The sequence below is a fragment of the Cytobacillus solani genome, assembly GCF_001420595.1.
GTDB lineage: Bacteria > Bacillota > Bacilli > Bacillales > Cytobacillaceae > Cytobacillus > Cytobacillus solani.
This window is the reverse complement of record NZ_LJIX01000006.1, coordinates 3,715,681-3,773,351: the sequence shown is the minus strand read 5'-3', so window position 1 is coordinate 3,773,351 and position 57,671 is coordinate 3,715,681. Positions and strand designations below refer to the sequence as shown.

The window sequence follows — 57,671 nt, the reverse complement described above, 5'->3', positions numbered from 1 at the left end:
GAAATCAATAAAGCCTATCAACAGATTTGGTGGATCTTAATAATTTGTTTAGGATTTGCCTTCATTGTTATCCTTCTATTAGGAACTAGAATTACAAATCGTTACACAAAGCCTATTGAAGCCGCAACTAAAACAGCTATTGAACTAGCAAAAGGAAACTATCGTGCTCGTACGTATGAAGATCAGATTGATGAGACTGGGATGCTTAGTGCTTCTATAAATATCCTTGCAAGGAATCTTCAAGAAATGCGAAAATTACAGGAAATGCATCAGGATCGGCTTGCAGCCCTTATTGAAAATATGGGAAGCGGCTTAATATTAATTGATAAAAAAGGATATATCAGCTTAATCAATCGTCCTTATAAAGAACTGTTTCGTGTTAATGATTCCGAATATACGAATAAACTTTATTATGAAGTGATTCAGCAACAGGAAGTTACCTCCATAATCGAAGAGCTTTTTATGACAGAACAAAAAGTAAGGAAACAAATTTTTATTCCACTTAGTCATGGAAGGCAGCATTTTGAAATATACGGAGTACCCATCATTGGAACAAATGATGTTTGGAGGGGGATATTACTCGTATTTCATGATATATCAGACATAAAAAAACTTGAACAAGTAAGAAAAGACTTTGTGGCGAATGTCTCTCATGAATTGAAAACACCCATTACTTCAATAAAAGGGTTTTCTGAAACACTTTTAGATGGGGCGATGGAGGATAAGCAAGCACTAGAAGCTTTTTTGAAAATTATTTTGCAAGAAAGTGATCGTTTGCAATCGCTTGTACAAGATTTATTAGATCTATCAAAAATGGAACAGCTTGGTTTTCACCTTTCTATCCAACAATTTAATATAAGAACAACACTTGAAGAAGTAATCGCGATTTTGAATAAGAAGGCTGATGAAAAAGAGATTAAACTTCAGTTTGAAGCGGATAAAAAATCCATTTTAATCGATGGAGATGCAGATCGTTTGAAACAAGTCTTTCTAAATCTAGTTTCGAATGCCATATCCTATACACCAAATTGCGGGCATGTTTTCCTAGGTTTAAAAGAATCAGCATCCAACATATTTGTTGAAGTGAAGGATACAGGAATTGGAATGGAAGAGAGTGAAGTTCCAAGGATATTTGAAAGGTTTTATCGTATCGACAAGGCACGCAGCCGCAATTCCGGGGGAACAGGTCTTGGGCTTGCTATTGTTAAACATATTGTCGAGGCTCATAAAGGAAATATTATTGTCACTAGTCAAGTTGGAAAAGGAACGACATTTTTAGTCGAGCTTAATAAACAGTTCCTTGATGAGTGATACATAGCAGGCTCTATATAAATTTACATGTTTTTTACAACCTCTTTATAATCTCTTAATATCTGCCAGTTACAATAATAATTGAAAAACCCCTTCATCCAAGGAGTTAGAAAAAGGAGAAAGCAACCCCTGCTTTCTCCTTTTTCATATTTGTTTTGTCATATAATTGAAACCTTTTTATGATCAAATCGTATAAAAAGTTAACGAAATGTATTGGAGGGGGAGAGACAATGGTCAGTCTAAAGAGAATTTACACACTAACCGGACTAGTATTTTTAATCATTATATTAGGCATTACTGCCTTTACGACATGGTATACAGTAGATGAGTCTGATCAAGCGGTAATTTTAACCTTTGGAAAAGTTGAAGAAGGAATAACAGAGCCGGGTCTTCATTTTAAACTGCCATGGCCGATTCAAAGTGTAGAAAAGCTTTCAAAGGAAACATTTAGTCTTCAATTTGGTTATGAAGATAAGAGCGGGAAGTCTAAAGATTTTCCTGAAGAAACAAAGATGATTACTGGGGACGAGAATATTGTCATGGCCGATCTCGTTGTTCAATGGAAGATTACCAATCCGGAAAAATATTTATATAATTCATCAAATCCAAAAGAGATTCTTCATGATGCTACGTCCGCATCATTAAGGAGTATTATCGGAAATTCAAAAATTGATGATGCCTTGACATCTGGAAAAGCTGATATTGAGTCAGATGTCAGGGAGCTGCTAACATCGCTAATACAAAAATATGATATCGGAATATCTGTCTTGGCGGTTAAGCTTCAGGATGTAGAGCTGCCTAATGATGAAGTGCGAAAGGCATTTACAGATGTAACAGATGCGAGAGAAACAGCGAATACAAAGTTGAATGAAGCCCAAAAATACAAAAATCAAAAAATGAATGAAGCAGAGGGTGAGAAAGACGCACTTATTTCGAGGGCACAAGGAGAGAAGTCTGCTCGTATAGAAAGAGCGCGTGGGGATGTAGCAGTATTCAATAAGCTATATACAGAATACAAGAATAATCCAGATATTACTAGAGAGCGTCTTGTGATTGAAACACTTGAGCAGGTGCTTCCAAATGCAGAAATTTATATTATGAACGATGACGGAAATACAATGAAATACTTTCCGATTCGTCCTCTAGAAAAAGAGGAGCCTAAGCCTGCAGCAGAAGGAAGTGAAAATAATGAGTGATCAAAATGTTGTTAATATGAATGAGCGCGGAGGCGGAAATAATCTTCAATGGAGAAAGTATATTAAGCTCGGTATTTTCTTCGTCATCCTTTTTGTCTTAATTGGCATCCTTATTAGCAATCTTTTCATTGTAAAAGAAGGGGAATATAAAGTAATCAGGCAGTTTGGTGAAGTAGTTAGAATAGAGAGTGAACCAGGTCTGTCTTATAAAATTCCTTTTATCCAAAGTGTGTCTACTTTGCCTCAATATCAAATGACCTATGATGTTTCAGAAGCAGAAATAAATACAAAGGATAAAAAGCGGATTATCATTGACAACTATGCAGTTTGGCGAATAGAGGATCCTAAGAAAATGATTGCTAACGCGAGAACATTAGAAAGTGCAGAATCGAGAATGGAAGAATTCATTTACTCCGTCACACGTACAGAGCTAGGTCAGCTTAATTATGAAGAGATCATTAATGATGGGAAGTCTTCCAGAGGTTCATTAAATGACCGAATTACGGAAAAAGTGAATGAACTGCTTGACAAGGATAATTACGGAATTATTGTTACTGATGTAAGAATGAAGCGTACGGATTTGCCTTCAGAGAATGAGCAGTCGGTTTATACGAGAATGATTTCTGAACGTCAATCGAAAGCTCAGGAATATTTATCAAAAGGGGATGCGGATAAGAATGTTATTATCGCAAAAACCGATAAAGAGGTAAAAGAAATAATATCAAAGGCTCAAGCAGATGCAGAAGAAATTCGAGCAGATGGAGAAGGCGGAGCTGCGAAAATATATAATGAAGCTTTTTCAAAAGACCCTAGCTTCTATTCCCTGTACCGTACATTAGAATCATATAAAAAGACAATCAATGGGGAAACGGTTATTGTCTTGCCATCTGATTCGCCATATGCCCGCTTATTAATGGGAAATACAAACTAAACACTTTATAAACCGTTATTTTTCATTCTTTATCTACTCATGATAAAATGGAGGAAAATAACGGTTTTTTGCTTTAGGCAAAGGAAGGAGAATTTTTTTGAAAAAGAAGCTTGTTTTAATTGACGGCAACAGCATTGCTTACCGTGCTTTTTTTGCCTTACCTCTTCTAAACAATGACAAAGGGATTCATACGAACGCAGTTTATGGGTTTACAATGATGCTCAATCGAATTCTTGAGGATGAAAAGCCTACCCATCTATTAGTTGCATTTGATGCAGGGAAGACAACATTTCGTCATAAGACATTTAGTGAATATAAAGGAGGGAGACAAAAGACGCCACCAGAACTATCCGAGCAGTTTCCCTTTATTCGTGAGCTGTTGGATGCTTATGGGATTTCACGTTATGAATTAGAAAATTATGAAGCAGATGACATTATCGGTACGCTCTCCCTCCATGCCGAAAATGATGACTTTGAAGTGAAGATAATTTCTGGTGATAAAGATCTCACACAATTAAGCTCTGAAAAAACAACGGTTTCGATCACTCGTAAAGGGATTACAGAGATTGAAGATTATACTCCAGCCTACATTCAAGAAAAATATGGAATTACACCGGATCGAATTATTGATATGAAGGGTCTTATGGGGGATGCTTCGGATAATATCCCTGGTGTGCCAGGTGTTGGTGAAAAGACGGCACTAAAATTGCTTAAGGAATTTGGAGCACTTGAGACGGTTTTATCTTCTGTTGACAAAGTTGGCGGAAATAAATTGAAGGAAAAGCTGGAGGAATTTAAAGATCAGGCCTTAATGAGTAAGGAATTAGCGACGATTACGAGGGAAGCACCTATAGAAATCGAGCTAAGTGAAGTGGAATACGAAGGATATGAAAGAGACAAGGTAGTCAGCATTTATAAAGAACTAGGCTTTAATTCATTATTGGACAAACTTAGCGGTGAAACAGGATCAGAAGAAGTTGAACTTGAAGAAATTGAGTTTGAAGTGATTAATGAGATAACAGAAGATATTTTTTCAGGTGAGAATGCTTTTTATATTGAATTGCTTGAAGATAATTATCATTATGCAGATATTATCGGCTTTTCAATTGCTAATGATAAAGGAACCTTTTTTATTTCCACAGAGAAAGCATTAGCTTCACAAGTTTTTAAACAATGGGCAGAGGATGCAAGTAAAGAAAAAATTGTCTATGATGCGAAAAGGTCGGAGGTATCGCTTCGCCATCATGGCATTCATTTAGCGGGAGTGAGCTTTGATCTGCTAATTGCTTCCTATCTAATTAACCCATCAGCAACAATAGAGGATGTTGCCTCCGTTGCAAAAAGCCATGGCTATGAATCCATTCAATCGGATGAAGCGTTCTATGGAAAAGGAGCTAAAAGACAGGTTCCCGAAGAAGGCATGTTAGCTATGCACCTTGCAAGAAAAGCGGCTGCAATAGAAGCGCTGAAAGATAAGCTTGATAAGGAACTGAAGGATAATCAGCAGGCAGAGTTATTTTATGAATTAGAAATGCCTTTATCATTAATTCTTGCAGATATGGAATCCTGTGGGGTAAAAATGGATATTAAACGTTTAAAAGCCATGGGAGAAGAGATTTACTCAAAATTAGTAGGAATTGAGAGCCGTATACATGAATTAGCTGGAGAAAAGTTTAATATCAACTCACCGAAACAGCTAGGGGTTATTCTTTTCGAAAAGCTGGGGCTTCCTGTTTATAAAAAGACAAAGACGGGTTATTCAACCTCAGCAGATGTACTAGAGAAGCTTGAGACGAAGCATGAAATCGTTAGAGAAATCCTCGATTATCGTCAGCTTGGAAAGCTTCAGTCCACATATATCGAGGGCTTGCTTAAAATTGTCAACAAGGACAATGAAAAAGTGCACACAAGATTTAATCAGGCTTTAACACAAACAGGAAGACTTAGCTCAACAGATCCAAATCTTCAGAATATCCCTATCCGTCTAGAAGAAGGAAGAAAAATAAGACAGGCATTTATCCCTTCTGAAAAAGACTGGGTCATCTTTGCTGCTGATTATTCTCAAATTGAGCTTCGGGTGCTTGCACATATTGCGAAGGATGATAAGCTAATTGAGGCATTTAATCACGATATGGACATCCATACAAAAACTGCGATGGAAGTGTTTCATGTTAGTGAAGAGAACGTTACTTCCAATATGCGCCGTCATGCAAAAGCAGTTAACTTTGGCATTGTGTACGGTATTAGTGATTATGGATTATCCCAAAGTCTTGGAATTACCCGAAAAGAAGCAGGTCAATTTATTGAACGGTATTTAGAAAGCTATCCAGGGGTCAAAGCGTATATGGAAGATATTGTTGCCGATGCCAAGCAAAAAGGATATGTTTCAACCCTACTTCATCGCAGAAGATATCTTCCTGAAATCACAAGCCGTAATTTTAATCTGCGCAGCTTTGCAGAACGCACAGCGATGAATACGCCAATCCAAGGAAGTGCAGCAGATATTATAAAAAAAGCAATGATAGATATGGCAGAACGTTTGAAAAGTGAAAACTTAAAAACACGTTTGCTTTTACAGGTACATGATGAATTGATCTTTGAAGCACCAAAGGATGAATTAGATATTTTGAAAAAAATTGTCCCTGAGGTGATGGAAAATGCAGTTGTGCTTGAGGTTCCGCTCAAAGTTGATTACGCTTATGGACCAACATGGTTTGATGCAAAATAACGATAGATAAAGATAAAGTAAATGATTGTACTGGAAGTGATTAAATATGCCTGAATTACCAGAGGTAGAAACCGTCCGCAGGACCCTGCAGGAATTAGTGAATAATAAAGAAATTGAACAGATTTCCGTTTTTTGGCCCAAAATAATTAAGCATCCGGAAGAAATTGCTCAATTTCAGGATGCATTAGTCGGACAGACTGTGAAGGATGTTGGAAGAAGAGGGAAATTTCTTATCCTTTATACGGATGATTTTGCTCTTGTTTCACATTTGAGAATGGAAGGAAGATACGGCGTATTTAAAAAAGATGAGCCCGTAGATAAACATACCCATGTTATTTTTCATTTTACAGATGGCACCGAATTGCGATATAAGGATGTAAGAAAGTTTGGAACGATGCATCTATATGTGAGAGGAGAGGAGTTTAACACACTTCCTCTGTCACAATTAGGACCAGAGCCATTTTCTCCTGACTTTACGATTGGAGCATTGGCTTCCAAGCTATCGAAAACAAAAAGGAATATAAAGGCTGTTTTACTTGATCAAAAAGTTGTAGTTGGTCTTGGAAATATTTATGTGGATGAAGCATTATTTCGCTCGGGAATTCATCCAGAAAGAGCGGCTGATGATTTATCCAAAGAAGAAATAGAAAGACTTCATAAGGAAATTTCAGATACCTTATTAGAAGCAGTTCAAAAAGGGGGGAGTACGATTCGATCGTACGTAAACTCTCAAGGGCAAATTGGCATGTTTCAGCTTGAGCTTTTTGTCTATGGCAGAAAAGGAGAAGAGTGCAGGGTTTGCGGAAGTACACTTGAAAGAATGGTTTCAGGTGGACGTGGAACGGTCTTTTGTCCAAAATGCCAAGTAAAATAAGTTTTTAAAAAGGGGCTGACCAGTCGCCTCCGCATTTCATGTTAACAAAGGATAGGCTTCTTCCATATACTATCTTAGCGATTGTCAGGGAGGAGTCCTGTTCATATGGTGTACTCGATCACACTTTTGTTATTAGCGTTTGCTGTAAGTCTGGATAGCTTTAGTGTTGGATTAACTTATGGCATAAGAAAAATGCATATTCCATTTAAATCAATTGGCATAATCGCCTGTTGTTCTGCCATTGCATTAATGACTGCAATGATGATTGGCCGTGTTTCAGCTCAATTTTTATCTCCTGCATTTGCGGAAAGCTTAGGAGGAATCATTCTTATTGGTCTCGGTGCTTGGGTTTTGTATCAATTTTTCCGGACTGAAAAAGCTAAGGATGTTCTTCCGCATGAGAAAACGATTGTCAATTTTGAAATAAAATCACTAGGGATAGTGATTAATATTTTGCAAAAGCCGATGTCTGCAGATTTTGATAAATCAGGGACGATTACAGGAATAGAAGCATTAATGCTCGGGGTTGCTTTATCACTTGATGCTTTTGGTGCGGGAATTGGAGCAGCAATGCTTGGCTATTCTCCATATTATTTAGCATTAACTGTGGCGATCATGAGTTCGCTATTTGTTTTTATGGGGATGAAAATCGGTACATTTTTTTCTAAAAGCAGTTGGGTACAAAAATGTTCATTCATTCCTGGCGTTCTATTAATTCTGCTGGGAATTTGGAAAATTTAATAGTTTAGGGAGAATTAACGAATGTCTATTGTTGTTGGCTTAACAGGTGGAATTGCAAGTGGTAAAAGCACCGTTTCTTCCATCTTAATTGAGAAAGGAATAACAGTCATTGATGCAGATATTGAAGCTCGGTTAGCCGTTGAAAATGGCGAGGAAGCCTATTATGAAATTGTCCGCCACTTTGGTGACGAAGTTCTGCTTACGGATGGTTCAATTGATCGGGGAAAATTAGGTTCGATTATATTTCATAATCAAGAAAAACGTCTTATGCTCAATAATATTGTACATCCAGCTGTGCGGAAAAGAATGATCGTGAAAAAAGAAATGGCCATTGGTAATGGGGAAAGGTTAATTATTATGGACATTCCATTGCTCTTCGAGAGTAAACTTACATTTCTAGTGGATAAGACATTATTAGTGTATGTAGATGAAACGGTTCAATTAGATCGACTAATGGAGCGTAATCAGCTTTCGAAAGAGGACGCAATTGCGAGAATCCGCTCGCAAATGTCATTAAGGGAAAAAATTCACTTGGCAGATGCGGTGATTAATAATAATGGAACAATTGAAGAAACAAAGAAGCAGTTAGTAGACATCCTGAAAAAATGGAATGCGATTTAAAAGAGCCGGAGGGCTCTTTTTTTATCCTTTTTTTTCATGAATTAACAGAATAATAAAACATTTAATTTCCACATTTTAATTATCGCAAATGTCCACCAATATGTTATACTAATTACAACAACAAACATTAAAAGTATAACATTAATGTGGAAGGGGCCGTAATATGAAGGCGAATATTGCAATTAATGGTTTTGGAAGAATTGGACGAATGGTATTTAGAAAGGCCATTCTTGACGACAAACTTAATGTGGTTGCCATCAATGCAAGCTATCCTGCAGAGACTTTGGCACACTTAATAAAATATGATACAAACCATGGGCAATTTGAAGGGGAAGTTATTGCTGAAGAGGGAGCTATTATTGTAAACGGAAAGAGAGTTCAATTATTGAGCAACCGTAATCCAGAAGAACTTCCTTGGCAGCAATTAAATATTGATATCGTCATTGAAGCAACAGGGAAATTTAATTCACGAGATAAAGCTGCTCTTCATTTAGAAGCTGGTGCAAAGAAAGTTATCTTAACGGCACCAGGAAAGAATGAAGATGTGACAATTGTTATGGGGGTAAATGAAAGCGCATTAAACATTGATGAGCATGATATTATTTCTAATGCCTCTTGTACAACAAACTGCTTAGCACCTGTTGCGAAGGTGCTTGATGAACAATTCGGAATTGAAAATGGCTTAATGACAACTGTTCATGCGTATACAAATGATCAGAAAAATATTGATAATCCACATAAGGATTTACGTCGTGCACGTGCATGTGGCCAGTCAATCATTCCGACATCAACAGGTGCAGCAAAGGCATTGTCATTAGTACTTCCGCATTTAAAAGGAAAGCTGCATGGAATGGCTTTACGAGTACCGACACCGAACGTATCGTTAGTTGATTTAGTTGTTGATCTTAAATCGGATGTAACAATTGATCAGATCAACGATGCTTTTGAAGCCGCGTCTAAAGGTTCATTAAATGGTGTTTTAGATATTACAGATGAGCCATTAGTATCCATCGATTTTAATACAAATGAACATTCAGCAATTATCGACGGATTATCAACAATGGTAATTGGTTCGAATAAAGTGAAAGTTCTAGCATGGTATGATAATGAATGGGGTTATTCTTGCCGTGTTGTTGACTTAACAAAATATGTGGCTCAGGAATTATTCAATTCCTCAATTGTAAAAGTTGCCAACTAAATAATTGCAAATGATTAAGGCTTGCCGTTCCAGCGGCAGGCCTATTTTAAATTGGAAGTATTTGTTATATCTGCATGCTCTCAGTCCTTTTGGAAAAGGGATAAAGGTGGAAATCGAAGACCCCTTAACAATTTTTTTAAAAGCATATATTGCAAAAAGAAATCAAACAAAGTATACTAGTCCTCGTGAACTTCTTAAATTTTGGTTATAATGGCTACTTAAAGGGTTAGGACCTCTCTGGACTAACTTTCCCCCGTGGTAGTTGTGAACCATTGGAAACTTAGAAATTCATTATTATTGTTAAAGGGGGAAATTTGAATATGGAAACAATGGGTCGTCATGTTATCTCAGAATTATGGGGATGCGATTTTGAAAAGTTAAATGATATGGATTTTATTGAAAGAACTTTTGTAGGTGCCGCATTAAAGTCTGGTGCTGAAATTCGCGAGGTTGCCTTTCATAAATTTGCACCACAAGGTGTAAGCGGTGTGGTTATTATTTCCGAATCACATTTAACAATTCATAGCTTCCCAGAACATGGATATGCAAGTATTGATGTGTATACATGCGGTGATCTTGATCCTAGCATTGCTGCTAATTTCATTGCAGAGGCTTTAGGAGCCGAGACATGTGAGAATATTGAGATTCCTCGCGGAATGGGTCCTGTTCAAGTTAAGCAATCTAACATTCTATAATGATTATTGAGATGTGAAACTCAAGAGGTGTATTTTATACACCTCTTTTTATTTTGTCTAGATTATACTGTTGGGGTTTTTCATAAAAAATAGTACAATAAGATTATCATATATGAACGATTAGGATTCGGAGCTGATAATATGAAATGTCCTTCATGTCAAAGTAACAATACCCGTGTTCTCGATTCCCGTCCAGTCGATGATTACCGATCGATCCGTCGCAGAAGGGAATGCGAGGCATGCGGATACCGTTTCACAACCTTTGAGAAGGTGGAGGAAATTCCGCTTATTGTTGTCAAAAAAGAGGGAACAAGAGAAGAGTTTAGCCGTGACAAGATTTTACGAGGATTAATTAAAGCGTGTGAAAAAAGACCAGTTGCTCTAAAGGAATTAGAGGAAATTACTTCTGGCGTTGAAAAAGAATTACGCAGCAATGGTGTTTCGGAAATTAAGAGTGAAGCTGTTGGCGAAATGGTTATGGACAGGTTAGCAAAGGTTGATGACGTAGCATATGTAAGATTTGCCTCTGTCTATAGACAATTTAAGGATATTAATGTATTTATTGAAGAGCTGAAGGAATTGATAAAGAAAGAAAAGTAATTTTACTTGAGCTAAAAGATTCTCTTTAGCTCTTTTTTTACTTTGATTTGGATGAATAAAATGAAAGGTTGATGATGATGGCTCAGCATTGGCAAGAAATGCTCCCTGTAGATAGATATGCGGTTGCTGCTAATGGGTTATTGCATGAATATGACCGGAAAGTACTAACCTTTTTATATCAGCCTTTAATTGGGTCAACCTGCTTTAGTTTATATATGACATTGTGGGCAGAGCTTGCAGAAAATCGATTATGGTCCAGTTCAAATACTCATCATAGTTTAATGAACTTTATGGATATGAATCTGGAGAGGATTTATCAGGCACGTGTAAAGCTAGAAGGAATCGGTCTTCTAAAAGTATATGAGCGAAAAGATGAGGAATCCCGTTCATTTATTTATGAGCTTATTCCCCCATTAACGCCTGAAGAATTTTTTTTAGATGGAATGCTCAATATTTATTTGTATAGAAAAGTGGGAAAGAATCAATATTCAAGATTGAAACGGTTTTTTGCTGAGGATAATATCCATTCAACGGAAGAGTATCAAGAAGTAACAAAATCTTTTCAGGATGTGTACATGTCAGGACACCAGGAGACAATCTCCATTACTAAAGATACAGAACAAGCGATGCTTCCGCCTGATGGACAGCGTTTTATTGGAAGAAATGAACCAGAGAGCATTCAAGTTAGCCAAGTACTATTTAATTTCGACCTTCTAGCTGCTGGTTTAAATGAATCTCTTGTTCCGAAGAAGGCTTTAACGAATAGAGTAAGAAATGCAATAAGTAATCTTGCCTTTTTATATGGGATCGACCCAATCCAAATGAAAAATATTGTGATTAGTGCCCTGACAGAAAATAATGAAATTAATATTGAAGAGCTAAGAAAATCAGCAAGAGACTGGTATCAGCTGCAAAATTATGATCAGTTGCCATCACTTGTTGATCGAACACAGCCTAGTCTGCATCAAACGCAAAAAAAAGAGCCTGAAACGAAGGAAGAGGAATTACTACGTTACTTAGAGATGACTTCTCCACGGCAATTATTAAAAGATATATCAGGCGGTGCAGAGCCTTCAAAGACGGACTTGCAAATTATTGAAGATGTGATGTTTCAGCAAAAGCTGCTGCCAGGAGTCGTTAATGTTCTAATTCAATATGTTATGCTAAAGTCAGATATGAAATTAACCAAAGCGTACGTAGAAAAAATTGCGAGTCATTGGGCAAGAAAGAAAATTACAACAGCAAAAGAAGCCATGCTTTTAGCAAAAAATGAACATAAACAATACACCGAATGGGCAGAAGGGAAGAAAACACCAAAGACAACAAAATCTTCTGGTAAAAAGAAGCCGATTCGGACCGAAATGCTGCCGGAATGGTTTGATGATCAAGAGAAGACAAAGCCAGCTGACAAGAAGAAAGATGATGAAGAACTGAAATTGAAAAAAAGGGAACTGGAAGAAACTTTGAAGAAATTGCGTTCAGGGGAGGGAACTGAGTGATGGAGAAAATTAATGATACATTAAAACGTCTTGCTGGAAAGGGAGACTTTAAAAAAAGGTATGAAATGCAGCGCAGAGAGACATTGAACAACCCTGATGTGCAAGATTTCTTAAAAATCCATGAGGATGAAATAACAGCTGATATGATAAATAAAAGCTTAATAAAACTATATGAATATACCCAGCAATGCAAGGAATGCAATCAATGTTCGAGCCTTGATAACTGTATAAATATGATGAAGGGCTATCACCCAAAGCTTGTTATTCAAAGGGGAAGCATTGATCTTCATTATGATAAATGTCCGCGGAAAGTGATGGATGATGAAAAGCGTAAAAATGAAAAACTAATACAAAGTTTATATGTCCCTAGCGATATTCTTCATGCGTCCTTTGACTCTATTTACGAGGATGATGACCGGATTGATGCTGTCCAGAAAGCGGCATCTTTTCTTATGAGCTACAAACCTGACTCGAAACAAAAAGGGATCTACTTCTATGGGAAGTTTGGGGTTGGAAAATCGTATTTATTGGGTGCCATTGCCAATGAACTCGCGAAAAAGAAAGTATCTTCAATGATCGTCTATGTACCTGAATTTTTACGGGAAATGAAAAGCTCGATTGCGGATTCCACTTTAAATGACAAAATTGCTGCTATTAAAAAGGTTCCTGTTTTGATGTTTGATGATATTGGAGCAGAGACGATGTCGAGCTGGACAAGAGATGAAGTGCTCGGTCCGATTCTTCAGTTTAGAATGCTTGAAAGTTTGCCGACATTCTTTACGTCAAACTTCGATTTTCACGAGCTGGAGCATCATTTATCATACAGTCAGCGTGGCGAAGAGGAGAAGATGAAAGCAAGACGAATCATGGAACGTATTAAATACTTAGCCGAATCCGTTTTAGTTGAAGGACCTAATCGGAGGGTATAATCAATATTTAATTTAGCTGTCAGATAATCTGGCAGCTTTTTTTAGGTTCTTTTTTAAATGAGTGTTGTTTTTGGATAGAATGTGAGAATGAAAATAGTTGATAAAATGTTTGGTTGACTGGAGCGTAAGGTGCGAGACTCCTGCGGGAGGAGTGGGACAGGTGAGACCCCACAGGAGCTTGTGTTCCGAGGAGGCTCACCGCCCACCCCGCGGGTCGCTGCGCATCCTGGAGTGGAAGTCAACCTCTACTCACTAAATATTAATTAGTAACAGTGTTTGCAGAAAAAGGTCCTTATTTAAAAACCCTTAAGACTTTTATGTGGATACTTCTATTTTGTCCAAGTCCCCCATATACATTTAAAACAGAGATTTTAACAAAGGGGGGATTTGGTTGATCGAAATCATTTTCCAAAAGAATGAAGATGCAAAGGATTTTTACAAGTATCTACAGCTTTATCTAGCATCTTCTGCATTATCTAATCATCTTCTTCATTTTGAAGATCAACATATAGTAAAAATGAATATTGGGTCAAACGGTGAGAAGTATGTAGAAATTGTCAAGGAAGCTTTTTACCAATTTATAATAAAAAGCAAACAGGATCATTGGTTTCGCAGAATTTTGGCAGAGCATTATTACTATGAAGACGAAGAGGAACAGCAGCAAATCCTTGAAATCATCCACTCCATCCTTGAAGGAAGCAGGGAAGACCTGACAGCGTTTGTTAGTGAGCTAGATGTTGAAAAGAATTTGAAGGAAGCCATCAGACAAATTTTTCAAGAAAATATTGCCTTTTCCTTTGATTCTTTTGTGAAATTTAGGATGCGTCCGTTAATGGACCAAATGGCGAAGTATGTAGAAATATCAATTGATGAATATAAGATGGAGCAGGAATACCAGATGTTTATTCAAACATTGAGGGATTTTCTGTCAGGCAGGGAAGCAAAGCTAAACCAAATTCATTTACTTATTGATGACGGGATTCACTTTTTTGATGATCAATTTTATGAAATCAAGCGTTCAGACCTTTCAAGAATGATTGACCGCAAGCTATTGTTTAACCATCCAGTATATATAGATTCTGTAACAATCGCTCCTTTGCTCTCTATTGCGCCAAGCTCTATTTATTTATATGCGGAGGATATTGAACAGCCGCTTGTCAGAACGATTCATAATATTTTTGAAGAAAGGCTAATTTTTGTTCCCATTGCAAAGTTCTATGATAGTAAGAGGCAGTTTTCCTTTATTGCCGATGAAAAAATATAGTGTGAGCCCTTGCATTTCCGATAATAACAAACTATAATACAGTACATATTAAGTTAATTAGTAATTGTAATGATGAGGACAAGGGCATTCAAAAAACGGTTCATAGAGAGGGAAGGCAAGGCTGAAACCTTCCTAACACGATTGAAATGCTTACCGCCTTTGAACTTCAACTTTGAATTTTTGATTGATTATAATGCGGATTGTTTCAGCTAAACCTGTTTTTTTGACGAAGGAGAAGCAAGGGAGTGAGGACCGGAGCGTACGGTTTATACGTGAGGATCCGAATGAGTGCAGCTGACGAAGAGATTCGCCGCTTATCATCGTCAAAATAGTATGGGTTGACGGAACAAGCCGTTATCTTGCTACAAGTCATTTTTCGTATTTTTCGTTAAATGAGAAGTAGGGTGGAACCACGTGTGTATACAAACTCGTCCCTTTTTTAGGGACGGGTTTTTTTATTTTATTTTCATTATTAGTTAGTTGGCGTTTTAGGAGCAAGTTTTGAATCTAGTTCCAGCGTCTAGCCCCTCTTGGGTCTAAGACAGTCTTACAAGAAGGTTAAAGAACAACCTTCTTGCCAATTTGTCTTATGCTTGTCGGGGCTGGGCGAGACGCTTGCACTTTATAATTTAGGAGGAAAAGATATGTCAGAAGTTGTAAAAGTTTCGTTCCCAGATGGCGCAGTGAAGGAGTTTCCTAAAGGAACGACAACTGAAGAGATTGCTGCATCTATCAGTCCAGGACTGAAGAAAAAATCACTTGCCGGAAAATTTAATGGGCAAATGTATGATCTTCGCCGTCCAATCGAGGAAGATGGAGCAATTGAGATTATTACTCAAGATAGTGAAGAAGCATTAGAAATTCTTCGTCACAGCTCAGCTCACTTAATGGCTCAGGCGATTAAGCGTTTATATAAAAACGTCAAGCTAGGGGTTGGTCCTGTAATTGAAGGCGGATTTTACTATGATATCGATCTTGAAGAATCGATCACACCAGAAGATCTGCCGCTGATTGAAAAAGAAATGAAGAAAATTATTAATGAAAATATTGAGATTGTCCGCAAAGAAGTGAGCCGCGATGAAGCAGTTCAGCTTTTCAAGGAAATCGATGATGAATACAAGCTTGAGCTAATCGAAGCTATTCCAGCTGATGAAACGGTTACACTTTATGAGCAAGGTGAGTTCGTTGACCTTTGCCGCGGCGTTCATGTTCCTTCTACCGGGAAGCTGAAGGAATTTAAACTGTTGAGCATTGCGGGTGCATACTGGCGTGGAAACAGCGATAATAAAATGCTTCAGCGTATTTATGGTACAGCTTTCTTCAAGAAGGAAGATTTAGCTGAGCATTTACGTTTGCTTGAAGAAGCGAAAGAGCGCGACCACCGTAAAATCGGAAAAGAATTAAGCTTATTTACGAGCTCACAACTAGTTGGACAAGGCTTGCCGCTATGGCTTCCAAAAGGAGCAACGATTCGCCGAGTAGTTGAGCGTTACATCGTTGATAAAGAAGAACGACTTGGCTATAGCCATGTGTATACACCAATAATGGGAAGCGTGGATTTATACAAAACTTCAGGTCACTGGGATCATTACCAAGAGGATATGTTCCCAATCATGGATATGGATAATGAACAGCTTGTCCTGCGCCCAATGAACTGTCCACACCATATGATGGTGTATAAGAATAGCATTCATAGCTACCGAGAGCTTCCAATCCGAATTGCAGAACTTGGTACTATGCACCGCTATGAAATGTCTGGTGCATTATCCGGACTTCAGCGGGTACGTGGAATGACTTTAAATGATGCACATCTCTTTGTTCGTCCTGACCAAATTAAAGATGAATTCAAACGAGTAGTTAACTTAATCCTAGCGGTATATAAGGATTTTAATTTAAATGATTATTCATTCCGCTTGTCTTACCGTGATCCTGCAGATACAGAGAAGTACTTTGATGATGATGCAATGTGGGAAAAAGCTCAATCCATGTTAAAAGAAGCAATGGATGACTTAGGCCTCGATTATTATGAAGCTGAAGGTGAAGCAGCTTTCTATGGTCCGAAACTAGATGTTCAGGTGAAAACAGCACTTGGTAAGGATGAAACTTTATCTACAGTACAGTTGGATTTCTTACTTCCTGAGCGCTTTGATTTATCTTATGTTGGTGAAGATGGAAAACCGCATCGTCCGGTTGTTATCCACCGTGGTGTCGTTTCAACAATGGAACGCTTTGTTGCCTTCTTAATTGAAGAATACAAAGGCGCATTCCCAACCTGGCTTGCTCCAGTACAAGTACAAGTCATTCCTGTTTCTCCAGACATTCATTTTGACTATGCGAAACAGGTTCAGGAGCAATTGCAGGCGGAAGGCTTCCGTGTCGAACTAGATAACCGTAATGAGAAAATCGGATATAAAATCCGTGAAGCACAAATGCAGAAAATCCCTTATATGCTCGTAGTTGGCGACAATGAAGTGGCAGAAAAAGCGGTAAATGTCCGCAAATATGGGGAACAGAATTCTGAAACGGTTTCATTCGAGAACTTTGTTTCAGGTCTAAAAGCTGAAGTAAAACATTAATTAAAAGAGAGGCTTATGCCTCTCTTTTGTTCGTGAAAAATAGTATTCCGCAAATTAGTACATTTTTAAATCATAAAAACCACTTGCATGATTTCCTTTCTGTTGTTATAATTCAATTCGTTGTTATAAAAATGATACGTTTGACATGATATACACTTTGTGATATAGTATCTAAGGTAATTGAATACAGTTTGAGGAAAAGAAGAAGCACCCGCTTCTCACCTGATTGACGCTTATGTCAGCTGTTAGCAGGTTTTACGTGAACATTTTTTAAGTTTAAATTTGTCCGTAAAGTGTGGGTGTTTTCATCCACACTTTTTTTATTTGCTTAAAACTAATCTGCTCAACCTGAGCCAGAATGGAATGTATTACTTGCGACTTTAGTTTTGGTCTAGTGCAGCTGGCAGCTTCTTATAAAAGCAAGGCGCACCGCGCTTTTCGTGTCATTCTTGACCCAAACATTGTGTTCGCATTAAACCTTGGAGGTGTCTAACTATTAGCAAAGATATGTTGTTAAACGAGGGCATTCGCGCCCGCGAAATTCGTCTCATTGATCAGAATGGCGAGCAATTAGGTATTAAAACAAAAACCGAAGCACTTGAAATTGCAGCTCGTGTAAATCTGGATCTTGTTCTAGTTGCACCGAATGCAAAGCCTCCTGTAGGCCGTATCATGGACTACGGAAAGTTCAAATTCGAGCAGCAGAAGAAAGAGAAAGAAGCTCGTAAAAATCAAAAGATCATCAGTATTAAAGAAGTTCGTCTAAGTCCAACAATTGAGGAACATGATTTTAATACAAAGCTTCGCAATGCGATTAAATTCCTTGAAAAAGGCGATAAAGTAAAAGCATCTATCCGTTTTAAAGGACGTGCGATTACTCATAAGGAAATTGGCCAGCGCGTTTTAATCCGATTTGCACAAGCGTGTAATGAAGTTGGGGTTGTGGAATCACATCCAAAAATGGACGGCCGAAGCATGTTTATGGTCTTAGCACCTAAAAACAACGACAAGTAAGAGGAGGAATTCCAAATGCCAAAAATGAAAACTCACCGCGGCGCTGCTAAGCGTTTCAAAAGAACAGGATCTGGTAAACTTAAGCGTTCACATGCTTACAGAAGCCATATGTTCGCTAACAAATCTCAAAAACAAAAGCGTAAGCTTCGCAAAGGAACTCTTGTTTCTTCAGGCGATTACAAACGCATCCGTAATTTACTAGTAAATCTTAAGTAATATCTCGAAATTAGGAGGGAAATCATATGCCACGTGTAAAAGGCGGTACTGTTACTCGCAAACGTCGTAAAAAAGTTCTTAAATTAGCTAAAGGTTATTATGGTTCAAAACATACATTATATAAAGTTGCTAACCAACAAGTAATGAAATCATTAATGTATGCATACCGCGATCGTCGTCAGAAAAAGCGCGACTTCCGCAAACTATGGGTTACTCGTATCAACGCAGCAGCTCGTATGAACGGTCTTTCTTACAGCCGTTTAATGCATGGTTTAAAGCTTGCTGGCATCGAAGTAAACCGCAAAATGCTTGCTGAATTAGCAATCGCTGACGAAAAAGCATTTGCTGAATTAGCATCAGTAGCTAAGCAAAACCTAAATAAATAATTTTGCTAAAATATAAAAAGCCATTCTCAAATAAAGAGGATGGCTTTTTGTCTATTGAAGACGTGACAAAAAGGAGAGTAGAAATGCTTAATTTATTGATGATTTATTTTATTATAATAAATGTTATCGGCTTTTACATCATGAGGGCAGATAAGGCAAAAGCAAGGAAGAATGAGTATCGCATTAGTGAAAAAACACTGTGGCTAGTTGCGCTATTCCTTGGGGCTACGGGGATGACTCTTGGAATGAAAACCTTTAGACACAAAACAAAGCATCTTCAGTTTAGTATTGGATTGCCTGTCCTCGCTTTGCTCGAAATGGCTCTTTGCATTTACCTTCTTTATTCTTTTGTCATAAGCGGCTTGGCTCTTCAATAAGCTGTAAGAGACCAGTAGAATACAGCTTAAAGAGGTGAGTGAAGGTGGATGATCAACTAACAATGCTGTTTGTGATGGTTGAAACGGCTGGTATATTAGCACCAATTGCCTTTATTTTATTTCATATTCTACGACAGTTTTTATTTATTCCTGTTCCTCTTGTATGCTTAACGGGCGGAATTTTGTTCGGGAGCTTCTTTGGCAGTATTTTTTCAATGATCGGTTTAATGCTTAGCAGTATTCTCTTTTACGTGCTTATTAACAAAATGCCGAAAACGCATAAAAAGCTAACCAAACTAAAAAAACGCTGGTTCGGAGAATACCGGAATTTAACGGTAGGCCAAGTAGCTGTATTACGATTAATCCCATTTATTCATTATCATCTATTAAACTTTTGCCTCATTGAGAGAAACAAAAGCTTTCAAGATTACTTGAAGCATTCGTGGATTACCAATTTACCATTAGCCGTTTTTTATACTGTATTTGGAGAGTTTATTAGCAGATTTACTCCTTCCATGATTCTGTTAATCTTGTTCTCATTGGCCATCCTTGTATTTATCTTGAGGGAAAAAGTAACGATCATTAAGTGGAGAGAATTTTTTAAAACGGTATGAAAAAAAACGTTCGGAAAATAACCGAACGTTTTTTAGATGAGGTCACCAAATGGGGTAGCAGAAGAATGGTTCTTTTCCATAAATTCTTTGATAGGACTTTTCCAATCGACTCTCGCATTTGGGTATTGCTCCGTAATTTTTCTCTCAATGAAATGAAAATCCTCCCGCACCATTCCTTTAAGAGCTGATGTACTGCGTGGCCAAACAAAGATGGATATGACCTCGAAGGCATTATCAGTCGTGCCTAAATATTTTTCTCCTTCAAACAACACACCTTTATAAGTAATTAAGAAGTTTTTTCGGACATTGTTTTGGTCATCCAAAAAATAATAGCGCTTTTGCTCATGGGCAAGTTCCAGCTTGCGCTTTGGATTTAGTAAATATCTTACTGTCGTATATATTAGAAAGATAATAAGAGCAAATAAAAGAAAGCGTAACAGCCACATCATAACAAGCCCTCCAATACATTTTCCTTTACATACGGATGGACACTAAAAAGGTTTCATCTTTTTTTTTATTTGTTATAATTTTTATATCCTCATAAAGCAATAGGTAAACGGATAGGTTGAAAATTTAGGATGGTGACACATGAATTATCAAAAAATATTTACTATGCAAAAAGGCCTTGATCAGCATATCGAAAGCCAGCATCAATTGGAGAAAGAAGATTTGTTTGATCGTAAAATACTAGCTTTATTAGTAGAGTTAGGTGAGTTGGCAAATGAAACAAGATGTTTCAAGTTTTGGAGTCTAAAACAGGCCTCAGAAAGGAAAATTATCTTGGAGGAATATGTGGATGGCATCCATTTTATATTGTCACTTGGTCTCGAATGCGAATTTGAACGGGAAGAAGATTACCGTGCAAATATACAAAAAGCAGAATCAGTAAATGATCAATTCTTATTGATTTACGAACTGACTAGTAAATTTAGGGTAAGTAAGTCTTTGCAGGATTACAAAATTTTATTCCAAGCCTACTTGCATTTAGGTGAGCAATTAGGATTTCATTCGGAAGAGACTGAACAGGCCTATTTTGATAAAAATGAAGTGAATTATCAGAGGCAACAGGAAGGATATTGAAGAAGTATGGCTACCACAGTTACTGTGGTAGTTTTTATTTTTTTTGTGGAAATATATTGTAAACAACTCAACTTTTGTGTATATTGTATATAAAGTGTATATACAATATTTCTAAAAGAGGGTTTTGCATGCAAATCATCATTTCAAATCATTCAAAAGAACCTATTTATGAGCAGATTTATGCACAAATTAAGAAGCATATTTTGACCAATGAATTGCAAGCTGGGCAGTTTTTACCTTCTATGCGCCAATTAGCCAAGGATTTAGATGTAAGTGTCATAACAACAAAACGAGCATATGAAGAGCTTGAAAAAAACGGCTTTATCTTTTCGGTAGTTGGAAAAGGCTCGTTCGTATCTGAACAAAATAATGAATTGATTCGGGAGCGGAAAATGAAAGTAATAGAAGAACAGTTAGTGGCTGCGATTCAAAATAGTAAAGAAATAGGTATAGAATTAACAGAATTAAAAGAACTGCTTACGATGTTATATAAGGAGGAAATATGATGGAGAATGTAATTGAACTACAGCATGTGAATAAGGCTTTTAACGGATTCCAGATGAAAGATTTATCCATCTCAGTTAAGAAAGGCTTTGTTACCGGTTTTATTGGTGGGAATGGAGTCGGGAAGTCAACAACAATAAAGATGATTATGAATTTATTGCAGCCGGATAGCGGTACGATTTCATTATTTGGCATGGATTACAAAAAGCATGAAAAAGAAATAAAACAACGAATTGGCTTTGTGTTCGATGACAATATTTTTTATGAAAATATTACATTGGCTGAAATGAAACAAATGATTAAACCAGCTTATAAAAACTGGGACGATGCAATCTTTAAACAGTATGTAGATATGTTTGAATTGCCATTAAAGAAAAATATAAAAACCTTTTCAAAAGGCATGATGATGAAGGCTTCTTTAACAATGGCATTATCACACCATGCTGAATTGATTATTATGGATGAGCCGACATCTGGATTAGATCCAATATTTCGGAGAGAACTGTTAGATATTCTTCATGATCTCATGCAGAATGGGGAAAGAACCATCTTCTTTTCAACGCATATTACGACAGATTTAGATAGAATAGCAGATTACATCACATTTATTCATAATGGGCAGCATATTTTTACAAAGGAGTATTATAAAATCGAAGAAGAATATGCGATTGTGAAAGGTGAAACGAATCTATTAGATCGTGATACAGAGAAAGAATTCATCGCTATTCGAAAATCCAATCATGGATTTGAGGCATTAACGACTAACAAAAAAAGAACAGAAGATATTTTTGGAGAGACGGTCATTATAGAGAAACCGACACTTGAAGATATTATGCTGTATACAAAGAAAGGAAGAGAAAACGATGTTCAATCTCGTTCTTAAGGATATTTTATTACAGAAAAAAACGTTAATGATTCTGTTGCCCATTTTATTTTTCTATTTGTTTACAGGTGCTTCTACTAGCTATGTAGCTATTATATTTTGCATTGCCATCATTATGAATGCTTTTGCACTTGATGAAAAATCTTCAATCAATCTCTTATTAAATTCTTTGCCGTATACGCGAAAAGAAATTGTCAGTTCCAAATACATTGGCGCTATCGTTTTTATTATTCTAGTTCTTTTGACTATTTTTATTGGAAATTGGATTATTCATGGAGAAATAATACAGTGGAAACAATTGTTATTCACTATTAGTATTGTTGCTATATTTGTGTCTCTATCTTTCCCATTTTCTTACTTATTAAAGAGCCAGTATTTAATGATCGCAATGGGTGTTTCATTTGTTATTTATATGATTATTGCTAATAAATTTATACCTGATATAAATGATAGAATAAGAGAAGCAGTTCAAACAGTCCTATCCTTTAGCAATTCACAGCAGTATTTATTACTGTTTTTACCAGTAGTGATTCTCTACAGTTTTTCATGGATGCTTTCGATCCGAATTTATAGTAAAAAGGTATTTTAGAGGAGCTTGTGGAACTGCTCCTCTTTTTATTTTGGGTACCTCTTTATTAAAAATGCTTGCTTATTTAATGAATAGTCTTAAAATTAAATGGAGGTTCTTTTTTTCTCGTTGTTATCATTTAAAAATCGAGGGTGTTTAAGGTGTTAGTAAAAACCTGATGTGAACCAGCAGAGTTAAAGCTTCTTAGATATTTAAATAGAAGAAAGACATTATCAGAAAAAGATAAGAATTACTATTTGAATTTGGAAAAAGGTTTTTTGGGTGAAAAAATGTTTGATGAATGGATACAGACGAACTTATCGAAGGATTGGCTAGTATTACATGATTTGTTACTGGAATACAATTATACTGTATTTCAAATCGATTTGTTGATCATATCCCCAGAGGTGATTTACCTTTTCGAAGTGAAAAATTATGAAGGTGATTTTTATTTTAATGGGGAAAGATGGTATCCCATTTCAAAGGCAGAAATCAAGAATCCCATACACCAGTTGAGTCGAAATGAATCCTTATTCCGCCGTTTGCTTCAAGATCTTGGATACAAACCTTCGACTGAAGCGAAGATTATTTTTATTAACCCAGAATTTGACTTATATCAAGCTCCTCTTAATACTCCCATTTTTCCCCTCTCAGCTAAATCGATTTGCAAACACATTAAATATGAATACTTTTGAAATTAAAGAAAGACAGCTAACGCTAACTGAAAAATTAGTCACTCTCCATTTAAAAGAATCGCCATACAACAGACTGCCTGATTATAGTTATGACCTGTTAGTAAAGGGAATTCCTTGTGCAGCCTGCCATTCCTTTTTGGCTACAGACCTTGGTGCTTATGAAAAATCGGTAGCCATGGAGCTTTCATGCTACCCGAAATTAGTAGCCCCCGAAAAATCGGTAGCCATGAAGTATTCATATCGCCCGAAATTAATAACCCCCGAAAAATCAGTAGTCATAAATCATTCACATCTCCCGAAGACCCATCAAGTGAATATTCCTTTGCTGTTTACTGGAATCGTTTCTATCCACGTTGTATCTTTTATCGAAAAAACAAATGTAAAAATAAGAAGAATGAGCGTAAGGATAAAAAAATTTTCAAAAAAAATATAAGTTAAGGTTACTTGTCCACTCCAATTTTATTTATTGACATAAGTTATAGAGAAACAAAAAGCAAAAACAATATCTAATAAGGAGTGGAATGAATGAGAAAAATTAATAATGGGTGTTGTGGGCAAGGTGTTAAGCTAAATGGTAAACATGAAGTGTGTCCACCACTGCCGGCATGTCAAGAGGCTAAATCAAAGACCTTATTTTGTGAAGCTGATCAGTTTGCAGTGGCAGACACAATAGAAGAAACGGTTGTTCTTGCAGATGTATTAATTCAAACATTATCTGAAGCAGATGTACACCTTCCTGTGCCCGCAAGAGACATCAAACAAATCAGAAAAAATGTCAAATTAACACAATGCAAGGCTCTTCCAGTTGTTGGAAACCCGCTTTTAGTTAAGCTATTTGTGGAAGGTTTTGTTCACAAAAATATTCAATTTGTCGATAGCTGCAGCGGATTCGTAAGGGACTTTAATGTAAATGTTCCATTTAAGTGCTTTCAACAAGTAGAATTGGCTAACCCTGTTGCCTTTCCTTTCGGTGAATTTAGCGTGAAAAGTAATGTTCTTGAAAGAAGACAGCTTGCTAAGGATGGAATGGGAGCAGATCGCTGCAATTTTGGTTCATTAACTTTTGAAGTGAATACTGAGCCAATTAATTGCAAATTGCTTGCATCAGCTGTGAATCAATGGGATATTCTACACAATTTCGATCAATGGGGCCGATTCAATAAAATTACAGAAAAGATGGAAGTTATTCTAATTTTAAAATTGACTCAAAAACAGCAAATTGTAGCCGATGGAGCAGGAGCTCATGGAGCTGCTGGAGATCTTTGTGAACCGGCAGTGACTGATTTAAAGACTATGGATACAATTCAAAATGAAGCAACACCATTAAATGTTTGGGAAAAGTTTAAAAACATTACAGGTCAATAATGATCAATGAATGAAGGGGAAGGGGTGCTATAATCGAAGCACCCCTTTCTCTAATTTTAATGATTACAGGAAAGTTCATAATGAATGAACGTCTATATACTGTTTCTGTAAGAGATCAATTGATAATTGGATGCTGCCTTTAATATGAAGAAAGGATGTTTTTTTCTCTGAGCTAAGCTCCTTATGCCAAGTAATACTTGTGTTGCGCAGTTCAAACTCTATGTCATCAGCAAAAACTTGTTCACATGTTTCATGGGTGCTGATTTCATTTTCAAGAGGACATGAAAACAAAAATTCCCTTTGATTCTTAATAGGCAAAATTGGCGGGGAAATCCAATGAATGTTTGCGGTTTTTTTCCATAAGAAAGGAATCTTAAGGACACAAATATCGCGAGAAGGATCATCCTTTACATATTCAATATTAGCCATTAATGTTCCGTTCAATAGTAAAGTATCTGAAGGAAAAAGGATGTGACAATCTAAAGATGGACTGGACCATTCAATTTTTGTTACATTGGCTGTTGGCTTTAATAAATCGAAGGAATCCCAAATATCAGTATTTATGTCTACTTTAGCAAGCAAAACTGGGAACTTTACTATTTTTTTTGGTGTATTCACGGTCGAAGTATTCTTGTACTGTGTAAAATGGCTAGATTCATTTGTGTCATCACTAATGATGGAAGACTCCTCTAATGAAAGATATGGTCTATCCTGTAAAGAAGAACGTTCTTCTTCCTCTTCCTCTACTTTTTCTTCTTCTTCTAAGAAAGGAAATTGTTCCTTTGCTGTATGTACTTCACTCAGCATGGAGGAAATCCTTTCGAGAATAGTCGGAAGTTCTTTTTGCTCTGGTAGAGGTTCTAGCAGCTGATCTAAATGAAAAGATGATTCATCCGGGATGAATTCCACATCTGGACTAGCTTCTTCCAGTAATGATGAATAAAAAGGGGACTCTTCTTTAATATTAGAAGAGTCATTATTTTGTATTGAAGAAGATTCATCCTGTTTTCCAAAAATCAATTCGTTTATAGGTTCCTCATAGCTGTTATCCGTATATTCCTGGATCAAAGCATCATCCGTTATGCGATCATTATTCTCCTGTTGTATTGCATCGTCATTCCTTCTGGCAGTCTCTCTAAATGTCGAACGTGTATCTCTGATCATTGGTGAAGTTGGAGTCAGCAAAGACGTTTTTTTCTCCTTCCTTTGTACAGGGGGATCAATGAATTCCTCCCTGATTTCCTCCACTTCGTTCAATAAATGCTCATGTTCGTATTCAAAATCGGCTTTTGCATGCTCCAATTGATTTCTATTGATAACCGGAGGAGGATATATTAAGGGAGTAGAGCTGGTTTGCTGGTTAGTTTTACTATAGATTGAACCATATGAATGAATATTAGATTTACGATGAGTATCGATATTTTTTATTTTTTTCATCACTTCTGGAAGGTGCTGCCTATATAAGCATCCTCTCCAATGCCTCCTCACTTTTTTTTTGCCTTGCATTCCTTTAATAATCACAATCATGATCATCTTCATGTGCTTTAGAATGATAAATTTGTACTTGTTGTTTTTGCAGTACTTTAATAATGAGATCAAGAACCATTTTTTCTTCTATTTTTGTAAAAGTTCCTTCTCCTAGGTGATATGGGAGAGGGCATCGATCGATCGCTTCATCCCATTCAATAATATTGCTAGAGACTAGTTCACAGTAAGGAAGCTCATTATAAAATTGAGTACTTTCTTGATGAAACTGGGAAAGATCATTTGTTTGTAATTCTTTATTTTCTGGACATCCATTAGGCAGGTGCCTAGATACGAGAAAGTCAAATTCATTGCGCATATTCACTTCTGGCATGTCGAGCTTTGACAAAAAGTCTTTTATTTCTGTTACACATTGAAAAGGAATATCAACAGTGAGTGAAAGTATATCTGATGCAATGTTCTTTTTTCTGTAATCTATGTTATTTTTGCATGGGCTTGCATACTGTATATTTTTACGGACAAATCCCTTTACAAATAATTTGTTTGTTGGTAGTAGAAGTCTGCATTGAGTTAATTTTACATTCTTTTTAATATCTTTAATTTCTAATACGGGTGCTGGAAACTTGATTAAGGCATCTAAATGTATTTGTACGTCAACCTCAGCTAATACGACCGGAACTTTAGTAAGTATTAAAGGTTGATCATGACAGTGGCAATCATCATCATTATTATTATTAAAGGTTAAATGATAGTCATTCATGTTATTTTCTTCAGACATTTGGGGTCCTCCTCCATTCATACTAATGCATCCTATGCAGGAAATTAGTCTATGTTTCGGTTAACTCCCATTGGTTTTGGAAATTAATAAAAGTAAGAAAGCCCAATATAAATATTGGGCTTGGCTTAAATCAACAAATCTATAAATATACTGCTGGCAAGCAAGTGATCGCACACAAACATGAGAGGTCAATATTAATAAATATTCCGGTTTTAACTAAGTCATCTACCTTTTTGCCGTCGATTTGATTACATGGCGTTTTTGGTTCATTATTTTCACATTTTTGATCAGATTTAATGATTAATAATTCAAGAGTTACACACTTTTCATCAAGATCTTTAATTTTGAAAATGAACGAAGAAATACAAGCAAACTTTTTCTGTTTTGAATAGGATGAAAAGGATGTTACTCCAGTGGCTTTAAAAGGTTTGCAATTGCCACAATAAAGAATAAAAGGGATCGTGTTTTTCTTTCGTTTTCTTCCTTCCTCATATACTTCATATGAATGTTTACAATGATCGTCATCCCCGGCTTTTCTCTGTGCTAAGAGTATCGCATGTAATATTTCTTCCACACAGGTTTCATTGTCTTTATGATGATTTTTACATGGCTTTTTGTTATTCTCTTTGTGGTCGACTTCGTCATGATCCCAAAGATATTCATAGCTTTCTCTTTCATATGAATTTTTGCACCTTTTACATATATCCATACCTTTCACCCCTTAATAAAATATTCATGATTAGCATACGGCTAACATGCCAAAATGATTGAGTTCTTGTCCATAATGAGTAGATAATTAAGATAGTTATTTTTAAAGACAAGCACGCAGTATTTATTGAATCTTTGTACAATAAGTCTTCGGTTTTGTATAATGGTAAAGAATATATATTAAGGGAGGCGAAGGAATGACGAAATTAGATGCAACGTTAACAATGCTAAAGGAATTAACGGATGCAAAAGGGATTCCAGGCAATGAGCGCGAGCCGCGCGAGGTCATGAAGAAATACATAAGCCAATATGCAGATGAGGTAACAACAGATGGGCTTGGCAGCTTAATTGCGAAAAAGATTGGAAAAGAAGACGGACCGAAAATTATGGTAGCAGGTCACTTGGATGAAGTGGGCTTCATGATCACGAATATTGATGATAAAGGATTCCTCCGCTTTCAAACAGTAGGCGGCTGGTGGTCTCAAGTGATGCTAGCTCAGCGTGTAACTATCGTAACGAGCAAGGGAGAGGTGACAGGCGTTATCGGTTCAAAGCCTCCGCATATTCTCTCTCCAGAAGCCCGTAAAAAACCGGTAGATATTAAAGATATGTTTATTGATATCGGTGCATCTAGCCGTGAAGAAGCAACAGGATGGGGAGTAAAGCCAGGAGATATGGTTGTTCCTTATTTCGAATTTACCGTTATGAATAATGAGAAAATGCTTTTAGCAAAAGCATGGGACAACCGCATCGGCTGTGCGATCGCCATTGATGTGTTAAAAGAACTGAAAGATGTAGATCATCCAAATGTTGTTTATGGAGTGGGAACCGTTCAGGAAGAAGTAGGTCTCCGCGGTGCACGTACATCTGCACAAAAAATCGAGCCGGACATTGCTTTCGGTGTTGATGTAGGGATTGCAGGGGATACACCTGGAATTACTGAAAAAGAAGCCCTCAGCAAAATGGGAAAAGGCCCGCAAATTATTCTTTATGATGCATCTATGGTTTCTCATAAAGGATTGCGTGACCTTGTAACTGATACGGCAGATGAATTGAATATTCCATACCAATTTGATTCGGTTCCTGGAGGCGGTACAGATTCGGGTGCGATCCATTTGACCCATAACGGAGTACCAGCTCTTTCCATTACCATTGCAACACGCTATATCCATTCACACGCAGCAATGCTTCACCGTGATGATTATGAGAATGCAGTTAAGCTCATTGCTGAAGTAATTAAACGACTTGATAGAGAAACAGTGGATAAGATTACGTTTAACTAAATAACTAAAATGATACCCCGATCAACTCGGGGTATTATTTTTTCGTGTGTCGGATTTCTTAAGTTCGGACAGATTAATGCTTGATTGCCCGAAAGAAGTCTGAAGTAGCCCCAGGTTCGGACAAGTTAGCTCTTGATTGCACAAAAGAAGTCTGAAGTAGCCCCAAGTTCGGACCGGTTAGCCCTTGATTGCGCAAAAGAAGTCTGAAGTAACCTCAGGTTCAGACAGGTTAGCTCTTGATAGAGGATAAGAAGTCTGAAGTAGCCTCAAAATCGGACAAGTTATCCCTTGATTACGTAAAAGAAGTCTGAAGTAGCCCCAGGTTCGGACAGGTTATCCCTTGATTGGACAAAAGAAGTCTGAAGTAACCTCAAAATCGGACAAGCTAGCCCTTGATTACGTAAAAGAAGTCTGAAGTAACCTCAAAATCGGACAAGCTAGCCCTTGATTACGCAAAGAAGTCTGAAGTAACCTCAAGTTCGGACAGGATAGCCTTTAATTGCGCAAAAGAAGTCTGAAGTAGCCTTAGGTTCGGACAGGTTAGTACTTGATAAAGGATAAGAAGTCTGAAGTAACCTCAGGTTCAGACAGGTTAGCTCTTGATAAAGGATAAGTAGTCTGAAGTAACCTCAAGTTCGGACAGGTTAGCTATTGATTGCACAAAAGAAGTCTGAATTAGCCTCAAGTTGGGGACAAGTTAGCCCTTAAAATGGCCGAACTAGTCCGAAGCCGCCTTAAGTCCGAATACAATAACCCTTGACTTTACCTGAAAATAAAGAAAGGCACGAAAACCATTGTGATTTCGTACCCCCTCACTTTATGACCTACTGTTTGGCATACTTAAAGAGAACCTAGATCATTCTCTTATTTCAACCCGCTTTCCAACGTTTCCAGCATCTCTTGTTTGTCCTGATCAGAGGAATTCTTCCAAATGACTTCAAATAAAACACCTAATCCAGGAAGCATTTTTTCTTCTCCATTTTGAATAGCATCGACGATTGTCTCTTTTAACTCATCCTGAGAATTGCCAGTAACATTGTGTATGATCGCATTGCGGAGGTTCAAGTTCATCTATTCATACTCCTTTCAAATAGTCATTTCAATAATATGGTTTTCTATTTTGGGATTTATTATGTAAGATAGAAGAAGAAAAGTGGAGGCGGCTGTTTAGCTCCGACAAACATAAGGCGAGCTGATGGAAGGTTGTTCTTTACTTTATAGCCAGAGTGGCTAGGAGCCGTAGCTAGACAAAGAAAATTTGTAAAGGAGGAAGAGTGTTGAAGCATATTCACTCAGCAAAAAATCCTCAAATAAAACAATGGAAAAAGCTATTAACGAAGAAGGAACGGGATAAAACCGGCACTTTTTTAGTGGAAGGCTTTCACCTTGTAGAAGAAGCGCTTTTAGGGGATCAAATTATTGAAATCATTATTAGTGAAAATAAAGATCTGCCCCCAAGCTGGGATTATGGTTCGATTTCTGTAACAGTTGTAACCGATGAAATTATTCTGCAGCTTTCTGATACGGAAGCTCCGCAAGGGATTGTAGCGGTATGTCGTCCGCAGGAAATGAATGCTGAAACAGCTAATGGAAAAAAACTATTATTAATTGACGCCGTTCAGGATCCGGGCAACTTAGGGACAATGATCAGAACTGCTGATGCTGCGGGAATCGATGCTGTTATTGTTGGGGAGGGGAGTGTAGATATTTACAATCCGAAAGTTCTACGTTCCGCACAAGGCAGTCATTTTCATTTGCCAGTAATCAGAGGCAATCTTTTTGAATGGGTAAAGAAGTTGAATGAGGCAGCAATCCCTATATATGGTACAGCTTTGGAAAATGCGAAAGAGTACACAGATATACATCAAAGCGAAATGTTTGCATTAATCGTCGGCAATGAAGGAAGCGGTGTAAATAAAGAGCTATTGGCTGTAACTACTGCTAATCTTTACATTCCGATTTTGGGAAAAAGCGAATCATTAAATGTCGCTGTTGCAACTGGAATTCTGCTTTATCATTTACGAAATAAAAAATAGGCATTATTTTGCCGGAAACTGTTTGAAAGTATGCGTAGAATATACTATAATAAACAGCAAATTATATTTATAAAACAATGACGGAGAAAAGTAGCTTGCGAAAGAACTTTTCAGGGAGAGAATGCCTAGACTGAAAGCATTCTTAAGGGATTGCAAAGGAACATTCACCTCCAGAGTTGACATCGGGACCATTGGAAACGGATGTGAGCTAGATTTCTAGCTCATCAAGGCTGAAAGAGCCACTGCCGAATTCCATTGTAAAGATGTACCGGCTTGTCGCCGTTATCGAGAATGAAGCGAATACATAAGCTTGCTTTTTGCTTTTGTGTTAAAAAGGGTGGTACCGCGAATCCAAAACCTCGTCCCTTTATTGGGAGAGGTTTTTTATTTTGCCAAAAAACAGAAATTGAAGGAGGAAGTAAGATGCAAGAACGTTTAAAGGAATTGCAAACGGAAGCGTTGGAAAAAATTAGCCAGACATCAGATTTAAAAGAATTGAATGACATTCGTGTCTCCTATTTAGGAAAAAAGGGCCCAATTACGGAAGTACTTAAAGGCATGGGGAAATTATCTGCTGAAGAACGTCCAAAAATGGGTGCTCTTGCAAATGAAGTAAGGGATGCCATTGCAGCCGGCATTGAAGAAAAGCAGAAGCATTTAGAAGAAGCAGCTGTACAGGAGAAGCTGGCGCTTGAGAAAATTGACGTCACACTGCCAGGCCGTCCAATTAAAACAGGGAACCATCACCCGTTAACACGCATTATTGAAGAAATTGAAGATTTATTCATCGGAATGGGCTATACCGTAGCTGAAGGACCTGAAGTGGAAAAAGATTATTATAACTTTGAAGCATTAAACCTTCCAAAAGGTCACCCTGCACGTGATATGCAAGATTCATTCTATATTACAGAAGAAATTCTACTTCGTACTCATACATCTCCTGTTCAAGCAAGAACAATGGAGAAGCATGAAGGAAAAGGTCCTGTGAAAATCATTTGTCCTGGGAAAGTGTACCGCCGCGATAATGATGATGCGACACACTCCCATCAATTTATGCAGATTGAAGGACTTGTTGTTGATGAAAATATCCGCATGACTGACTTAAAGGGGACACTTGAAGTGTTTGCAAAGAAAATGTTCGGAGAGGATCGAGAAATTCGTCTTCGCCCAAGCTTCTTCCCATTCACTGAGCCTTCAGTTGAAATGGATATTTCTTGTAAAATTTGCTCAGGAAAAGGCTGCAGCGTATGTAAAGGAACAGGCTGGATTGAAATTCTTGGTGCAGGAATGGTTCATCCGAATGTTCTGGAGATGGCTGGATTCGACTCGAAAAAATACACAGGCTTTGCATTCGGAATGGGACCAGAACGAATTGCCATGCTGAAATACGGTGTAGATGATATTCGTCATTTCTATACAAATGATGTTCGGTTCTTAAAGCAATTTTCAATTCATGAATAAGACAAGGTAGAGGAGGATTTATTATGTACGTATCATATAAATGGCTGCAGGAATACGTTGACTTATCCGGCGTTTCCCCTGAAGAACTAGCGGAAAAAATTACGAAGAGCGGAATTGAAGTGGAAGGCGTAGAAGCCCTTAATAAAGGAATCAGCGGCGTTGTCGTTGGTCATGTTCTTGAAAGAGAGCAGCATCCAAATGCAGATAAATTAAATAAATGTTTAGTTGATATTGGTGCAGAAGAACCTGTACAAATCATCTGTGGAGCACCTAATGTTGATAAGGGTCAAAAAGTAGCAGTAGCAACCGTTGGAGCGGTTCTGCCAGGCAATTTCAAAATTAAAAAAGCAAAGCTGCGTGGAGAAGAGTCAAACGGGATGATTTGTTCACTGCAAGAATTAGGATTTGAAAGCAAGCTCGTTGCAAAAGAATTTGCAGAAGGCATTTATAACTTCCCTCAAGATGTGGAAGTAGGGTTAAATGCAATCGAGCAATTACATCGTGATGATCAAGTGTTAGAGCTTGGTTTAACACCGAACCGTGCAGATTGCTTAAGCATGCTCGGCGTTGCTTATGAGGTAGCTGCGATTTTGGGCAGAGAAGTGAAGCTTACTGTTTCTCAAGTTGAGACTTCTACAGAAAAAGCTGCTGATTATATTCAAGTGACTGTTGATGCGAAAGAGGATAACCCGTTATATGTGGCAAAAGTGATTAAAAATGTAAAAATTGGTCCTTCTCCACTATGGATGCAAGCAAGATTAACGGCAGCAGGCATCCGCCCGCATAATAATGTTGTCGATATTACAAACTACATCCTGCTTGAATATGGGCAGCCGCTTCACGCTTTTGATTATGACCGTCTTGGCTCAAAAGAAATTCTTGTGCGCAGAGCGAAGGATGGAGAGGAAATTGTTACTCTTGATGAGGCAAAGCGGAAGTTAATTGCTGATCATTTAGTTATTACTAATGGCGAGACTCCTGTTGCCCTTGCAGGTGTAATGGGTGGGGCAAATTCTGAGGTTCAAGCAGACACAACAACTGTTCTTTTAGAATCTGCTTATTTCATTGGGGCACCTGTTCGAAAAGCATCAAAAGACCATGGATTAAGAAGTGAAGCAAGTGCACGCTATGAAAAGGGTGTTGATCCTAATCGAGTAAGACCAGCTGCAGAGAGAGCGGCACAGCTTCTTGCAGAATATGCAGGTGGCGAAGTACTGGAAGGTTCAGTCGAAGCTGATTCCTTAACAGTTGAGCCAGCAGTTGTTTCCGTAACTTTAGAGAAAATTAACCGTGTTCTTGGAACAGGGTTAACGATGAAGGATGTAGAGGATATATTTGCTCGTCTGCAATTTGAAACAGCGACTGACAATGGAACGATCGTTGTAACTGTGCCAACACGACGCGGGGATATTACGATTGAAGAAGACTTAATCGAAGAAGTGGGCCGATTATATGGCTATGATAATCTTGTTTCCACGCTTCCAATCGGATCAGCTACACCAGGCCATCTTTCACCATACCAAAACAGGCGGAGAATGGTTCGCCGCTATCTTGAAGGGGCTGGGCTTTATCAAGCTGTTACGTACTCTTTAACAAACGAAGCGAAAGCAGCACAATATGCGCTTGAAAACCGTGAGCCTGTAAGATTAGCGATGCCGATGAGTGAAGATCGGAGCATTCTTCGCCTAAGCATCATTCCACAGCTGCTTGAAGTGTTAAAATACAATGCGGCACGTCAGCATGACAGCCTTGCTTTATATGAAACAGGTGCTGTATTTTTAGCGAATGGATCAGATGAATTGCCTGAAGAAAGAGAGCATCTTGCTGGTGCAGTCACTGGCTTATGGCAGACTCACCCATGGCAGGGAGAGAAGAAGCCTGTAGATTTCTTTGTTGTTAAGGGAATCCTTGAAGGGTTATTTGATAAGCTTGGGATTGCAAGCGCAGTAGAATTCCGCCAATCTGAAAAGGATGGTCTGCATCCTGGAAGAACGGCAGAAATCTATTTGTCAGGAACATCTGTTGGTTTTGTTGGTCAAACACATCCAACAGTGGAAAAAGAATATGATTTAAAAGAAACGTATGTGTTTGAATTATCGCTTAAGGCGATTTTAGAGGCAGAAGTATCACCATTGCATTATGTAACAATTCCGCGTTTCCCATCCATTACACGTGATATTGCACTAGTTGTCGATAAGGAAAAAGCTGCAGGTGAATTGGATGCTATTATTAAAGAGGCTGGCGGAGCTTTACTGAAGGAAGTCCAAGTGTTTGACTTGTATGAAGGGGAGCGAATGGAGGCTGGCAAGAAATCAATTGCCTTCTCATTAAAATATTTTGATCCTGAACGCACGTTAACAGATGAAGAGGTTGTAAAAGCACATGATAAAGTATTAAATGCAGTGAAAGAAAAGGCTGGAGCTGTATTGAGAGGATAAGGATGAGGGGATGCTGCTTAGCATCCCCTTTTAATATCGATTACTTTTAAGTCTCTTTTATTTCCTTTTCTAGATCTCTTTCATCATTGTCATCGATTAACCCCTTCGTAGATCTTTTGAACTCTTTTAAAGATTGTCCCATCGCTCGTCCAATTTCTGGGAGCTTTTTAGGACCGAAAATAATGAGAGCAAGGACAAGAACAATGATTAAACCTGGTATCCCAATATTTGATAGCATGAGTCACACATCCTTTTTTATTTTAGAAAGGTACCAAATGATTCCCTCTTTTTGCACATTACACATTTGTCATTATTTATAGACAACGTTTTATATTTGCTATTACAAGTGGTACATTCCTTTGTATAAAGTGAATGAGAAATCTTTACTGCTGGCTGAATTTTCTCTTCAACTGTAATTGCCTTTTCAGGACAGATATCTTGGCATAGCATGCATCCTGAGCAGCGTTGAGCTGATAGTGTAAAATCTGTTTCAGTTATTTGCAAACAATTCTTTTTACAAAGCATTTGACAAGCTTTGCAAGTAGTACATTTGCTAGTATCTAGCGATATAATCGTAAATTGATCATTCGGGTAAAAGATAGATAGATCTAATTCCCTGTGGTTAAAGCGCCATTTTGCAGGTGCTATTTGTTTCATTGTTGATTGAGCTTCTTTTTTCCATATGGAGAAAACTTCTCTCCGCGTATATTTCTCTTCTTTTATTTCTCCTTTTTTTCTCTGAATGGAAAAGGGAGGTTCATTAAGCTGCTTTAATCGGTCGTTCGCTTCCGAAACAGCCTGTTTCCAGTCGGTATTCACTACTTCTTGTTCATAAATAAGTGTTTTTACGCCCTTTTTATATAATACGAGCAGCTCTCTAATAGAAGGGGGATGTTCATCAGTCGCAATAAGCTGATTTTGATGAATCATTCTTTTTGGAAGAAAGCCTTCAATCGCCTGAGCTGGACATTCCACGATACAGTCCCCGCATTCTGTACATTTTTCATGATTTATAATTGGTTTGCCACTTACGAATGTAATAGCAGCTTCCGTACAGCTATCGAAACATTTACTGCATGTGGAGAGTGGGCTTAGATGCCGGGAACAGGCGTCTAAAACACGAAATTCATAATCGAGACTCTCAATCCACCTGTTTAATAATCCCATCAAAGCCACTCCCTCTCAATTATTTTTGTTTGCTTTAAACCTATGAACCCAGTACGTAAAATACATATCTACTTAATCCTTCAGCGAAGCCAATGACGATTAATGCCGCAAACGCCATAGCAATAGATGTTTTCTTTACAGGTGACAGGGCCATATATCCTAATAAAATTAATCCGAGAATTTCAATTCCCCATCTTAATGCAATGGTTCCCTGATACGCCTCAAGAGAGGAATGTGCAGCAGAAGTCGCAATCATATTGACATCTGTTAAAGATGCAGGGAATAATGCAACACCTATTAGCTGAATGGCGATACCGAATAAAGCAGAATAAAACGATAATCGAACAATCTTTTTTGCTGTGTCGTCCATATTTTTGGCACGTAATGCAGGTACAGTAAAGCTAGCAACAAGAACTGCTCCTAATATAAAGGCTGTTCCATAAAAGGAAGTGAAGGTGTTAATTGAATTCCATCCGCTTACTAATGAATTGGAATAGATCATTGCCATACAGAAAATATCAACAAATCCGATGATAACTGTAGCAATCATCAGCAGTGGGTTGACTTTTTTCTGAACAATCGTAAGTCCAGCTGTTATACAAGCGCTGCCAATAAATACGCCTGTCACAAGAATTTCACGGCTCATCCAAGATGTGCCAATGTTTCTGATTGTGTTCAAGGCATTGCTCGGTGTTCCTAAATGCGCAAAAGATGCAATTAGGCCCACTAATGATAATGCTGCAATAATGATAAGTGGTATCTTCAAAATGGCAAAGGAGTCCTCCTTACCAGCTTTGCTAATTTCACGCTGAAACAGCCATAGCATAAACATTCCGCCAATTGCTGTTTGAACACAAATTGTAAAGATTAATAATGCCCACTCATGCATGGGATTTCCTCCTCTTTTATTGAATTACTTTATCTGAGTAAAAGGGGGCAAGCCCCCGTGATAAACTATGTTTAATTACGAATGAATGACAATATTTGGTTTTGTAATCGATGCACTTGGCATCCCTTTCATTTCATTGACTGTTCCGTATTTAGCCCGCAGCTCGTCAATTGGACCAAATTCAATCGCACGCATTATACAGGAACTTACACATACAGGATCTTCACCTTTTTCACGTAAATCGATACAAGTATCACATTTCGTCATTTTTCCAAGCTCTTCAGAATATTGTGGGGCACCGTAAGGACAATTCCACTCACAGTAGCGACATCCTACACATTTATTATGGTCGACTAAGACAACGCCATCTTCAGCACGCTTGAACATTGCACCAGTTGGGCATCCTTGCATGCACCCAGGTTCATCACAATGATTACAAGAAAGTGAAACGTGATAAATCGACGGCTTAGGATAGCTCCCTTCTTGAAAGTCATATACTCTCCGGAAGTTTCTTCCGACTTCTAAATCATTTTTATCTTTACAGGCTACCGTACATGTTTTGCAGCCCACACATTCAGCTACATTTATATAAAAGCCCATTTGAGCCATAATTTATGACCTCCTTTGAATTAAAATTTGATGATCCGCTGTTCCCATTTCACATCTTCTTCAAGTGGTTCGCCTTTCCATTTTTCAAAATTGACACGAGCTGTATTGAAACCAGAGGATCCCAGTCCTTTTGGAATATGAGGGACGAATAAATTATCAGCTCCGCCTCGATCAATCCCGGTCTTTTCATCAATATCCACCCAAGCTCCATGCGGAAGCCCAATGACACCAGGCATAATGGTTTCGACCACTGCTGCAGGCCGTAAAGACTTCGCATATTCATTTGATAAAAGAACGCTATCTCCATCCTTAATTCCTTTTTCGTCCGCATCTTTTCTACTAATGTAAACAGGGTTAGGCCATGCCTCACGCAGCTGTGGCACATTATCTAACGTACTATGAGAGCGTCTTAAATAATGTGGATTGATCATTTGGTACGGATATTTTCCTTTTTTCTTTGATTCCCAATCTTCAAAAGTCGCTTCATAGCCATGTACTTTTACCTCATATTTTGGAATAGGGGCTATTTCGGAATATGCAGTTTTAGACAATTCATTTATAGCTTTACAATAGATTTCAAATTTTCCACTTTCACTTGATACTGGATTTGCTTCCGGATCGTCGATAAAATCTTTATACGCGATAAAGCCGAAATTATCGCCTGGCTTCCTTGGCACTTGGTAAATTCCTGTATCAACAAACTCTTTAAGTGGAATACGCCCTTTTTGTGGTGTTCCTTCAACACCCCACTCCTTTATATCGTGGGCAGTAATGGTACATAATGGTTCATAGTCAACCCCGTTATCTTTCATCACCATACTACCTGCAAGTTGATTAAAGTATTGCTGTTCTTCTGTAATCGGGAATACTTCTTTCGGATCTTTTCCTAATTTTTTCAATAGAGCCTTTGCAATCTCTTGGTCTGTTTTTGATTCATACAATGGTTCAATGATTTTTGACCAATTGATAAGGATTTCACGGTTTCCACCTTTCACTGCTCCAGCTGTTTCCCATTGGGTAGCAACAGGTAACACAATATCGGAATACTTTGCATTTGTTGTTAATGCATACGCATTTGTGACAACAAATTCAACTTCTCTATGGGCTTTTATCCCTTTTGCAATATTGCTTCGAGTTTGTAGATGATTCTCATAGTTATGGTAAATAAATTGGATGTTTACGTTTCTTTCTTTTTCATATCTTTGTAGGAATTTCCCATCTAATACAGCATCCCACATTTCATTTTCATTAATTTGATTGTCAATAGGGTTCGTTATGGAAGGTAGGCCTTTCCCACCAGCGGTTAAAAGGAATGGCCCCATATTCCCTGCATATTCCCAACAGCTAACCCCAGTCATTTTTCCAGAACCACCCATTTGCCCGGTCATCATTCCGAGTGTTGAAAAGGCTTGAACCCAGCCTTCCCCATTAGCAATTCGAGCAGGCGCCCATGCTGTTAATAAAGCAACTCGTTCTGTGCCGCCGATTTCACGGGCAAGTTCACGAATTTTACTTGGTTCTACCCCACAAATTTCCGCTGCCCATTCAGGTGTTTTTGGTTGACCGTCATAGGTTCCTAATAAATAGTCCATAAAATTATCTTTTGGATCTGCTCCTTCTGGCATATGAGCTTCATCAAATCCGATTGTATATTTATTTAAGAAATCCCATTTTACCAATGGATTTGTAGCAGGATTGTCTTCATCAAGCAATGTATACATGATGCCGAAAGCTAATGCATCGTCTGTTCCTGGTCTAACGGGAACCCAATCTGCATCAAATACATTTGCAGAATCAGTATAAATCGGGTCAATTGTAATGAATCGAGCACCTGCCTTTTTTGCTTGTAAAAAGTTGTAAGTGACACTGCCCATAGAGCTCCAAGCTGGATTAGCGCCCCATAGGACGATTAATTGGGAATTTCTTAAATCAATTCGGTCGTTGATTCCATTTACAATTAGGCCTTCTCCAATCCCCATGTTTTCCCATATCCATCGCCAAGCACCCCATGAAGAGCTGCCATAACAAGCACTAAATCCACCGATTGCTGACATCGCACTTCTTATATTTGCATCCCCACCAGTTACCATGATGGCTTCATTGCCATACTTTCCTTTAATTCTTTTTGTCTCAGATGCGACAATATCGAGCGCCTCATCCCAAGAGAGTCGAACCCACTGATCTTTCCCGCGAAGTTCCTTCTTGCCTCCGCCAGGCTCCCAATTCTTTCGTTTCATTGGATATTTCAATCGATCTGCATTAAATACTTGATGACGTTGTGAGCGACCTCTTAAACAGCCACGCTGTTGTGGGAAATCTGGACTATCTTCATGCGTATCATCCGTTTTTTGTCGAATCACAACCCCGTCTTTAATGAGCACCTTATTTAGACAGCGGCCACCACAGTTATGCCAGCATGCAGCTGTTTTCCAGATGCCTTCATCATCTGTTTCTGCTATCCCGATATTATTGTCCGCTTTTGCAACTAACCCACGGCTAACTGGGATCGCTGTTGTTACTGCAATTGCGGAGGTCCAACCGATAAATGCTCTTCTAGACATTTTAAATTCTTTGATTTTACTCACGATATCAAGCATTCTACTTGCCCCCTCTTATAAAGTGTCTATAGTCATAAGTTCTTGAAGAACCTCTGAATCTATCAGTAAATAATGATGTAATACTTGTGCTAGTCCAATGAAAAATGATGTATTTGCTTCTTTCATGACTAATCGACTGAATTCAGGTACGAATTTAAGCAGATGGTCATCGATAAATCTTTGTTGATCCCGAAGCAATTGCCTTAAGCCTTTGCTTTCATTTTGTTCAGCCAATTTTATACAACGTTCATTGAGGTGATAAATAAAATCAAGCTCAAGTCCGATATGATCATCCGCTTCAATATTAAAATCACTGACAATAATACCGTATTTATCATAATAGCCTCGCACATTCATTGTTGTTCCTTGAAATAAAAGCCGATCCTTCCTCACATAAGAAGATTCCCAAGGAGGTGTTGTCAATTCAAAAGGTCCGACAAACAATCTTGTATAATCCCAATGCAAGTCATCATAATGATGTTCAATAGTAAGGACATCATGAGTGGACAGGTATGACTTTATCTTGTTCAATCCTTCTTGGATCTCTTCTGAATCCTCTTTAAATGGAAATAAATCGATCATGTTTTTCTGAATAAATGGTTTCAAATATTCTTTAGATGGCTCCTCAACGAAAAACCTTCGTAAAATGTCGTAGGCAAAACGTCTTGCGTGAAAAATATTATTTAACTCTGTTAGAGCTACTCTTTCTTCCATTGCTATCCCTCCTAAAAGCACTTAGCTTACATCTCCTAATTGAAATAAAGTGGGTGTTGTCCAATCAATGCTGACCTCGCGGATGATGCTTTCTTTATTATCGAATTCGATGATGCATGAAACGATTGCAATTTCAATGTTGATACCCGCTAATTGTTTGATGGCCTCAATAGGAAACTGAATGAAGTCGTATTGTTGATTGAATTCGAATATTATTTTGTTTTTTTTGAGCAGGGCGATTACTTTTTGCTTGTCCTTTCCAAAAACTTTAGCTGTTTTAAAGAAATAATCTTGATTTGAAAAGGAATACGTTTTATCCACCACTTGATTATGGTTTTGCTGATAGATTTGGCCCGTGAATTTATTTTCAAGAGAACAGTAATGAACACCGAGCTTTAATTTTTGCTCAATCGCAAACTCTGTAAGCGCAAGACATAGTTCTTCACTCATTGATATTGCTAATCCACCTGCATACCAGTAGTTATAATACATTTCGTAAGGTGGGTTTTTTAGTTTGAATCCTCGATCGATAAAAGGCTTAGGGTCTTTAAGTGGGAAGCAGAACTCTAGTAAGTTGATTCCGAAAATATCCAATTTATCTAATTCGATAAGCAGCTCTTTCATTTCATCCAATGTTCCTGGAATGACAGGCATTTCAACTAAGACATTAGGAATATAGCGTTTTGCTAATTCGATTTTCCCTAAAATATGCTTTCGCTTCTGCGGTGAATCCTCCATCTTTATGCTAAAGCGAATTTCATTTAAGTCAGCATCTCCTAATTGTTGCAGGAGCTCTTCAGTTAAAAGGTCACCAGCCGTATATAATCTTGTATAGCCTTCAGGTACTTTTTCTTTTGCAAATTGGAAAAATTGGATCGTTTCATTTTTAAATAAAAGAGGTTCTCCTCCTGTTAATGCGATGTGCTTTAATTTGTATCCTGCATCGATTAATTCTGCTAATTCATTCCGAGCATCTCTCTTGTTTTCTAAAAAGTGCATATAATTATCTTGATTTTCATTGAAACAAAAATAGCAATTACGGTGGCATTTCATTGAAACAAAGGTTGTATAGCTGTCTGTACCTGTTTGACATGCTTCACAGGCACTTGATATTCGATTAATATAGATGCTTTTATTATTATTTCGGAAATGTGCTCGTTTCTCTTTTAATCTAGTAAGTGTTCTTTCTCTTTCATTGGCCAGTTGAGCCAGCTCAAGTTTTAAACCGAAGGACTCAATAGTTTCCAATGTGTCACTCTCTATATTCGTGAATAATTGAGCATATCGTAAATAAGATTGGTTTTTAATCATATACATGCTATCTTTTGTAACTTTCTTTATCATTTTCTCACTCCTTTTGTGAAAACAATCACATTTCAACCCTGCTTTTATTATAGAAAATCGCACCTTCTTAAGATATATAACCGATGCACAAAGATAACCGTCTATTTTTGTACGGTTGGACAATGAGTTTTTTACGTTCCTGTGACATCCATTGTTCCTGATGGCACCTTCATATATGATGAGGGTGAGCGACCCAGTAAAGATCAGAAAGGAATGGATTTAGTGGAAAATACTTTCTTTGTCCCGGATTACTTACATGATTTGCTTGTCGCTTCAGAAAAAGGGTTAAAGGGGATTTGTGCAGAGTTAGCGAGTCTTTTGTCGTTTCCTGTAATCATAACGGATCCTTTATTTAACCAGTTGGCAACTGAGCAAGTCGTGAATAAAGTGGAAATTAACTATATAGATAATCAATATAGAGAAATTACTGGGGATAAACCAGCAGTCGTCAATTGTCAATTAACATCTGATGGTGTCCCCACAAAGGGAATTTGTTCGGCAATCATATTGGATGGTCGATTAAGGGGCTATTTATTTGTTCAGATAGATGAGGTATCTGATGAGACAATCGCACGAATTCATTCGATTATTGCTTACGCATCTTCATTATGTTCACTCGAATTACGAAAAAAGCTGGAATTGAAACAGGAGCGGCAGCAGTTTAAGGAAGCTTTTATCTATGACTTGCTCTACGGAAATATGAAGCAAAAAGATGAGATAATCTCCTATGGGAATATATGGGGATGGGATTTTACCCAATCACATACAATTATTGTTTTTTCATTAGTAGATTTTGATTATTATTCAGAGGATCAGAAACGTATTGATTCTATGTTTTTTCTAATTGAAAGAGTACTGATTGAAAGCAATCTAAAACCAATAGCAATGAAAAAGCGTGGAGAAATCGTTGTTATTTATCAGATACCTGGTGAAGAAATGGACAAAAATGAGTATGTAATTAAAGAGTTTATTCAGCGGGTAATGACCCAAGCCGAAATAATGGATATGAATACTCGAATTGCCACAGGGATTGGCAGGGAAAGTACAAATCCAGAGGAGCTTTATAAGAGCTACCAAGAGGCAAAGGTTGCATACGAAGTTGGGTTATTATTGAATATTCATACACCATTTTTTAATGGGTTAGGACTGGAACGAATTCTATATAAACACGATTTACAAGACGTAAAAGAATACTATGATCACACATTAGGTAAATTGGAGAAATATGATCAAGTTCATGGAGGCGAGCTAATGCATACGCTCGAATTCTATGCGGCCAATCAATATGACTTAACAAAGACGGCTGAAGCACTGTTTCTTCATCGTAATACATTGCGGTATCGCTTTAAAAAGGTCGAAGAAATTTTAGATAAGAAGCTAGATGATATGAACGTCAGATTAAATATCACTGCCGCCTTTAAGATTAGACAGCTCAGGAAAATTTAACCTTAGAAAAAGTGCAGGTGCTAAAAGCTGATGGAAATTTACAGACATGCTTGTCCTCGTAATTGTTTCTCAACATGTGGAATGCTATCGTACATTGAAGACGGAAAACTAATGAAGGTTTCTGGTGATGCGAAGCATGGCTATAATCAAGGGCGTTTGTGTGCAAAGGGATATGCCTATACCCAATATGTATATAATCCTTATCGATTGAAACATCCAATCAAACAGACGCCAAGGGGCTCAGGGAATTGGGAAAGAATATCATGGGAAGAGGCATACGATACCATTGCTGACAAAATCTTAGAGTTAAATAAAAGATACGGATCCAATCTCGCTTCTGGCTATAATAAATTTTCCGGTAATATCGGTTTGCTTCATTATGCAGTTGAGGGGATGTTTAATAGTATAGGTCCACATACGAAACCGATAGGAAACCCATGTTTAATAACTGGTGAGCAAGCCATGAGAAAGTCTTTTGGTCAAATGAACAGCATGATGCCAGAAAAAATGGCGAAAATGAATGCAATTGTTATTTGGGGAGCAAACCCAGCTGTTACAAATGTCCATCAAATGAAGTTTATTTTACAGGCACGGCAAAAAGGGGCAAAACTAATTGTCATTGATCCTGTTTTTACAAGAACAGCGGCAACAGCTGATATCTTTATTCAAATCAACCCAGGGACAGATGGATGGCTTGCGCTTGGAGCTGCTAAGCTTCTTATTCAATCAGAGTCGTATGATCAAGAATTCGTCCGAAATCAAACAGTGAACTGGGAAGAATTTCACCAATATGTGAATGAACAAGTCGATTTACATGAAGTTTGTCGTCAAACAGGAATAGCACTTGATGTGATATGTGAACTTGTGAGCATATATTCAATGGCTGAACCTTGTGCGACCTGGATTGGCTTTGGGATTCAACGAAATGTAAATGGGGGGAAAAATATTAGTGCAATCAACACATTAGCCGTGTTGGGTTGTCATTCTGGACAAGAGAACAGGTGTGTTTACTATTCACATAGTGGGATAGATGACTTTCCGGTTAATCTCCTGAACCATGAAGAACCAGAACATCCAATCGTTCTACATTCTAGAGAAATTGATATTAATAATTTTGCAGAAAATGCTAGTAAGCTAGTGGATCCACCATTGAAGTTATTATGGATTGCCTTGCGTAATCCCCTTTCACAAGACCAGGATTTTCAGGCATGGGAATCATTAATGAACGAACTTGAATTAATTGTCACTGTTGATTTATTTATGACGAAATCTGCGGAGATGTCTGATATCGTCCTGCCAGCCGCAAGTCATTTTGAAGAAATGGATTTAAATGTTAGTTATTGGCACCACTGGTTGTCCATAAATGAAAAGGCAATCCCTCCATACTATGAAGCAAAAAGTGATTTGCAAATCGCAAGAGAATTAATGAAAAAACTGAATGACCGTTCTCCAGGCTTCTCTAATTTCCCTTCGGAACGCGAACCGATTGATTGGATTAGAATGGAATTAACTCCATCAGTAAAGAAGCTGTATTCGGTAGAGTGCATTGATGACTTACTAGAAGGTCCTCGGTTACGGACAGAGGAAGTATCTAATTCATCTTCAAGTTCATTCAAATTCCGTCTTTTTTCCCAAGGGAACAAGGGTACTTCCACACATTTTATTAATAGGAGAAAGACAGATGTTGAAGAATCATATCCATTTCAACTGCTAACCCCGCAATCTTTACTGAAGATTCATTCACAATATGAGACGATGCCTTGGCTGAATCAAGCTGCAGAGCAAGAAGTTGTTGAACTTTCCGAATATGCAGCAGAAAAGAATGGGATTATGGAAGGGGATAAGGTTGAATTATTCAATCAAAATGGAAAAATAGCAGCAATTGCTAGAATAAGCAGATTTCTCCCTCAAAAGGTGATCTTAGTAAAACAAGCAGGGAAAAATCCTATCAATCGATTAATCGTTCATAGGCCACAGGAAAACAAAGAGAAATCCAGTATGAATTTTTATGACAGCAGCGTAAATATCCGGAAATGGCGTGAGAAAAATGGTTAAACAAATGGGGTTCGTGTTTAATGTGGATCTTTGTTTCGGTTGTATGGCTTGCGAAATTGCCTGTAGAAATGAAAATCAGACGGATAGTACAGTGAGGTGGCGAAAGGTTTCTAGACTTATAGATGATACCTTCTTGTCCGTTTCCTGTAATCATTGCAACAGTCCAGAATGTTTTCGGGTTTGCCCAGAGAATGCCTTCACAAAACGAGGGGATGGAATTGTGCATATTAATTCCGATCTTTGCACAGGCTGTGGTTTATGTATTGAAGCTTGTCCATATGGGGCACCCCAGTATGATCCAGTAACACAGAAGGCAAGTAAATGCCATATGTGTTACCCTCGCCAAGATAGGGGGCTGCCTCCTGCATGTGTTGAATCCTGTTCTACAGAAGCGTTAACGTTTGTTGATTTAAATACATTTTGTGATAAGAAAATGGTCGGTACAATTCCAGGTTTCCCGGATACTCGATTAACAAATCCTTCGATTGCTTTTTATCCTGCAAAGGAGAGAAATAGATATTTCTTAAAATAAGCTAATAAATGAAAATGCGAGCTCCCAGTCGCATTTTCATTTATTCTTTGTATGTTGATGCTTAAAATCGAATGGCTATTTCTGCATTTGCAAAGAATTCAGTAGGATTTTATTTCTATTTTTCATGGCTGCCTATTTAACTGTACTTTTTCCTATATATGTTCATTGCCTTCTCCGTATTTGCAAAATGCAGCTTAACAAATGTCGGTAAAGAGTCCTTTCCTTTTTCGTGAATCAGCCTGGCAGCTGCTTCATCCACTTTCGAACCAGCACCTTTTGTTAGTGTAAACCCAGCTACCTTGCTTAAATTTTCAAAATGCCTGACAAATGCATATCTTGCTAAAATGGATGCGGCAGCAACTGCGAGATGAACACTCTCTGCTTTTGTGCTGAAAAAGACATTGTTCCTCTGGATGATTTTTTCATTTTTAAGATACTGATAGTAGATTTCCTTTTTAGCAAATTGGTCAATTAAAATAGCATCAGGCTGTTCGGGTGCAATCTTTCCGAGCACATGTCCGATTGCTTGGTTATGAAGGAGTGCTTTCATTTTTCCTTGCGACATGCCGGATTTCTGAAGCTTATTGTATTTTTCATTATGTAAGGTTAAAAGGCTATGTGGAACAATATCTTTAATTTGTTTCGCAATGCTGATGATTTGTTCATCTTTCAGGTTTTTAGAGTCCTTCACACCTAACTCTTTTAATAATGGAATCTGTTCCTTTTTTACATACGCAGCAACAACTGTAATGGGTCCAAAGAAATCACCCGTACCTACTTCATCTGAGCCAACAACAGAAAGCGTTTCAAATTGATCTGGCAGATAGGTACTTGTGGTGCTCTTCTTTTTCTCAGGGCTTTCTGATAAGATCGATTTCCCCCATTTGGCTGCTTCGACTTCGCAGCCACCGCCTTGAAACAATACCTTGCCTGATTTATAAGCTGTGATTGCGCAAGTGGGTGTTTTCGCAGCAAATACACTTCCAGGAGGGAGTTTATCGATAAGATAGGATTGATAGTATCGTTTCATTTCATCTATTTCATTCATTTTTTTTACTAAAACAGTATTTCCCATAGCTTTCACCTTTTTCAATTAGTGGTGTACAAAAGATAGATTCTATTAAGTTATGACAAGCTTCTACTTCCCACGTTTTTATGTTCATGTTATGATATTGTGTAGGATTCTTAAGAATGGGGGCATAAATGTTGTCAGATGTACAAAAAAACCGTACAAGTGTTGATATATATGGAACGCAGTATATCATTTTAGGTACTGAAAGCCCCGGTCATATTCGCCTCGTAGCTTCAATGGTTGATGAGAAAATGCGTGAAATCAGCTCGAAGAATCCCTCCCTTGACAGCAGTAAACTCGCCGTATTAACAGCAGTCAATATCGTTAATGATTATATTAAGGCGAAGGATCGTTTAGAGCAGCTTGAAAATGAATTAAAAAGAGTAAAGGACTGAATAAGTCATGCTAGATCTCGCAATCATTATTATTTTAGTTTTTGGTTTCTTTATCGGTTTAAAAAGGGGCTTTATCCTTCAAGTTATCCATTTGATTGGCTTCATCCTTGCATTTATTGTAGCCAATATGTATTATGAAAAACTTGCTCCTAAGCTAACATTATGGATTCCATACCCAAGCTTTGGTGATCAATCTGCCTTTCAAATGTTATTTGATCAGGCCAATCTTGAAGATGCATACTATCGCGCAATTGCCTATGTCGCCATTTTCCTTGCTGTGAAAATTGTGCTTCAGATTATTGGCAGTATGCTTGATTTTGTAACAAATCTGCCAGTACTTAAACAGTTAAATGTTTGGGCAGGAGGTATTTTAGGATTTGCAGAAGTATATCTTATCATGTTTATTTTATTATACATAGCTGCGCTCGTACCAGTAGAAATAATACAAACCCATTTAAATGATTCATTTATGGCTAAAGGAATCATTAAACATACGCCAATATTTTCACAGCAAATTAAAGAGATGTGGATCGAATATATAGGTTGAGTAACTTCTCTGAAATAGAGAAGTTTTCTTTTTATAAGATAAGAATGTATAACTTTGGAGTTAAAGAATTGTCTAGCTCCAGCGCCTATCGCCTATCAAACTTCGGGTCTCCTCCCTACGATAAGTCAACATCGAATCGCTATCGCTCTTCGTGTTTCCTTTATCTCAGTCGGAGCCCCTCCAGTTTGTACGGCGATGACCAAGGCGCTTGCGCTTTTCTAATTAGCGATTCTCATGAAAGTATGACAACCTATAATAGAGAAAACAATACTAAAAAAGAGTTCGTCAATAAGGTAGGTGCGTTCTGTGATAGATAAAAAAGATGTCATTCGGCTACTGGAAACAATAGCTATTTATATGGAGCTAAAAGGAGAAAATACGTTTAAAATAGCGGCCTTTCGAAAAGCTGCTGCCGCACTTGAAGCAAATGATGAAAGCTTAAATGAAATAGAAGATTTTACGAAGCTGCCTGGGATCGGAAAGGGTACATCCGCAGTGATTATTGAGTATATGAAAGAAGGAAAATCTACTGCTCTTAAAGAGTTGAAGGAAGCGGTTCCAAAGGGGCTGATTCCGCTTCTGCAGCTTCCTGGATTAGGCGGGAAGAAAATTGCTAAGTTAAATAAAGAACTAGGCATTGAGAATGCTGCGGATTTAGAGGAAGCGTGCATAAAGGGGCAGGTACAAGCACTTGCGGGTTTCGGAAAGAAATCAGAAGAAAAGATTCTTGCTGCCCTTCGAAATGCCGGAACAAGACCGGAAAGGCTGCCAATCGCCTATATGCTGCCAATTGCAGAAGCGATTGAAGAGCAGCTGCAGCACGTTAACGAAATCAAGAAGTTTTCTCGTGCGGGAAGCTTACGAAGAGTGAGAGAAACAATAAAAGACTTAGATTTCATTATTGCAACAGAAAATCCTTCAGCGGTAAGGGACGAACTATTAAAGCTTGCAAACATAAAAGAAACAATCGCAGCTGGAGACACAAAGGTTTCTGTTATTTTTGAATACAGCTATGATATATCTGTAGATTTCCGTCTTGTTAAGCCTCATGAATTTATCACAACTCTTCACCATTTCACAGGCTCAAAAGAGCATAATGTGCGCATGAGGCAGCTAGCGAAGGAACGCGGCGAAAAAATTAGTGAATATGGGGTAGAGAATATCGAAACAGGTGAAATGTTAACCTTTTCATCAGAAGAAGCATTTTATCGCCATTTCGGACTCCCTCTCATACCACCTGAGATCAGGGAAGACGGAAAAGAAGTTGATGAGTACACTGAGGCTTATGGTATAATTTCTCTTGCTGATATTAAGGGAGATTTACATATGCACTCAACCTGGAGTGATGGGGCTGCATCCATTGAGGAAATGGTAAAGGCCTGTATCAAAAAAGGCTATAAATATATGGCAATTACGGATCATTCCCAATATTTAAAGGTTGCGAACGGACTCACCCCAGAAAGATTAAGGCAGCAAAAGGAAGAAATTAAACGTTTGAATGAACAGTATGAGGAGATTACCATTTTATCAGGTGTAGAAATGGATATATTGCCTGATGGGTCTCTTGATTATGATGATGAATTACTTGCTGAAATGGATCTTGTTATTGCATCCATCCACTCTGCATTTTCACAATCAAAGGAAAAAATCATGGAGCGATTAAAAAATGCGATGAGGAATCCTCATGTTGACATCATCGCCCATCCTACGGGCCGAAAGATCGGCATTAGAGAAGGCTATGAAGTGGATATTGATATGCTCATAGAACTGGCAAAAGAAACGGATACGGTACTTGAATTAAATGCCAATCCTAATCGTTTAGATCTCGCACCTGCGTATATTCAAAAGGCTCAGGAAGCTGGAGTAAAAATTGTTATTAATACAGATGCACATAAATTGGAGACATTAAACCACATGGACATTGGGGTCTCCACAGCAAGTAAAGGGTGGATTAAGAAAAACTCTGTCCTTAATGCTATGGATACGGAAGAATTATTGTCATTTTTGTCGAGAAAGCAAAAATGAATGGAATAGGAGGTAGAATCCTCATGCAGGAACGTATTTTAAGAGTACTTGAATTTCATAAAGTGAAGGATCAGCTAGTTGAACATGTGTCCTCTTCACTAGGGAAAAGAAAAGCGGAAAGTTTAATGCCGTCAATTGACTATGCCGAGGTAGTACGCTGGCAAGAGGAAACAGATGAGGCGGTTAAAGTATTGCGTATAAAAGGAAATGTGCCTCTTGGAGGAATCTTTGATATTCGCCCGCATGTTAAACGGTCTGTTATAGGTGGAATGCTCAGCCCACAAGAACTGACTCAAGTTGCGAGCACCATCCATGCAAGCAGACAAATCAAAAGGTTTATTGAAGAATTTGTGGATGAAAGAAGCAGCCTCCCCATCTTGTTAGACTACGTGAGCAGATACAATGTGCTAGCTAATTTAGAAACAACAATAAAAAATGCCATAGATGATAATGGGGAAGTGCTTGATAGTGCGAGCGAAGCCCTTCGATCTCTCCGCAATCAATTACGTACGAAGGAATCGCGAGTGCGTGAGCGGCTAGAAAGTATGATTCGTTCTTCAAATGCACAGAAGATGCTTTCTGATGCGATTATTACGATTCGAAATGACCGCTTCGTTATCCCGGTTAAGCAGGAGTATAAGGGACATTACGGCGGAATTGTTCATGATCAAAGTTCCTCTGGGCAAACATTATTTATTGAACCGCAATCGATCGTTCAATTAAATAATGAACTTCAGGAAATACGTGTGAAGGAACAGCAGGAAGTTGAACGAATTTTGATTGAACTTTCGGGTAAGGTTTCTGAAGAAAGTGCGGAGCTTGAAATCATTGTTGACGTGCTGGCGGAAATTGATTTTATGTTTGCTAAGGCTCGTTACAGTAAACGAATGAAGGGAACAATGCCACAAGTAAATAATGAAGGCCGAATTTCTCTATTTAAAGCACGTCATCCGCTTATTCCAGCTGATGAGGTAGTGGCTAATGATGTGACATTAGGGAAAGACTTTACAACCATTGTTATTACAGGTCCAAATACGGGCGGAAAAACAGTCACATTAAAGACGGTTGGCTTATGTACGTTAATGGCACAAGCAGGCTTGCAGATCCCTGCACTGGATGGGTCTGAAACAGCTGTCTTCGGTGCTGTTTATGCCGATATTGGGGATGAACAATCAATAGAGCAGAGTCTAAGTACCTTCTCATCACATATGGTGAATATCGTTGATATCCTAAATAAAGTGGATGATAACAGCCTTGTTCTTTTTGATGAATTAGGAGCGGGTACAGATCCGCAAGAAGGAGCTGCACTTGCTATCTCGATTCTTGATGAAGTGTATAAACGAGGAGCAAGGGTAATAGCAACAACTCATTACCCTGAATTGAAGGCATACGGCTATAATCGAGAAGGAGTCATTAACGCGAGTGTAGAATTTGATATTGAGTCATTGAGTCCTACATACAAGCTGTTAATTGGCGTACCAGGGCGAAGCAATGCGTTTGAAATATCCAAAAGGCTAGGTTTAAATGATGAGGTGATTCGGACTGCGCGTTCCTATATTAGCGCAGACAGCAATCAGGTTGAAAATATGATTGCCTCATTGGAAGAGAGCAAAAGGATTGCCGAGACTGAGCGGGAAGAAGCAAATGACTTCCTAAAAAGTGCCGAAAAGCTGCATAAGGATTTGCAGAAGCAAATGATTGAATTTTATGATCAAAAGGATACACTTCATGAAAAAGCCGCTGAAAAAGCCGCTGCGATTATTGAGCAAGCAAAAGCTGAAGCAGAGAAAATCATTAGCGATTTAAGAAAAATGCGCATTGAAAAGGCTGCAGAAATAAAAGAACATGAACTTATTGATGCAAAAAGACGATTAGAAGAAGCAGCACCGAAAATAAACAAAACGAAAATATCAGTAAAAGGGAAAGAAAAACACACCTTTACTAAAGGGGATGAAGTTAAGGTATTAAGCTTTGATCAAAAGGGGCATCTCATTAAAAAGACCTCTGACAACGAGTGGCAAGTGCAAATAGGAATCCTGAAAATGAAAGTCGCTGAAAAAGATTTAGAGTTCATTAAAAGTCCAAAACCAGTTGAAACAAAACCAATGGCGATTGTAAAGGGAAGAGATTTCCATGTTAGTCTTGAATTAGACTTAAGGGGAGAGCGATACGAAAATGCCTTGCTGCGTGTTGAGAAATATATTGATGATGCACTTTTAGCTGCTTACCCTCGTGTTTCTATTATCCACGGAAAAGGAACAGGTGCGTTAAGACAAGGAGTACAGGAATATTTACGCAATCATCGTGCAGTTAAGAATATTCGCTTTGGTGAAGCTGGTGAAGGCGGTTCTGGTGTCACCGTAGTAGAATTTAAATAATTGGCGGGGAGAATGGGTATGAACCAATTCTGGGAAAATGAGTTTGTGCAAACGGCTGGGTATTTTAGTGTTGTTATCCTCTGTATGATTGTTTTTCTGGCCATTTTTGAACTGGTCACAAAATACAAAAACTGGGAAGAAATAAAAAATGGAAACGTCGCAGTTGCTATGGCTACCGGGGGGAAAATCTTTGGAATTGCTAATGTTTTTCGGCATTCCATTATGCATAATGATAAATTGCTAATGATGATCAGCTGGGGGGTCTTTGGATTTATCCTTCTGCTTATCGGTTATTTTATATTTGAATTTTTAACTCCAAAATTCAATATAGACAAGGAAATCGAAAATAATAATAAGGCTGTTGGCTTAATTTCAATGATTATTTCAATTGGCTTGTCCTATATTATTGGTGCTGGAATTTCTTAAGGAGCGATCATTCACGTGGAAAAATTAGCAAAAGTATTATTTGTCCTATGTGGTGTATTTATTCTGCTAGGTGCTTATTATGTGTTTTTTTAAGCCTAATCATTAATAACTTTTTTAAGTAAATCGTCATATTCATATGGCGATTTTTTATATATGTTTAATTTCCATATAAGCGTTTAGGCTTATTCTAATTGTCATGTAATCCTCATTATATTATAATAGGAGCGAACAGTTTGAATGTTCGAAAAATTTATTTAGTATAAAGGAGGGACTACAATGTTAGAACAAAAGCCATGGCTTAAAAATTATCCGGACGAAATCCCCTCAACTTTGAATTATATAAAGCAATCCGTCCAGGATTATTTAAAAAAGGCTGCAGATGAGCATCCGAATAAAATCGCTATTCACTTTATGGGTAAGGAATATACCTTTAGTGAAATCTATGAATCTGCATTGAAATTTGCTGGGTATCTACAAGAAATGGGAATTGAAAAAGGCGATCGGGTAGCCATTATGCTGCCGAATATGCCGGCTGCAGTGATAAGCTATTATGGAATATTAATGGCTGGAGGAGTGGTTGTTCAAACGAATCCGCTTTATATGGAACGTGAACTTGAATACCAAATGAAAGATTCAGGTGCAAAGGCAATCATCACAATGGATATATTATTTCCGCGTGTAACAAAAGTGATGGCTCAAACGGATTTGCAGCATGTAATTGTAACCGCTATCAAAGACTTCCTCCCCTTTCCAAAAAACTTGATCTATCCATTTATTCAAAAAAAGCAGTATGGAATAGTTGTGAACGTTAAGCATGAAGGCAATCATCATTTATTAACTGAAATATTAAAGCATCCAAATCGAAAGCTAAAGGAGTATGACTTTGATTTCGAAGAGGATTTAGCCTTATTACAATACACTGGGGGGACAACAGGTTTTCCAAAAGGTGTGATGCTTACTCATCGAAATCTTGTTTCGAATGCTGCCATGTGCCGTGCGTGGTTGTATAAAACAACACCAGGACAGGAAGTTGTATTGGGGATTTTACCGTTCTTCCATGTATACGGGATGACCACCGTTTTAATTTTGTCCGTGATGGATGCTAATAAAATGGTATTGCTCCCGAAATTCGATGCTGAGACGACACTTAAAACGATTCAAAAACAGCGGCCAACATTATTTCCTGGAGCACCAACCATCTATATTGGTCTATTGAACCATCCAGATTTGAAAAAGTATGACCTATCATCGATTGATTCATGTATTAGCGGCTCGGCGGCACTGCCAGTTGAAGTCCAGCAAAAATTTGAAGAAGTGACTGGCGGAAAGCTTGTTGAAGGGTACGGGCTAACAGAATCCTCTCCTGTTACACATGCAAACTTCCTTTGGGATCGCCCACGTGTAAAAGGAAGCATTGGCGTGCCATGGCCGGATACAGATGCTGCTATTTTTTCAATGGAAACAGGTGAGCAATTGCCGCCAGGTGAAGTAGGAGAAATAGCTGTTAAAGGCCCGCAAGTTATGAAAGGGTATTGGAATCGCCCAGATGATACGGCAGATACATTAAGGGATGGCTGGCTCCTAACAGGCGATCTTGGTTATATGGATGAAAGCGGATATTTCTATGTTGTTGATCGGAAGAAAGATATGATTATTGCTGGGGGCTACAATATTTATCCTCGAGAAATAGAAGAGGTTCTTTATGAACATCCAGCAGTACAGGAAGTTGTTGCAGCTGGTGTACCAGACCCTTATCGGGGAGAAACAGTTAAAGCTTATATTGTTTTGAAAGATGGGGCGACTGTTAGTGAGGAAGAGCTAAATAAATTTGCTAGAAAGCATCTTGCTGCGTTTAAGGCACCTAGAATTTATGAATTTCGTGATGAGCTTCCGAAAACAGCGGTTGGCAAAATTCTGAGAAGAGCATTAGTGGATGAAGATAAAAAGAAGATTCAAGCTGAACAAGAAAAACGGGCTTAATCCAGAGACCGATTTATCGGCTCTTTATTTTCGAACTTATTAGCTTGTCCGTATTCTCTACAGTAGTTATTCTAAATGAAGTCGGTTATAATAATATTTATCCCGTAATTTCTTGACAGAAATGAATAGTGCCATTATTATAAAAATATGAATGATGATTCATTCATTATCAAAAATGCTCCATATATACACATCAAAGTAATAGCTTGAAATTGTCAAAGATAAGAAAGTAAATAATTTTTGTCTTTGGGAGTTGTCTAGCTTCAGCGCCTATCACCTATCAAACTTCAGGTCCCCTCCCTACGATAAGTCAACATCGGTTCGCTCTCGCTCACCGTGTTTCCTTTATCGAAAGAACCGGCCCTTCCAGTTTGTACGGTGATGACCAAGGCGCTTGCGCATTTCTTGGAGGAGGGAAAGTTTGAAAAAGAATAAACCGAAATATCGCCAAATCATTGATGCGGCTGTCATTGTTATCGCAGAAAATGGCTACCACCAGGCTCAAGTTTCAAAAATTGCTAAACAGGCTGGTGTAGCTGATGGAACCATCTACTTATATTTCAAGAATAAAGAAGATATATTAATCTCTCTCTTTCAAGAAAAAATGGGTAATTTTGTAGAAATGGCAGAAGAGAAAATTGTAGGGACAGAATCTGCTGCCGAGAAATTGCGAATGATTGTAGAAACACATTTTCAAATTCTTTCAGATGACAGGCATCTGGCAATTGTCACTCAATTAGAGCTGCGACAATCAAACATAGATCTCCGTCATAAAATAAATGAAGTGCTAAAAGGGTATCTTGCCTTAATCGAACAAATTTTAATGAATGGAAAAGAAAGCGGCGAATTTTCTTCCACTCTTGATATAAGGTTGGCTAGGCAGATGATTTTTGGTACGATGGACGAGACAGCTACCACATGGGTGATGAATGATCAAAAGTATGACATCACAGCTTTAGCAGACCCGGTTCACAAGTTACTTCTTAATGGGTTCATGAGGAGCTAGCACAGTCAGCCAAAAAGGGGGATGGAAATGGAATTTTTAAATTGGTCTTATCAGGATATGGTTGCAACGATTACGATTAACAGACCGCCTGCAAACGCTCTTTCATCAGGCGTGTTAAAGGAATTATCTGCTGTACTTGATGAAGTAGAATCAAATGATGAGATTCGAGTGGTTTTGATTCAGGGTGAGGGCCGATTCTTTTCTGCAGGAGCTGATATTAAGGAATTCACTACAATTGAAACGGGCGATGCATTCGCTAAATTGTCTACATATGGGCAAGACCTTTTTGAACGAATGGAAAGATTTCCAAAGCCTATTATTGCAGCCATTCATGGGGCCGCTCTTGGCGGTGGTTTAGAGCTTGCAATGGGATGCCATTTCAGGCTAGTTGCGGATAATGCAAAGCTAGGATTGCCAGAGCTGCAGCTAGGACTAATACCTGGATTTGCTGGGACTCAGCGTTTGCCTCGATATGTCGGTGCTGCAAGAGCTGCTGAAATGCTGTTTACGAGTGAGCCGATCACAGGACTAGAGGCTGTTCAATACGGATTAGCCAACCATGCGTATCCGGAAAGCGAGCTTTTAGAAAATGCTTATAAATTGGCAAAGAAAATTGCCAAGAAAAGCCCTGTTTCTATTAAAGCTGCAATCGAACTATTAAATTATTCCAAAACAGACAAGTTCCTAGATGGGGTCAAAAAGGAAGCAGAGCTCTTTGGAGAAGTGTTCGTTTCTAATGATGGAAAAGAAGGAATCTCAGCTTTTATCGAAAAAAGAGAACCGAAGTTTACAGGCAAATAGAAATTGCATGAATATTCGTTTTCAAAGAACTAGTTATCTATTATAATAGTTTGTAAAGGGAGATTCTTATCTCTTTTTATGCAATAAATTATCATAATCTTTTGAAGTGGTGAAATGTTTCTATTTGTCACTTACTAGCTTCTAGAACCTAGGGGTATCTATTTACTGCCTCTGGTGAAGGGCTTCCACTTTTTATAATTAGGAGGGAAATCATGAACATCTATGTTTTAATGAAAAGAACCTTTGATACAGAGGAAAAAATCACGATTTCAGGTGGGCAAATAAATGAAGATGGTGCAGAATTTATTATTAATCCGTATGATGAATATGCAATAGAAGAAGCAATCCAAGTGCGTGATGCACAAGGTGGAGAAGTTACTGTTGTTTCTGTAGGGAATGAAGAAACAGAAAAGCAGCTGCGAACGGCATTAGCAATGGGAGCAGATAAAGCCGTTTTAATTAATACAGAAGATGATTTAGATTATGGAGATCAATTTACGACTGCGAAAATTCTATCTGAATATTTAAAGGATAAGGATGCTGACTTAATCATTGCAGGTAATGTTGCAATTGATGGCGGTTCTGGCCAAGTTGGACCACGAGTAGCAGAGCTTCTGAATATCCCTTATGTAAC

The 57,671-nt window shown here is 38.0% G+C and carries 55 protein-coding genes and 2 other annotated features (2 of these 57 only partly in view); of the genes, 42 read left to right on the top strand and 13 right to left on the bottom strand.

Going from position 1 to position 57,671, the window contains the following annotated elements; genetic code table 11:
- The 19 genes from pnpS to AN957_RS20670 all read left to right on the top strand — a co-directional run.
- Positions 1-1,311, top strand: the 3' portion of a protein-coding gene (gene pnpS / locus AN957_RS20760; RefSeq protein WP_056685963.1) for a two-component system histidine kinase PnpS. Its footprint begins 462 nt before the window's first position; the window shows 1,311 of its 1,773 coding nt (coding positions 463-1,773); the start codon falls outside the window, past its left edge; its stop codon occupies positions 1,309-1,311.
- Between the two features lie 230 nt (positions 1,312-1,541).
- A complete protein-coding gene (gene hflK / locus AN957_RS20755) occupies positions 1,542-2,507 on the top strand; it encodes an FtsH protease activity modulator HflK (protein WP_053477275.1) in 966 nt (321 codons plus the stop codon).
- Positions 2,500-3,438 (top strand): protease modulator HflC, encoded by a 939-nt coding sequence (gene hflC, locus AN957_RS20750; protein WP_053477274.1) that lies wholly within the window; start codon positions 2,500-2,502, stop codon positions 3,436-3,438. The genes hflK and hflC overlap by 8 nt, the downstream gene beginning before the upstream one ends.
- Before the next feature lie 97 nt (positions 3,439-3,535).
- Complete coding sequence (polA, locus tag AN957_RS20745; protein WP_053477273.1) at positions 3,536-6,166, top strand: DNA polymerase I; 2,631 nt, start codon at positions 3,536-3,538, stop codon at positions 6,164-6,166.
- A 46-nt stretch (positions 6,167-6,212) separates the two neighbouring features.
- Positions 6,213-7,040 carry a DNA-formamidopyrimidine glycosylase gene (gene mutM / locus AN957_RS20740; protein WP_053477272.1) on the top strand — a complete coding sequence of 276 codons (828 nt, stop codon included), beginning with the start codon at positions 6,213-6,215 and terminating at the stop codon, positions 7,038-7,040.
- A 105-nt stretch (positions 7,041-7,145) separates the two neighbouring features.
- The gene (gene ytaF, locus AN957_RS20735; RefSeq protein ID WP_053477271.1) at positions 7,146-7,781 is read left to right on the top strand and encodes a sporulation membrane protein YtaF; all 636 of its coding nucleotides are present in this window, start codon (positions 7,146-7,148) and stop codon (positions 7,779-7,781) included.
- Positions 7,782-7,802: 21 nt separating this feature from the next.
- Positions 7,803-8,402 (top strand): dephospho-CoA kinase, encoded by a 600-nt coding sequence (gene coaE / locus AN957_RS20730; protein WP_053477270.1) that lies wholly within the window; start codon positions 7,803-7,805, stop codon positions 8,400-8,402.
- 163 nt (positions 8,403-8,565) lie between these two features.
- Positions 8,566-9,600 carry a glyceraldehyde-3-phosphate dehydrogenase gene (locus tag AN957_RS20725; RefSeq protein WP_053477269.1) on the top strand — a complete coding sequence of 345 codons (1,035 nt, stop codon included), beginning with the start codon at positions 8,566-8,568 and terminating at the stop codon, positions 9,598-9,600.
- 320 nt (positions 9,601-9,920) lie between these two features.
- The gene (speD, locus tag AN957_RS20720) at positions 9,921-10,295 is read left to right on the top strand and encodes an adenosylmethionine decarboxylase (RefSeq protein WP_053477268.1); all 375 of its coding nucleotides are present in this window, start codon (positions 9,921-9,923) and stop codon (positions 10,293-10,295) included.
- A 141-nt stretch (positions 10,296-10,436) separates the two neighbouring features.
- Entirely contained in the window at positions 10,437-10,895 is a 459-nt protein-coding gene (gene nrdR / locus AN957_RS20715) for a transcriptional regulator NrdR (RefSeq protein WP_053477267.1), read from the top strand.
- 77 nt (positions 10,896-10,972) lie between these two features.
- Positions 10,973-12,394 (top strand): replication initiation and membrane attachment family protein, encoded by a 1,422-nt coding sequence (locus tag AN957_RS20710; protein WP_056685960.1) that lies wholly within the window; start codon positions 10,973-10,975, stop codon positions 12,392-12,394.
- Positions 12,394-13,323, top strand: a complete 930-nt coding sequence (gene dnaI / locus AN957_RS20705) for a primosomal protein DnaI (protein WP_056685957.1) — start codon at positions 12,394-12,396, stop codon at positions 13,321-13,323. The genes AN957_RS20710 and dnaI overlap by 1 nt, the downstream gene beginning before the upstream one ends.
- Before the next feature lie 391 nt (positions 13,324-13,714).
- Positions 13,715-14,587, top strand: a complete 873-nt coding sequence (ytxC, locus tag AN957_RS20700; protein ID WP_053477264.1) for a putative sporulation protein YtxC — start codon at positions 13,715-13,717, stop codon at positions 14,585-14,587.
- Between the two features lie 644 nt (positions 14,588-15,231).
- On the top strand, positions 15,232-17,163 hold the full coding sequence (gene thrS, locus AN957_RS20695; RefSeq protein WP_053477263.1) for a threonine--tRNA ligase: 1,932 nt from the start codon (positions 15,232-15,234) through the stop codon (positions 17,161-17,163).
- 193 nt (positions 17,164-17,356) lie between these two features.
- Positions 17,357-17,490, top strand: a sequence feature (ribosomal protein L20 leader region).
- A 180-nt stretch (positions 17,491-17,670) separates the two neighbouring features.
- A complete protein-coding gene (gene infC / locus AN957_RS20690) occupies positions 17,671-18,177 on the top strand; it encodes a translation initiation factor IF-3 (protein ID WP_056685954.1) in 507 nt (168 codons plus the stop codon).
- Between the two features lie 15 nt (positions 18,178-18,192).
- Positions 18,193-18,393 carry a 50S ribosomal protein L35 gene (rpmI, locus tag AN957_RS20685; protein WP_009333215.1) on the top strand — a complete coding sequence of 67 codons (201 nt, stop codon included), beginning with the start codon at positions 18,193-18,195 and terminating at the stop codon, positions 18,391-18,393.
- Positions 18,394-18,419: 26 nt separating this feature from the next.
- A complete protein-coding gene (gene rplT, locus AN957_RS20680; RefSeq protein WP_053477261.1) occupies positions 18,420-18,779 on the top strand; it encodes a 50S ribosomal protein L20 in 360 nt (119 codons plus the stop codon).
- Between the two features lie 47 nt (positions 18,780-18,826).
- Complete coding sequence (locus AN957_RS20675; RefSeq protein ID WP_342668502.1) at positions 18,827-19,156, top strand: DUF1294 domain-containing protein; 330 nt, start codon at positions 18,827-18,829, stop codon at positions 19,154-19,156.
- Positions 19,157-19,200: 44 nt separating this feature from the next.
- The gene (locus AN957_RS20670; protein WP_053477260.1) at positions 19,201-19,770 is read left to right on the top strand and encodes a TVP38/TMEM64 family protein; all 570 of its coding nucleotides are present in this window, start codon (positions 19,201-19,203) and stop codon (positions 19,768-19,770) included.
- A gap of 32 nt (positions 19,771-19,802) precedes the next feature.
- On the opposite strand, the gene AN957_RS20665 is transcribed toward AN957_RS20670, so the two are convergent.
- Positions 19,803-20,219, bottom strand: coding sequence for a hypothetical protein (locus AN957_RS20665; RefSeq protein ID WP_053477259.1), 417 nt, complete (start codon positions 20,217-20,219; stop codon positions 19,803-19,805).
- A gap of 139 nt (positions 20,220-20,358) precedes the next feature.
- Between AN957_RS20665 and AN957_RS20660 the strand changes: the two genes are divergently transcribed.
- From AN957_RS20660 to AN957_RS20630, 7 genes are all read left to right on the top strand, one after another.
- Positions 20,359-20,850 (top strand): dUTP diphosphatase, encoded by a 492-nt coding sequence (locus tag AN957_RS20660; protein WP_053477258.1) that lies wholly within the window; start codon positions 20,359-20,361, stop codon positions 20,848-20,850.
- 128 nt (positions 20,851-20,978) lie between these two features.
- Complete coding sequence (locus AN957_RS20655; RefSeq protein WP_053477257.1) at positions 20,979-21,356, top strand: GntR family transcriptional regulator; 378 nt, start codon at positions 20,979-20,981, stop codon at positions 21,354-21,356.
- Positions 21,356-22,237 carry an ABC transporter ATP-binding protein gene (locus AN957_RS20650; RefSeq protein WP_053477256.1) on the top strand — a complete coding sequence of 294 codons (882 nt, stop codon included), beginning with the start codon at positions 21,356-21,358 and terminating at the stop codon, positions 22,235-22,237. The genes AN957_RS20655 and AN957_RS20650 overlap by 1 nt, the downstream gene beginning before the upstream one ends.
- Positions 22,218-22,826 carry an ABC-2 transporter permease gene (locus AN957_RS20645; protein ID WP_053477255.1) on the top strand — a complete coding sequence of 203 codons (609 nt, stop codon included), beginning with the start codon at positions 22,218-22,220 and terminating at the stop codon, positions 22,824-22,826. Before AN957_RS20650 ends, AN957_RS20645 begins: the two co-directional genes overlap by 20 nt.
- 236 nt (positions 22,827-23,062) lie before the next feature.
- Positions 23,063-23,500 (top strand): nuclease-related domain-containing protein, encoded by a 438-nt coding sequence (locus AN957_RS20640; RefSeq protein WP_156341156.1) that lies wholly within the window; start codon positions 23,063-23,065, stop codon positions 23,498-23,500.
- Positions 23,487-23,933 (top strand): hypothetical protein, encoded by a 447-nt coding sequence (locus AN957_RS20635; protein ID WP_056685948.1) that lies wholly within the window; start codon positions 23,487-23,489, stop codon positions 23,931-23,933. Before AN957_RS20640 ends, AN957_RS20635 begins: the two co-directional genes overlap by 14 nt.
- 92 nt (positions 23,934-24,025) lie before the next feature.
- Positions 24,026-24,865, top strand: a complete 840-nt coding sequence (locus AN957_RS20630) for a CsxC family protein (RefSeq protein WP_075209199.1) — start codon at positions 24,026-24,028, stop codon at positions 24,863-24,865.
- 75 nt (positions 24,866-24,940) lie between these two features.
- Here the strand turns inward: AN957_RS20630 and AN957_RS20625 are convergent, their stop codons facing one another.
- The 3 genes from AN957_RS20625 to AN957_RS20615 all read right to left on the bottom strand — a co-directional run bounded on the left by AN957_RS20625 (position 24,941) and on the right by AN957_RS20615 (position 27,837).
- Entirely contained in the window at positions 24,941-26,392 is a 1,452-nt protein-coding gene (locus AN957_RS20625) for a hypothetical protein (RefSeq protein WP_053477252.1), read from the bottom strand.
- Positions 26,376-27,128: a CsxC family protein gene (locus AN957_RS20620; protein WP_231690105.1), complete on the bottom strand. Its 753-nt coding sequence runs from the start codon at positions 27,126-27,128 to the stop codon at positions 26,376-26,378. The genes AN957_RS20625 and AN957_RS20620 overlap by 17 nt, the downstream gene beginning before the upstream one ends.
- A gap of 139 nt (positions 27,129-27,267) precedes the next feature.
- The gene (locus tag AN957_RS20615) at positions 27,268-27,837 is read right to left on the bottom strand and encodes a CotY/CotZ family spore coat protein (RefSeq protein ID WP_053477251.1); all 570 of its coding nucleotides are present in this window, start codon (positions 27,835-27,837) and stop codon (positions 27,268-27,270) included.
- A gap of 196 nt (positions 27,838-28,033) precedes the next feature.
- Here AN957_RS20615 and AN957_RS20610 point away from each other — a divergent pair, with 196 nt between their 5' ends.
- Complete coding sequence (locus tag AN957_RS20610; RefSeq protein WP_053477250.1) at positions 28,034-29,119, top strand: M42 family metallopeptidase; 1,086 nt, start codon at positions 28,034-28,036, stop codon at positions 29,117-29,119.
- 864 nt (positions 29,120-29,983) lie between these two features.
- Here AN957_RS20610 and sspI read toward each other — a convergent pair.
- Positions 29,984-30,190 carry a small acid-soluble spore protein SspI gene (gene sspI / locus AN957_RS20605; protein ID WP_056685945.1) on the bottom strand — a complete coding sequence of 69 codons (207 nt, stop codon included), beginning with the start codon at positions 30,188-30,190 and terminating at the stop codon, positions 29,984-29,986.
- Positions 30,191-30,396: 206 nt separating this feature from the next.
- Here sspI and AN957_RS20600 point away from each other — a divergent pair, with 206 nt between their 5' ends.
- From AN957_RS20600 to pheT, 3 genes are all read left to right on the top strand, one after another.
- On the top strand, positions 30,397-31,155 hold the full coding sequence (locus AN957_RS20600; protein WP_053477248.1) for a TrmH family RNA methyltransferase: 759 nt from the start codon (positions 30,397-30,399) through the stop codon (positions 31,153-31,155).
- A gap of 68 nt (positions 31,156-31,223) precedes the next feature.
- Positions 31,224-31,525, top strand: a binding site (T-box leader).
- A 53-nt stretch (positions 31,526-31,578) separates the two neighbouring features.
- Entirely contained in the window at positions 31,579-32,616 is a 1,038-nt protein-coding gene (gene pheS, locus AN957_RS20595; protein ID WP_056685942.1) for a phenylalanine--tRNA ligase subunit alpha, read from the top strand.
- Between the two features lie 23 nt (positions 32,617-32,639).
- Positions 32,640-35,054, top strand: a complete 2,415-nt coding sequence (gene pheT / locus AN957_RS20590) for a phenylalanine--tRNA ligase subunit beta (RefSeq protein ID WP_053477246.1) — start codon at positions 32,640-32,642, stop codon at positions 35,052-35,054.
- A 46-nt stretch (positions 35,055-35,100) separates the two neighbouring features.
- Here pheT and AN957_RS20585 read toward each other — a convergent pair whose 3' ends face one another.
- The 7 genes from AN957_RS20585 to AN957_RS20555 form a co-directional block, all read right to left on the bottom strand.
- Positions 35,101-35,292 carry a twin-arginine translocase TatA/TatE family subunit gene (locus AN957_RS20585; RefSeq protein ID WP_053477245.1) on the bottom strand — a complete coding sequence of 64 codons (192 nt, stop codon included), beginning with the start codon at positions 35,290-35,292 and terminating at the stop codon, positions 35,101-35,103.
- Positions 35,293-35,309: 17 nt separating this feature from the next.
- A complete protein-coding gene (locus AN957_RS20580) occupies positions 35,310-36,221 on the bottom strand; it encodes a 4Fe-4S binding protein (protein WP_056685939.1) in 912 nt (303 codons plus the stop codon).
- 40 nt (positions 36,222-36,261) lie between these two features.
- On the bottom strand, positions 36,262-37,110 hold the full coding sequence (locus AN957_RS20575) for a dimethyl sulfoxide reductase anchor subunit family protein (protein ID WP_053477243.1): 849 nt from the start codon (positions 37,108-37,110) through the stop codon (positions 36,262-36,264).
- Between the two features lie 75 nt (positions 37,111-37,185).
- On the bottom strand, positions 37,186-37,719 hold the full coding sequence (locus AN957_RS20570) for a DMSO/selenate family reductase complex B subunit (RefSeq protein ID WP_056685936.1): 534 nt from the start codon (positions 37,717-37,719) through the stop codon (positions 37,186-37,188).
- Between the two features lie 20 nt (positions 37,720-37,739).
- Positions 37,740-40,316 (bottom strand): molybdopterin-dependent oxidoreductase, encoded by a 2,577-nt coding sequence (locus AN957_RS20565; RefSeq protein WP_056685933.1) that lies wholly within the window; start codon positions 40,314-40,316, stop codon positions 37,740-37,742.
- Between the two features lie 15 nt (positions 40,317-40,331).
- Positions 40,332-41,030 (bottom strand): TorD/DmsD family molecular chaperone, encoded by a 699-nt coding sequence (locus AN957_RS20560; protein ID WP_053477240.1) that lies wholly within the window; start codon positions 41,028-41,030, stop codon positions 40,332-40,334.
- Positions 41,031-41,051: 21 nt separating this feature from the next.
- On the bottom strand, positions 41,052-42,374 hold the full coding sequence (locus tag AN957_RS20555) for a radical SAM protein (protein WP_053477239.1): 1,323 nt from the start codon (positions 42,372-42,374) through the stop codon (positions 41,052-41,054).
- A gap of 222 nt (positions 42,375-42,596) precedes the next feature.
- On the opposite strand from AN957_RS20555, the gene AN957_RS20550 reads away from it, so the two are divergent.
- From AN957_RS20550 to AN957_RS20540, 3 genes are read left to right on the top strand one after another with little or no spacing between them, the layout of a single operon-like run.
- On the top strand, positions 42,597-43,820 hold the full coding sequence (locus AN957_RS20550) for a PucR family transcriptional regulator (protein WP_172797663.1): 1,224 nt from the start codon (positions 42,597-42,599) through the stop codon (positions 43,818-43,820).
- Positions 43,821-43,850: 30 nt separating this feature from the next.
- Positions 43,851-45,875 (top strand): molybdopterin-dependent oxidoreductase, encoded by a 2,025-nt coding sequence (locus tag AN957_RS20545; RefSeq protein WP_053477237.1) that lies wholly within the window; start codon positions 43,851-43,853, stop codon positions 45,873-45,875.
- A complete protein-coding gene (locus AN957_RS20540; RefSeq protein ID WP_053477236.1) occupies positions 45,868-46,407 on the top strand; it encodes a 4Fe-4S dicluster domain-containing protein in 540 nt (179 codons plus the stop codon). The genes AN957_RS20545 and AN957_RS20540 overlap by 8 nt, the downstream gene beginning before the upstream one ends.
- Before the next feature lie 136 nt (positions 46,408-46,543).
- Here the strand turns inward: AN957_RS20540 and rnhC are convergent, their stop codons facing one another.
- Positions 46,544-47,482, bottom strand: coding sequence for a ribonuclease HIII (gene rnhC / locus AN957_RS20535; protein WP_053477235.1), 939 nt, complete (start codon positions 47,480-47,482; stop codon positions 46,544-46,546).
- Positions 47,483-47,613: 131 nt separating this feature from the next.
- Here rnhC and zapA point away from each other — a divergent pair, with 131 nt between their 5' ends.
- From zapA to AN957_RS20490, 9 genes are all read left to right on the top strand, one after another.
- Positions 47,614-47,874 carry a cell division protein ZapA gene (gene zapA, locus AN957_RS20530; protein WP_053477601.1) on the top strand — a complete coding sequence of 87 codons (261 nt, stop codon included), beginning with the start codon at positions 47,614-47,616 and terminating at the stop codon, positions 47,872-47,874.
- A 7-nt stretch (positions 47,875-47,881) separates the two neighbouring features.
- Positions 47,882-48,421 carry a CvpA family protein gene (locus AN957_RS20525; RefSeq protein ID WP_053477234.1) on the top strand — a complete coding sequence of 180 codons (540 nt, stop codon included), beginning with the start codon at positions 47,882-47,884 and terminating at the stop codon, positions 48,419-48,421.
- Positions 48,422-48,730: 309 nt separating this feature from the next.
- A complete protein-coding gene (gene polX, locus AN957_RS20520) occupies positions 48,731-50,446 on the top strand; it encodes a DNA polymerase/3'-5' exonuclease PolX (RefSeq protein WP_075209324.1) in 1,716 nt (571 codons plus the stop codon).
- Between the two features lie 23 nt (positions 50,447-50,469).
- Complete coding sequence (locus AN957_RS20515) at positions 50,470-52,824, top strand: endonuclease MutS2 (protein WP_056685930.1); 2,355 nt, start codon at positions 50,470-50,472, stop codon at positions 52,822-52,824.
- An 18-nt stretch (positions 52,825-52,842) separates the two neighbouring features.
- Positions 52,843-53,250 (top strand): DUF350 domain-containing protein, encoded by a 408-nt coding sequence (locus AN957_RS20510; protein ID WP_053477232.1) that lies wholly within the window; start codon positions 52,843-52,845, stop codon positions 53,248-53,250.
- 276 nt (positions 53,251-53,526) lie between these two features.
- Complete coding sequence (locus AN957_RS20505; RefSeq protein WP_056685927.1) at positions 53,527-55,230, top strand: long-chain-fatty-acid--CoA ligase; 1,704 nt, start codon at positions 53,527-53,529, stop codon at positions 55,228-55,230.
- A 421-nt stretch (positions 55,231-55,651) separates the two neighbouring features.
- Entirely contained in the window at positions 55,652-56,236 is a 585-nt protein-coding gene (locus AN957_RS20500; RefSeq protein ID WP_053477230.1) for a fatty acid metabolism transcriptional regulator FadR, read from the top strand.
- Between the two features lie 27 nt (positions 56,237-56,263).
- Entirely contained in the window at positions 56,264-57,037 is a 774-nt protein-coding gene (locus AN957_RS20495; protein ID WP_053477229.1) for an enoyl-CoA hydratase, read from the top strand.
- 212 nt (positions 57,038-57,249) lie between these two features.
- Positions 57,250-57,671, top strand: partial view of an electron transfer flavoprotein subunit beta/FixA family protein gene (locus AN957_RS20490; RefSeq protein ID WP_053477228.1) — the 5' portion only. The gene runs 352 nt beyond the window's last position; 422 of the gene's 774 nt are visible here — the first part of the coding sequence; its start codon is at positions 57,250-57,252; its stop codon lies beyond the right edge, outside the window.

Excerpts from the sequence above, each read along its gene's own strand:
- hflK (WP_053477275.1), top strand. The coding sequence starts at position 1,542 with ATGGTCAGTCTAAAGAGAATTTACACACTAACCGGACTAGTATTTTTA.
- hflC (WP_053477274.1), top strand. The coding sequence starts at position 2,500 with ATGAGTGATCAAAATGTTGTTAATATGAATGAGCGCGGAGGCGGAAAT.
- mutM (WP_053477272.1), top strand. The coding sequence starts at position 6,213 with ATGCCTGAATTACCAGAGGTAGAAACCGTCCGCAGGACCCTGCAGGAA.
- ytaF (WP_053477271.1), top strand. The coding sequence starts at position 7,146 with ATGGTGTACTCGATCACACTTTTGTTATTAGCGTTTGCTGTAAGTCTG.
- coaE (WP_053477270.1), top strand. The coding sequence starts at position 7,803 with ATGTCTATTGTTGTTGGCTTAACAGGTGGAATTGCAAGTGGTAAAAGC.
- AN957_RS20725 (WP_053477269.1), top strand. The coding sequence starts at position 8,566 with ATGAAGGCGAATATTGCAATTAATGGTTTTGGAAGAATTGGACGAATG.
- speD (WP_053477268.1), top strand. The coding sequence starts at position 9,921 with ATGGAAACAATGGGTCGTCATGTTATCTCAGAATTATGGGGATGCGAT.
- nrdR (WP_053477267.1), top strand. The coding sequence starts at position 10,437 with ATGAAATGTCCTTCATGTCAAAGTAACAATACCCGTGTTCTCGATTCC.
- AN957_RS20710 (WP_056685960.1), top strand. The coding sequence starts at position 10,973 with ATGGCTCAGCATTGGCAAGAAATGCTCCCTGTAGATAGATATGCGGTT.
- dnaI (WP_056685957.1), top strand. The coding sequence starts at position 12,394 with ATGGAGAAAATTAATGATACATTAAAACGTCTTGCTGGAAAGGGAGAC.
- thrS (WP_053477263.1), top strand. The coding sequence starts at position 15,232 with ATGTCAGAAGTTGTAAAAGTTTCGTTCCCAGATGGCGCAGTGAAGGAG.
- infC (WP_056685954.1), top strand. The coding sequence starts at position 17,671 with ATGTTGTTAAACGAGGGCATTCGCGCCCGCGAAATTCGTCTCATTGAT.
- rpmI (WP_009333215.1), top strand. The coding sequence starts at position 18,193 with ATGCCAAAAATGAAAACTCACCGCGGCGCTGCTAAGCGTTTCAAAAGA.
- rplT (WP_053477261.1), top strand. The coding sequence starts at position 18,420 with ATGCCACGTGTAAAAGGCGGTACTGTTACTCGCAAACGTCGTAAAAAA.
- AN957_RS20665 (WP_053477259.1), bottom strand. The coding sequence starts at position 20,219 with ATGATGTGGCTGTTACGCTTTCTTTTATTTGCTCTTATTATCTTTCTA.
- AN957_RS20660 (WP_053477258.1), top strand. The coding sequence starts at position 20,359 with ATGAATTATCAAAAAATATTTACTATGCAAAAAGGCCTTGATCAGCAT.
- AN957_RS20655 (WP_053477257.1), top strand. The coding sequence starts at position 20,979 with ATGCAAATCATCATTTCAAATCATTCAAAAGAACCTATTTATGAGCAG.
- AN957_RS20650 (WP_053477256.1), top strand. The coding sequence starts at position 21,356 with ATGGAGAATGTAATTGAACTACAGCATGTGAATAAGGCTTTTAACGGA.
- AN957_RS20645 (WP_053477255.1), top strand. The coding sequence starts at position 22,218 with ATGTTCAATCTCGTTCTTAAGGATATTTTATTACAGAAAAAAACGTTA.
- AN957_RS20635 (WP_056685948.1), top strand. The coding sequence starts at position 23,487 with ATGAATACTTTTGAAATTAAAGAAAGACAGCTAACGCTAACTGAAAAA.
- AN957_RS20630 (WP_075209199.1), top strand. The coding sequence starts at position 24,026 with ATGAGAAAAATTAATAATGGGTGTTGTGGGCAAGGTGTTAAGCTAAAT.
- AN957_RS20625 (WP_053477252.1), bottom strand. The coding sequence starts at position 26,392 with ATGATTGTGATTATTAAAGGAATGCAAGGCAAAAAAAAAGTGAGGAGG.
- AN957_RS20620 (WP_231690105.1), bottom strand. The coding sequence starts at position 27,128 with ATGTCTGAAGAAAATAACATGAATGACTATCATTTAACCTTTAATAAT.
- AN957_RS20615 (WP_053477251.1), bottom strand. The coding sequence starts at position 27,837 with ATGGATATATGTAAAAGGTGCAAAAATTCATATGAAAGAGAAAGCTAT.
- AN957_RS20610 (WP_053477250.1), top strand. The coding sequence starts at position 28,034 with ATGACGAAATTAGATGCAACGTTAACAATGCTAAAGGAATTAACGGAT.
- sspI (WP_056685945.1), bottom strand. The coding sequence starts at position 30,190 with ATGAACTTGAACCTCCGCAATGCGATCATACACAATGTTACTGGCAAT.
- pheS (WP_056685942.1), top strand. The coding sequence starts at position 31,579 with ATGCAAGAACGTTTAAAGGAATTGCAAACGGAAGCGTTGGAAAAAATT.
- pheT (WP_053477246.1), top strand. The coding sequence starts at position 32,640 with ATGTACGTATCATATAAATGGCTGCAGGAATACGTTGACTTATCCGGC.
- AN957_RS20585 (WP_053477245.1), bottom strand. The coding sequence starts at position 35,292 with ATGCTATCAAATATTGGGATACCAGGTTTAATCATTGTTCTTGTCCTT.
- AN957_RS20580 (WP_056685939.1), bottom strand. The coding sequence starts at position 36,221 with ATGGGATTATTAAACAGGTGGATTGAGAGTCTCGATTATGAATTTCGT.
- AN957_RS20575 (WP_053477243.1), bottom strand. The coding sequence starts at position 37,110 with ATGCATGAGTGGGCATTATTAATCTTTACAATTTGTGTTCAAACAGCA.
- AN957_RS20570 (WP_056685936.1), bottom strand. The coding sequence starts at position 37,719 with ATGGCTCAAATGGGCTTTTATATAAATGTAGCTGAATGTGTGGGCTGC.
- AN957_RS20565 (WP_056685933.1), bottom strand. The coding sequence starts at position 40,316 with ATGCTTGATATCGTGAGTAAAATCAAAGAATTTAAAATGTCTAGAAGA.
- AN957_RS20560 (WP_053477240.1), bottom strand. The coding sequence starts at position 41,030 with ATGGAAGAAAGAGTAGCTCTAACAGAGTTAAATAATATTTTTCACGCA.
- AN957_RS20555 (WP_053477239.1), bottom strand. The coding sequence starts at position 42,374 with ATGATAAAGAAAGTTACAAAAGATAGCATGTATATGATTAAAAACCAA.
- AN957_RS20545 (WP_053477237.1), top strand. The coding sequence starts at position 43,851 with ATGGAAATTTACAGACATGCTTGTCCTCGTAATTGTTTCTCAACATGT.
- AN957_RS20540 (WP_053477236.1), top strand. The coding sequence starts at position 45,868 with ATGGTTAAACAAATGGGGTTCGTGTTTAATGTGGATCTTTGTTTCGGT.
- rnhC (WP_053477235.1), bottom strand. The coding sequence starts at position 47,482 with ATGGGAAATACTGTTTTAGTAAAAAAAATGAATGAAATAGATGAAATG.
- AN957_RS20525 (WP_053477234.1), top strand. The coding sequence starts at position 47,882 with ATGCTAGATCTCGCAATCATTATTATTTTAGTTTTTGGTTTCTTTATC.
- AN957_RS20515 (WP_056685930.1), top strand. The coding sequence starts at position 50,470 with ATGCAGGAACGTATTTTAAGAGTACTTGAATTTCATAAAGTGAAGGAT.
- AN957_RS20510 (WP_053477232.1), top strand. The coding sequence starts at position 52,843 with ATGAACCAATTCTGGGAAAATGAGTTTGTGCAAACGGCTGGGTATTTT.
- AN957_RS20505 (WP_056685927.1), top strand. The coding sequence starts at position 53,527 with ATGTTAGAACAAAAGCCATGGCTTAAAAATTATCCGGACGAAATCCCC.
- AN957_RS20495 (WP_053477229.1), top strand. The coding sequence starts at position 56,264 with ATGGAATTTTTAAATTGGTCTTATCAGGATATGGTTGCAACGATTACG.